Origin of the sequence: Rhodobacter capsulatus (assembly GCF_003254295.1) — a bacterium.
Lineage (GTDB): Bacteria > Pseudomonadota > Alphaproteobacteria > Rhodobacterales > Rhodobacteraceae > Rhodobacter > Rhodobacter capsulatus.
Window position 1 is genome coordinate 107,626 of the sequence record NZ_QKZO01000008.1, and the last position, 56,427, is coordinate 164,052.

A 56,427-nucleotide genomic window follows, 5' to 3' on the forward strand; every position below is an offset into this window, starting at 1 on the left:
TCTTTTGCGGCAAGACTGTCCACAGGGATCCTTTCGGCGGCGGGCCGGGGCAGGATAGCGGGTTTTTGGCCCCCGCGAAAGATGATCAAATTCCGGGGACGCCGAGCCCGGCGAAAGTGGCAAGCCCGCAGGCGGCAGCCCCCGCCAGCGTCGCCAGCACGACCGAGCGGCGGGCGAACCAGACGGCCAGCACCGCGGCGGTGCCCAGCAGAAGGGGCAGGGGGGCGGTGCCCGGGTTTTGCAGCATCGGCAGCACCGAGGCGGTGAACAGCGTCGCAATCGCCGCCGGTCCGGTGGCGGCAAAGAAGCGCCGCAGCGGGCCATCGGGCCTGCCTTTGGCCAGCGGCAGTTTCGTCGGCACGACGCGAAAGGCCCAGGTGGCAAGGCCGGTCAGCGCGGCAAGGGCAAGAAGCTCGGTTCTCATGCGCGGCCTTTGTGCAAGGTTCCGGTGGCGGCGCCCGCGGCGATGCCCGCCAGGATGCCGAGCGTCGGGCTGAGCAAAAGGCTGCCCAGAACCGTCGCGCCGATCGCCACCGCGACCGGGCCCAGCTGGCGGCGGTCAAGGATTGACAGCAGCAGCGCGAGGAACAGCGCGGGCAGCATGAAGTCCAGCCCGGCATCAAGGGCGGGGAAGGCCTGCAGCGCCTCGCCCCCGGTAGCGGCGCCGACCGCCGTGCCCGCGATCCACGACAGATAGGCGCCAAGGCCAAGCCCGCCGATGAAGCCTTCGGAAAAGCGCTGCCCGCGGGCCAGTGCGCCAAGGCTGGCGCCGAAGACCTCGTCGGTCAGGCACCACCCCCAGGCCCAGGAAAACCGGGTGCTGGCGGCGGGGCCCGCCTTTTCCAGCAGCGCCGGTCCATACATGACATGGCGCAGGTTCATTGCGGCCAAGGTGGCCGCCGAGATCAGCAGCGGGGCGCCGCTGGTGACCAGCGCCAGCGCCAGGAATTGCGCCGCGCCCGCGAAGATCACGACCGAGAACATCACCGCCTCGGCCGGGCTTAACCCCGCGCGAATGGCCGCGACGCCAAACGAGAAGGCGATGGGAAAATAGCCCAGGATCAAGGGGATGGCGGCCAAAAATCCGTCGCGCAAACGGGGGGTGTCGGTCATGCGGTCCTCGCGTCATGGCGGCGTCGATCCGGCCGGACGCCCGCGGTATAAGGAACGACGGGCTGCAAATCAATCGCCTCTGCTCAGGATTTGGGCAAAGCCGGGGGCTCGCGCATTCGTGCGGCACCGTGACGGGGCGTGGTCTTGCGCCGCGGGGGCGATGCGGCCCAAGAGGGGCAAAGCCTTGAAAGGACAGCCGATGATCCTGCGCGACAAGCCCAGCCCGCTCGACCTTGCCTTCGCGCTCAAGGGCTCGATCGTGCCCGCGGTGGTGCGGCCGGTGGCGGTCGTCGCGGTGGCGGCGACGCTGCTCACGGGGCTCGGGCTGCGCTTCGAGGTGCTGCCGGTCGTCGATCCGGTGGCGGTGACGGTCTTCGGTCTCGCCTTGTCGCTGTTTCTGGGCTTTCGCAACAACGCTGCTTACGAACGCTGGTGGGAGGCGCGCAAGCTTTGGGGCGGATTGCTCTCCGATCTGCGGATGCTGGCGCGCGAGGCCGAGCTGTTCATCGCCGATCCCGTCCTGCGCGCCGCGGTGCTGCGCGATGCGCTGGCCTTTGCGCATCTGCACCGGGCGGGGCTGCGCGGGATCGCGACCGACCCCGAGGCGCTGCGCCTTGCGCCCGATCTGATCGCGGCGCCCAATCCGGCCTGTGCGGCGCTGGACCGGTTGACGGCGCGGCTGGCGGCGGCGCATCGGGCGGGGGGGATCGACGGCTTCGGGGCGCGGGCGCTGTCGCAGCGGCTGGCCGAGATCACGCTGGCGCAGGCGGGGAATGAACGCATCGCGGGCACGCCCTTGCCCTTTGTCTATTCGCTGCTGATCTATCGCACGATCTACATCTATTGCCTGCTTTTGCCGGTGGCGCTGTTCGCGGCGGCGGGCTGGCTGACGCCGGTGATCGTCGCCATCGTCGCCTATGTGTTTCTGGGGCTGGCCGAGGTCTCCGAGGAGATGTCGCATCCGTTCGGCACCTCGCCGAATGCGCTGCCTCTGGATGCGATCTGCCGCGCGATGGAGATCAGCTTGGCGGCCCATCTGGGCGAAGAGCCGCCCGCGCCGCTGGCGCCGGTGGACTATCTGCTGAGCTGAGCCCGTTCGGGCGGGGCAGGAAAGGCACTGCCTTTCCCCGCCCGCTGTGCAACGCCTGTCGCACGACCGTATCCCCCATGCGCGACAGAGGCCTGCGCTCCGCCCCGGCGGCGCGAATGCGCCCGCCATGGGCGGGGCGGGCGCAGGCCGGGGGCCTTTGGGCCCCCGGCGGTCACTGGGCTGGTGTCGCGCGTGGCCTCGGCGATGGCCTCGGCCATGGCGGGGCGGTCAAAGCCGCGCCAGTTCCGCCGCCAGATCGCCATAGCCGGTGAAGCGCCGCTCGTAACGCAGGCCAAGCCTTGCCGCACAGTCTGCGGCCTTGGCATCCAGCGCCGCATCCTCGGTCTGCGCCAGATAGACGAGCTTTTCGTAATTGCCGAACATCATCGGCACGAGGCTTGGATGCCGGTCAAAGCCCATCGGCCGCCAGACGAAGGCGTCGAACTGCCGGACCAGAAAATCGGTCAGGTAAAAGGCGGTGATTTCGCTTTCCGCATGGGCGGCGAAGCGGTCGTTGCCCTCGAAGAACGCATAGCAATGCGGCCCGGGGATCAGCGCCACGCCAAGCCGCGCACAGGCCTCGGCCAGCTGCCCGCCGGTGCCGCAATCAGCATAGACGACATGGATGCTGTCGTAATCGCGACGATGCTTCCCGACCGCCTCGATCACCGCGGCGGTGATCTTTTCCGGCCACAGATGCAGGTTCGCGGGCAGGCAGGTCAGATCCAGATGATCCCAGCCATTCGCCGCCTTCAGCGCGACGATCTCCTGCGCCAGGGCCCCGCAGGCGATCAGCAGCACCCGGCCGCGCCCGTCAGGAGGCAGCCCCGCCTCGGTCAGCCCCGCGTCCGAGATCACTCGACCCGCGCCAGCATCCGGATCAGACAGGCGCCGATCAGCGCGCCCAGACCCAGCACGGCCAGTGACAGCCCGGACTGAACCGCCAGAAAGATCGTCAGACCCGCGGCGGCGATCACCGCGAAGAGCATCATCAGAAAATGCGGAAGGGGCATCGGCTGCATCGGTCATTCTCCATTCCCTTCATATGGGGGCCGCGTGGCAAAAGAAAAGGCCCCGAACCGGGTCGGGGCCTTTCGAAATCATCGCTGGAAACGCTCAGGCGCCCATCTGCCCAGCCTCAGGCGCCCATCTGGTTGTGCTTGCGCGCCACCATCGCCTTGGCCATTTCCACCGTCACGGCGGCGTCGCGGCAATAGGCATCGGCGCCGATTGCACGCCCGAATTCCTCGTTCAAGGGCGCGCCCCCCACCAGAACGATGTAATCGTCGCGGATGCCCTTTTCCTTCAGCGTGTCGATCACGACCTTCATGTAGGGCATCGTGGTCGTCAGCAGCGCCGACATGCCGAGGATGTCGGCCTCCTCACGGGCCAGCGCGTCAAGATAATTCTCGACCGGGTTGTTGATCCCGATATCGACGACCTCGAAGCCTGCGCCCTCCATCATCATCGCGACAAGGTTCTTGCCGATGTCGTGGATGTCGCCCTTGACCGTGCCGATCACCATCTTGCCCATGCGCGGCGCACCGGTTTCCGCCAGCAGCGGCTTCAGGATCGCCATGCCGCCCTTCATCGCATTCGCGGCGAGCAGCACTTCCGGCACGAAGAGGATCCCGTCGCGGAAGTCGTTGCCGACGACGGTCATCCCCGCCACCAGCGCCTTGGTCAGGACGTCATAGGGCGTCCAGCCGCGCGCGATCAGGATGTTGACCGCCTCTTCGATCTCTTCCTTGAGGCCGTCGTAGAGGTCGTCGTGCATCTGCTGCACCAGCTCTTCGTCGTCGAGTTCCGAAAGGATGATGTCGTCTTCATCGGCCATGGCTGTCTCCTGCGCGTGCTTGCTTTTGTGATGCGGAAAAAAGGCTTCGATTACTTGCCGTTTTGCGACATGCGCCGGTCCGTCCCCGACGCAAGGGGATTCCGGGCAAAATTCGCATGGGGCGAATCTCTTGCGAAATGTTCTCATTTCGTTCTAGTTTTCGCCCATGATGCACGCTCTGCCCCTGCCGCTCGACCTGCCCCCTGCCGATCCGCGCCAGCGCCTGCGCGCGCGGGGGGCGGCTGCCAATCCGGTCGGCCGCTTCGAACCCTATGCGCGGATCGTCGAGCCTGACGGCTGGGATCTGGTCGAGGACGACAAGCTTTTGCGCACCGAGGTCAGCGTCGAGCGGCCGAAGTCGGTGATCACCAGGAACCAGAGCCCCGATGTGCCCTTCGACCGCTCGGTGAACCCCTATCGCGGCTGCGAACATGGCTGCATCTATTGCTACGCCCGCCCGACGCATGGCTTTCTGGGCCTTTCGGCCGGGCTTGATTTCGAAACCCGGCTGATTGCGAAACCCGAGGCGCCCGATCTTCTGGCACGCGCGCTGTCGAAACGCGGCTATGTGCCCGCGCCGATCGCCTTGGGCACCGCCACCGACCCCTATCAGCCGATCGAGGCGGACTGGGGCCTGACCCGCGGCCTGTTGCAGGTGCTCAGCGATTTCAACCATCCCGTGCTGCTGACCACCCGCGGCGCCGGGGTGCTGCGCGATCTTGATCTGCTGGGCTCGATGGCGAAACGCAATCTGGTGCATCTGGCGGTGTCGCTGACGACGCTCGACGAGGATCTGGCGCGCAAGCTCGAACCGCGCGCCCCTGGCCCGCAGACCCGGCTGCGGATCATCCGCGAGGCCGCCCGGGCGGGCATTCCCGTGCGCGTCATGGCCGCGCCGATCATTCCCGGCCTGACCGATGCCGCGCTCGAAGCGATCCTGACCGAGGCGCGGCGCGCAGGCGCCAAGGCGGCCGAGATGATCCCGCTGCGGCTGCCCAACGAGGTCGCGCCCCTTTTCGCCGACTGGCTGGCGCGGCATTACCCGCTGCGGGCGGAAAAGGTGCTGAACGCTATCGCGTCCTTTCGTGGTGGCAAGCTGAACGACCCGCGCTTCACCACGCGGATGGAGGGCGAGGGCACAGAGGCCGAGTTGCTGGCCCGCCGCTTCGAAGTGTCCTGCCGCCGCCTCAGCCTGGCCGCCGCGCTGCCGCCGCTGGATTGCACGCGCTTTGCCGTGCCCCCCCGCGCGGGCGAGCAGCTCGAACTGTTCTGACACCTGCGCCTCCGGCAAGGGGGGATGCGTATTTGCACCAAGAAAAAACCATCGGCTTTTTCTTGGCAAAAATACGCTCTTTTCAACGCTTTGGATCAGCCGCGACGGCGGCCCTTGCGCTCGCGGGTGGGGCCGTCATCGTCGCCGGTGCCATCCGAGACCGAGGAGAAGGCGCCCAGTTTCGCCGCGATCTCCTCAAGGCTCGGGCGGGGGCCGCGCGGCCGGGTCGAAAGCGCCTCGTGCATCGCCTGCAGATGCACCGGCATCGTGCCGCAGCAGCCGCCGATGATCGTCGCCCCGGCATCGCGCGCCAGGCAGGCGTAATCGCCCATCAGCTCCGGCGTGCCGTCGTAATGGATATGGCCGTCGTGGTATTTCGGAATGCCCGCATTGCCCTTGGCGATCAGCGGGCGTTCGGTGCCCGTCGCGACGAAACCCATCAGCGTCCGCATCAGATCCGCCGCGCCGACGCCGCAATTGGCGCCGAAGGCGAGCGGCGGGTTCGGCAGTTTTTCCACCAGCGCCGCCATCTGCGCCGAGGTGACGCCCATCATCGTGCGCCCGGCGGTGTCGAAGCTCATCGTGCCGCACCAGTCCATCCCCGCAAGGCGGGCGGCTTCGGCGGCGGCCTTGTATTCTTCGGGCGCCGAGATCGTCTCGACCCAGAGCACATCGGCGCCGCCCTCTTTCAGGCCCTCGGCCTGTTCGTGGAAGATCTCGACGGCGAGGTCATGCGTCAGCGTGCCCATCGGCGCGAAGATCTCGCCCGTCGGGCCCATCGAGCCGCAGACGGCGACCGGACGGCCCGCCTTGTCGGCAACCTCGCGGCCGATCTCGGCGGCGATGCGGTTGAGTTCGCGCACCCGGCCCTGGGCATTGTGCAGCTTCAGCCGCGCCGCATTGCCGCCGAAGCTGTTCGTCAGGAACAGGTCCGAGCCCGACTCGACCGCGAAGCCGTAGAGTTTCGCGATCCGGTCCGGGTGCTCGACGTTCCACAGTTCCGGCGGCTCGCCCGAGGACAGCCCCATGTTGAAGAGGTTGGTCCCCGTGGCCCCGTCGGCCAAGAGCCAGTCACGGGATTTCAGCAGGCGGGAAAGCGTGTTGGTCATCGGGCCTCTCCTGAACCAAGGTCGGTTTCTCCCTGCCACGGGGCGGGGAAAAGTGCAATTTCCTTTCGTTCAAGATGGTCTTGACGCGAAGACCGGGGTGGCGGCGCGCGCGGGGCCCGTGTCGATGTCGGTGTCGGTGTCGACCTCGGTCCCGGCGGCGCGGGCGGCGCCGGGCAGGGGGGCCGGGCGGTGGATGGCGCGGGCGATGTCGGCGGCGGCGAGCATCAGCGCGGCATGGTTGGGCGCGGCGATGTAGCGGGGCGAGAGCCGCGGCGCGAAGCCCATCTTGAACTGGCGCAGACCGGCCGCGCCCTTGCCCTTTTCGGCCTGCCGCCACAGCGCCGCCGCCGGTCCTTCGCTGTCCTCGGCGCGCGGCGGCAGGGCGGCCAGCGACAGCCGCCGCGCCCCGGAACGGGCCGCCTCGGCGATGGCGGTGGCGATCAGCGCCTGCATCGTGCCGTCGGGGGCCTCGGCGGCCGGGCGCATCAGATCAAGCACCCATTCCGTCGCCGTGGCGTGGAAACTGGCAAAGCCGACCAGACGCCCGGTGTCGTCGCGGGCCAGCAGAACCTGTTGCGCCGAGACGTAATCCGCGGCGAAACGGCCCATCGAGAAGCCGCGTTCGCCGCCATGCGTCGCGGCCCAGGCGCGGGCGAGCCCGGCCATTTCGTCCAGCGGCAGCAGGCCGAGGGCGCGGGTGACGCGCAGCCCGGATTTCTCGGCCTTGCGCAGCTTGCGCCGCAGCCCCGCCCGCGCCGGGGTGTTCAGATCGAAGCGGGCGGGATCAAGCCAGACCTCGGTCGCGACCGGGGCGATGACCCAGCCTGCGGCCCGGGCCTGCGCCGCGACGCGGGGGGAAATCTTGTAAAGGCAGGCCACGCGCCCCTCGGCCCGGGCCGAGCTGCGCAGCCGTTCCAGCAGCACCGGGACGGGCGCGGTGCCGAACGGGTCGAGCATCCCGGTCAGGGTCCGGGCGCCGCGCCCGACCATCCAGCCGCCGGTGCCGCAATCGCCGGGCAAAAGCCCGTGTTCGCCCTGCCGCAGCAGGCCGAGCTCTGCCTGCGGCCCCGAGAGCGCGCGGCGCAGCAGCGGCTTGGGCGCCTCGGCGGGCGTCATCACTGTGCTTTTGCGCAGCACATGCGCCGGACGCAGCGCCACCAGCGCGATCGCCGCCAGCGCGGGCAGGCCGTAATAGACGATCCGCCAGGCCAGAATCGCCGCGATCAGCTCGGGCTGGGCGGTGCCGGGCAAAAGCGTGATCAGCGTGATCTCGAACGGGCCGACGCCGCCCGGGGTGTTCGACACCAGCCCCGCGCCCTGCGCCAGCAGGAAGGCGGGATAAAGCGTCAGGAAGGAGAGCGGTTCCGAGCCGGGCAGAAGCGCCCAGAGCGCCGCGGCGGCAAAGGCGGTGTCGAGCGTCGCAAGGCCGAGGATCCGCCCCATCACCGCCAGCGGCGGCAGCCGCAGGGTGAAGCGGCCGAGCCGCAGCCCCTCGGGCAGCACGAGCGTCGCCAGCGCCAGCCCGCCGCCCAGCACAAGCCCGAGCACGGCCAGCCCCTGCACCGCCAGCACCGGCAGATGCTGGTGATCGACCGGCGCGATCAGCAGCACCGCCGCGGTCAGCACCGACCAGCCCGCCAGAAAGGTCGCGGCGACGGTGGCGGTGATCTTGCTGGCCTGCGCGAGCGAGGTGTCGGGCAGCATCCGCCAGCGCACCAGCGCCCCCGAAACCAGCCCGAATCCGATCGTCTGCGACAGCGCGATCGCGGTCCAGCCGCCGCGGCGGGCAGGACCGGGCGCGGTGCCGGTGCCAAGCGCGCGGTGGATCAGCGCGTCATATTGCGCCAGCGCCGCGAAAGAGGCGACGGTCGCCGCGATCGCCAGCGCCCAAGAGAGCGCATCGACCCGCGCCAGCGCCGCCAGAATCGCCGCCCCGTCAAGGTTGGCAAGCTTGTCGCGCAGCACCCAGAGGAACACCGCGACGAGACCAAGGCCAAGCGCCTGCCTGCGCGCAGCCGCGCCGATCCGCATGCCCTCGGGCAAGACGAGGCCACGTGCCGCGAGCGCGGCCGCAAAGGCCGTTTCCGTGTCTTTGGACATGCTGCCTCCCCGACGATGCGCAACCGGAAGGATGCGCGCCAAGGGTTAGCAAGCGGTGAAAAGTCGCAGCTTTCCCGCAGATTTGGTTGCCGGGGCTTAACCATCCGGGGGGCGGCCGCGTCAAAAACAAACACCGCGCCTTCGCGGGGAAGGGCGGTGCCAGATCCGGGGCGCCTTGCGGCGCCCGCGGCGGTCCGGTTTCAGCCTGCGCTGGCGAGCTGTTTCATCGCCTCGGCCATCGATTTTTGCAATTCGGCGCGGATCGCCGCCTCGTCGGCCTTGCCCGCCAGATCGGCGACAAGCTTGCGCACGACATCGTCCTTGCCCGCCTCTTCGAGATCGGCGGCCAGAACTTCGGCCACATAGGCGTCGAGCGCGGCCTCGGTCTTGCCCAGAAGCCCCGCCGCCCATTGCGCCAGAATCTTCACCGACCGGGCCTCGGCCTTGAAGCGCAGATCGGCATCATGCGCGAATTTCGCTTCGTAGGCATGTTCGCGATCGTCGAAAGTGGTCATGGTTCCCCCCTGGGTCAGTGTCTCGCGGCAGATATGGGTTCAACTGCGCGCGGCTGCAAGGTTTATTCCGCCCGCGCGCGGGCGGATTGCGCATCCGCCCGGCAATCACCGCGCCCGCGCGGGCGCGGTTCAGGGCGGTGCGGCAGGGGCTGCGACCGGCTTTGCCTTGCGGGATGGGCGCTCTTGCGCTAATGGGCGCGAAGGCAGTGACCGTGTGCCCCGCACGGCCACCCGTTCGATATTGGAGAGCCCATGGCACCGCGTCGCAAGAAAATCTACGAAGGCAAGGCGAAGATCCTTTACGAAGGCCCGGAGCCGGGAACGCTGGTGCAGTATTTCAAGGACGACGCGACCGCCTTCAACGCGCAGAAGAAGGCGACGATCGAGGGCAAGGGCGTGCTCAACAACCGCCTGTCGGAATTCTTCATGACCGGGCTGACGAATGTGGGCATTCCGAACCACTTCATCCGCCGTCTGAATATGCGCGAGCAGCTGATCCGGCAGGTCGAGATCGTGCCGCTCGAGGTCATCGTGCGCAACTTCGCCGCCGGGTCGATCTCGAAGCGGCTGGGCATCGAGGAGGGCACGGCGCTGCCGCGGCCGATCGTCGAATACAGCTACAAGAATGACGCGCTGGGTGATCCGCTGGTGCCCGAGGAATATATCGTCGCCTTCGGCTGGGCGAACCAGCAGGATCTGGACGATATCGTGTCGCTGGCGCTGCGGGTGAACGATTTCCTCTCGGGCGTGTTCTTCGGCGTCGGCATCAAGCTGGTCGATTTCAAGATCGAGATCGGCCGGATCTGGGATGGCGATTTCATGCGGCTGATCGTGGCGGATGAAATCAGCCCCGACAGCTGCCGTCTGTGGGATGTGAAGACGGGGCAAAAGCTCGACAAGGACGTGTTCCGCCGCGATCTGGGCTCGCTCACCGACGCCTATACCGAAGTGGCGCGGCGGCTGGGCGTGATGCCCGCCAATGCGACGCCGATGAAACCGACGCTGATCAACTGAGCGCGGGCGCAGGATTTGAGGGGCGGTCCCGCGGGGCCGCCCTTTTCCTTTGCGCCCGCCAGTCTGTGTCCGCCAGTCTGTGCCCGCGCCATGCGCCATCGCGCTTGCCCGAGGCCGGGGCTTGGGCTATCAGGGCCGAAACGGACGGGTGCGGCCACCTGTCGAGACGCCAGCCCCAAGCGAGGAGATCCCGGATGAAAGCCCGTGTGCATGTGATGCTGAAGGATGGGGTGCTCGACCCGCAGGGCGAGGCGGTGCGCCATGCGCTGGGCCATCTGGGCTTCACCGGCGTCGAGGCGGTGCGTCAGGGCAAGATGATCGAGCTGGATCTGGCCGCGACCGACCGGGCTGCGGCGGAAACCGAAGTCAAGGCGATGTGCGAGAAACTCCTCGCCAATACCGTGATCGAGAAATACACCGTCGAGATCTGCTGAGGCGGCCGGGGGCGCTGCCCCCGGACCCCCGGGATATTTGTGGCAAGATAAAGCAGGAGCCCTTTCGCGATGAAAGCCGCCGTCATCACCTTTCCGGGGTCGAACTGCGACCGTGACCTTGCCGATGCCTTCGCGAAAGCGGGCGCCGATGTGGTGCGGGTCTGGCACAAGGACACCGAAATTCCGGCGGGCACCGATGTGATCGGCGTGCCGGGGGGGTTTTCCTTTGGCGATTATCTGCGCTGCGGCGCCATCGCTTCGCGCTCGCCCATCGGGCAGGCGGTGGTCGATTTCGCGGGCCGCGGCGGCCATGTGATCGGCATCTGCAACGGCTTTCAGGTGCTGACCGAAATGGGGCTGCTGCCGGGCGCCCTGATGCGCAATGCCGGGCTGAAGTTCCGCTGCCGTCCGCAGCGGCTGAAAGTGGCCACCACGGACAGCCCCTTCACCCGCGCCTATGCGGCGGACGCCGAGGTGACCTATCCGATCGCCCATCACGACGGCAATTATGTCCTTGACGCCGAGGGGCTCGCCCGGCTTGAGGGCGAGGACCGCGTCGCCTTCCGCTACATCGACAATCCGAACGGCTCGACCGCCGACATCGCCGGGGTGCTGAGCGAAAACCGCCGCGTGCTTGGCCTGATGCCGCATCCCGAGCGGGTGGTCGAAGACGCGCAGGGCGGCACCGACGGGGCGGCGCTTTTCCGCGCGCTGGCGGGGATGCTTGCGGCGGTGTGAGCGCCGCGCCTTGTTGGGGGCGACGGCTTCGCCTAAAGTCGGGCCATGACCGCCCTTGCTCCGCGCCCCGATCTGCTTGCCGCCTCCGAGGCCCGCCGCCGCCTGCGCCGCATGGCCTATCGGGCGCTGGCCGTGCTGATGCTGCTGGCCACGGTGATCGGTGTCTGGTTCACCAACACCTGGCTGACCGAGCGGTTTACCGAAACCACCCGCATGCGCACCGAGCTGCGGCTGGCGCTTTATTCCGGCAACATCCTGTCGGAACTGCAGCGCACCTCGGTCGTGCCGCTGCTGCTCGCCCGTGACCCCGAGCTGACCAAGGCGCTGGGATCGGGGGATTTTTCCACCACCTCGGCGCTTCTGATCGCGGCGCGCGAAGAGGTGGGGGTGGCCTCGATCCGGCTTTTGGACCTGCAGGGCCGGGTGATGGGGGCGACCGACCGCAACGTGCTGGGCACCGTCTTCAACGACGCGCCGTTTTTCGTCGATGCGCAGCGCACCCGTGAGACGGTGTTCTCGGCGGTCGAGGGGGTGACGGGGGCAAGCGAATTCGTCTATTCCCGCGCCGTTCTGGCCGATGGCAAGCTGGTCGGCGTGATCGTCGTCGGCGCCGATCTGGCGCGCTATGAACGCGCCTGGGCGGGGATTTCCGATGCCGTCGCAGTGTTGGACAGCGCGGGCAAGATCGTGCTGGCGACCGAACCGCGCTGGCGGGGCTTGACGATGGACGAGGCTTTGGCGGCGCGTTCGGCCCCCTCGGCGATCGAGCGCGCGCTGCAGGCGACGGCCGATTGGGCGAATGATGCCCCCGATGCCTGGGTGCTGGGCCAGGCGGTGATGCGGACCGAGGCGCGGGTGCCGTTTCGCGGCTGGCGGATGGTGGCCTTTACGCCCTATTCCTCGGTGCGTGACCGGGTGAATGCGGTGATTGCGCTTGAAATCATGGGCTTCGCGATCCTGTTGGCGCTTGGCTTTTATCTGATTTCGCGCCGCGCCAAGGTGCAATCGGCGGTTTACCGGCGCGAGTCGGCCGAGCTGCGGGCGCTGAACGCGCGGCTTTCGCGCGAGATCGCCGAACGCGAGCGGGTGCAAAAAGACCTGTCCTTGGCCGAACAGACGCTGGAGCAAAGTTCGAAACTCGCCGTGCTGGGCGAGATGTCGGCGGCGGTCAGCCATGAACTCAATCAGCCGCTCGCGGCGATGAAGACCTATCTGGCGGGGGCGAAACTGCTGTTGCAGCGCGAACGCGTGCCCGAGGCGCTGTCTTCTTTCCAGCGCATCGACGATCTGATCGAGCGGATGGGGGCGATCACCCGGCAGCTGAAATCCTATGCGCGGAAGGGCGGCGATGCGATCGAGCCGGTCGATCTGCGCGCGGCGCTGTCCTCGGCCTTGGCGATGATGGAGCCGCAGCTGAAGGCGCGCACGGTGAAGATCGTGCGCAACCTGCCGCGCGGCGCGGTGATGGTGCAGGCCGACCGGATCCGGCTGGAACAGGTGATCATCAATCTTTTCCGCAATGCGCTGGATGCGACCAAGGGCTTGCGCGCGCCGCGCATCGAGATCACGCTGGTCTCGGAGGAGGAGGTGGCGGTGCTGACGCTGGCCGACAACGGGCCGGGGCTGACCGATCTGGAAAAGCTCTTCGAGCCGTTCTGGACGACGAAGAAACCGGGCGAGGGGACGGGGCTGGGCCTTGCGATCTCTTCCTCGATCGTGACCGATTTCGGCGGCCGGCTGACGGCCCGCAACGACGAGGGCGGCGGCGCCGTCTTCGAGATGCGGCTGCCGCGGCTGACGGCAAGCAGACAGACGCCCGCAACAGGGCGCAGGGGGACGGAGTAGATCATGGCACGGATGATGAAAGTGGCGATCGTCGATGACGAGGAAGACATCCGTCAGTCGATCGGGCAATGGCTGGCGCTTTCGGGCTTCGACACCGAGACCTTTTGCAGCGCCGAGGAAGCCCTGAAGGTGATCGGGCCCGATTGGCCCGGCGTGGTGATCTCCGACATCCGGATGCCGGGGATGGACGGGATGACCTTTCTGAAGCGGCTGATGGGGCTCGACAGCGGGCTGCCGGTGATCATGATCACCGGGCATGGCGACGTGCCGATGGCGGTCGAGGCGATGCGGCTGGGCGCCATGGATTTCATGGAAAAGCCCTTCAACCCGGACCGGATGACGGAACTGGCCAAGCGCGCGACGCAGACACGGCGGATGACGCTGGATGCCCGCGCTTTGCGCCGCGATCTGGCCGAGGGCTCGGCGGTGGTGGGCAAGCTGATCGGGGTCTCGCCCTCGATGGAGCGGCTGCGCGAGGATGTGCTGGATATCGCGCAATCGGACGGGCACGTGCTGATCGATGGCGAGACCGGCACCGGCAAGACGCTGGTCGCCCATGCGCTGCACGCCGCGGGCACGCGGGCGGGGAAGAAATTCGTCACCATCAGCTGTGCCGCCTATACCGAGGAAGCCCTGGCCGAGAAGCTTTTCGGCCCGGTGGCCGAGGGGCTGCCCTTGGTCGAGGAGGCCCGCGGCGGCACGCTGGTGTTGGAGGATATCGAGGCGCTTTCGACCGGGTTGCAGGCGCGGCTGCTGACGGTCCTGAACGAACAGGGCACGCCCGCCGAAACCCGCGTGGTGGCGATCTGCAACGCCCATGGCGAGGGGCGCACGCTCGAAGACGTTTTGCGCCCCGATCTCTTCTTCCGCCTTGCCGCGCACAAGCTGACGCTGCCGCCGCTGCGCGCGCGCGGCGAGGATGTGCTGACGCTCTTCACCCGGATGACCGAGGCTTTCGCCGATGATTACGGCTGCGAGCCGCCCGAAGTGAGCGCGCAGGAAGCGGCGCAGCTGCTGCAGGCGCCCTGGCCTGGCAATGTGCGCCAGCTGATCAATGTCGCCGAACGCGCGGTCTTGCAGGCGCGGCGCGGCTCGGGCTCGATCGCGTCCTTGCTGATGGCCGAGACCGACGAGGCCGGCACGGCGATGACGACCGAGGGCAAGCCGCTGAAGGAATATGTCGAAAGCTTCGAAAAGATGCTGATCGACAACACGATGCGCCGTCACAAGGGCTCGATTTCCGCGGTGATGGAGGAATTGTGCCTGCCGCGGCGGACCCTGAACGAGAAGATGGCGAAATACGGCCTGAGCCGCGGCGATTACACCTGAGGCGGAGAGGGGGCGCTGCCCCCTCGGCCTGCGGCCTCACCCCCGGGATATTTTCGCCAAGGTGAAAGCCATCCCGGGGTTTGCTTTCACCTTGGTGCAAATATCCTCGGGGGGTGCGGGGGGCAGACGGCCCCCCGCGGCTGCGGCATGCGTCCGGGCTGAAATCAGCATTAACCAATTCTTGACGAAAAACCGATTGTGTTTGTGTCATTTGCGTTGATATTGTCGCAGTGTCGGCAGGAGTCTTCTCCTGTCCACGGAATTCGCTGATTTCCGGGCCTGAGCCATCGCGAGCGCGGGGCGGGCCTTGGATCATCCGATTGGTCGCAAGACCGCACTCTTGCCCCCGGGGCTTCGTGTCAGGGGGGTTGCAAATCGGCGCGGGGCGACAAGCCCGGCGCTTGGGACGAACCGCGATGGGTTGCACGGCAACGGAATGGGTGATGACGGGCGGGCCGCTTTCGGCCGCCGCCGCCGATATCCGTATGGGCGCCCGAGCCTCAACGACAAACCATGCCCCGCCCGCCTTGCCCGCAAGGCCAAGGTGCGACGCGGCGTGGGGAAACAGGATTTATGGCAAAGAAGATGCTTATCGATGCCACCCACGCGGAGGAAACCCGCGTCGTGGTGGTGGACGGCAACAAGGTCGACGAGTTTGATTTTGAAACCGTCAACAAACGGCAACTGGCCGGGAATATCTATCTGGCGAAAGTGACGCGGGTGGAGCCTTCGCTCCAGGCCGCTTTTGTCGATTACGGCGGCAACCGCCACGGCTTCCTCGCCTTCGCCGAGATCCACCCGGATTACTACCAGATCCCGGTGGCCGACCGTCAGGCGCTGCTGGAAGAGGAGCGCCTGGCCGCCGAGGCCGAAGAGGCCGAGGAAAACCGCTCGCGCTCGCGCCGGTCGCGGTCGCGCTCGGGATCGTCGCGCTCGGGCGGGCAGCAGGCCCGCGCCGAGAAGGCCACGGGCAATGATGCCGTCCTGCGCTCGGAAGACATTCCGGGCATGGCGGTGATCGACGAGGCGGCGCCGGGCGAAGAGGCTGGGGCGCTTGAACCCCTTGCCGCCGAGGCCGATATCCTCGACACGGCCCCGGAACAGGGCTTTGTGCTCGAAGAGGGCGCGGCGGAGGTCGAGACCGCCGAGGAGGGCGAGGCCGAAGAGGCCGAAGCCCCGCGCGAGATCGAGGAAGACCACGATCACGAGCATGACCACGATCACCATGTCCATCCCGTCGATGACGAGATCGAATCGGTGGCCGAGGAAGACGTGGCCGAGGAAATCCATGCGCCCCGCCGTCCGCGCGCGCGGCGCTACAAGATCCAGGAAGTCATCAAGGTCCGGCAGATCATGCTGGTGCAGGTGGTCAAGGAAGAACGCGGCAACAAGGGCGCGGCGCTGACCACCTATCTCTCGCTCGCCGGTCGCTACTGCGTCTTGATGCCGAACACCGCGCGGGGCGGTGGCATCTCGCGCAAGATCACCAACGCGGCCGACCGCAAGAAGCTGAAGGAAATCGCGGGCGAAATGGAGGTGCCGCAGGGCGCCGGTCTGATCATCCGCACCGCGGGCAGCCAGCGCACCCGCACCGAGATCCGCCGCGATTATGAATACCTCATGCGGCTGTGGGAACAGATCCGCGAGCTGACCCTCAAATCGATCGCCCCCGCCCCGATCTACGAGGAAGGCGACCTGATCAAGCGCTCGATCCGCGATCTCTATTCCAAGGACATCGACGAAGTTCTGGTCGAGGGCGAGCGCGGCTATCGCGTCGCCAAGGACTTCATGAAGATGATCATGCCGTCCCACGCGAAGAACGTGAAGCATTACAACGAGCAGCTGCCGCTCTTTGCGCGCTTCCAGGTCGAGAGCTATCTGGCCTCGATGTTCAACCCGGTGGTGCAGCTGAAATCGGGCGGTTACATCGTCATCGGCGTGACCGAGGCGCTGGTCGCCATCGACGTCAACTCGGGCCGGGCCACCAAGGAAGGCTCGATCGAGGAGACCGCGCTCAAGACCAACCTTGAGGCCTCCGAGGAGATCAGCCGTCAGCTGCGGCTGCGCGACCTGGCCGGTCTGATCGTCATCGACTTCATCGACATGGAAGAGCGGAAGAACAACGCCGCCGTCGAGAAGCGTCTGAAAGAGAAGCTGAAAACCGACCGCGCGCGGATTCAGGTCGGCCGGATCTCGGGCTTTGGCCTGATGGAGATGTCGCGCCAGCGGCTGCGTCCGGGGATGCTGGAATCGACCACGCAGCCCTGCCCGCATTGCCACGGCACCGGGCTGATCCGCTCGGATGACAGCCTCGCGCTGCAGGTTCTGCGCGCCATCGAGGAAGAGGGCACGCGCAAGCGGAGCCGCGAGGTGCTGGTGAAGTGCCCGGTCGCGGTGGCCAACTATCTGATGAACGCCAAGCGCGAGCATATTGCCAGCATCGAGGCGCGCTACGGCATGGCGGTGCGGATCGAGGCCGATCCGACGCTGGTCAGCCCCGATTTCAGCATCGAGAAGTTCAAGACCGCGACCCGGATCGTGCCCGAGGTGCATAGCGCCGCGGTGCATGCCAGCGCCGAGCTGATGGCCGAGATCGACGAGGAAGAGATCGTCGAGGAGGAAGAGGACGAGGTCGAAGAGGCCGCGCCCGCGGTGGCTGTGGCCGCGACGGGCGAGCCGGGCGAAGGCTCGCCGAAGAAAAAGAAACGTCGCCGTCGGCGGCGGAAGAAAAACGGCGCTCCGGGCGGGACCGATCTGGCGGCCGAGGGCGACGAGGGGGATGACGGCGAGGACGACGGCGAGGACGAGGGCGACGACGCCTCGGACGAGGAAGCCGCCGAAGACGCCGCCCGCGCCGCGGCTGCGGCCGAGCTGGCCGATGTGAGCCTGCCGGTGCTGGACGCCGAAGCGGAGGTGCAGGCTCCCGTGGCCGAAGCGGCCGCCGCGCCGGAAGCCGCGCCCGAAGAGCCGGCGCCGAAGCCGAGCCGGTCGCGGTCGCGGTCGAGCAAGGCGAAGAAAGAGGCCGAGGCCGTCGACGGCGTGGAAGCGCCGGTGAAGAAGACCCGGACCCGCACCACTTCGAAGGCGAAGAAGGAAGCCGAGGCGGCCGCGGCGGCAGCTGCAGCCGCAGCGGAAGCCCCGGTTGCCGAGGCTGCGCCCGAAGCTGTCGAAGCGCCCGAAGCCTTGGCGCCGGTCGTCGCGCCGGTGAGCGAAGCCGCGCCCGAGAGCGTGGTCGAGAGCTTGGTCGAAACCGAAACGGCGCCGCAACCCGAGGTTGCGCCGCAACCCGAACCGGTGGCGGAAGCGGCCGCGGAAGTCGCGGTCGACTCCGAGCCGGAGGCCGAGAACGATCCGGACTCGCCCGAAGATCAGAAGCCGAAGAAACGCGGCTGGTGGTCGCTGGGCTGAGCCCAGCCGAACGGAAAACGGAAACGCCGGGCCTTGGCCCGGCGTTTTGCATTTGTGGCTCAGGTGTGGGGCCGCTCAGTTCTAGGGATCGGGCCGGTCCGGGCCGCGTGCGACAGTATAGATCAGCACGCCCGCGACCTCCCGGGCCGAGACGAGGCGATGGCCGGATTGGGCGCAGAAATGCGGCACGTCGATCCAGCTGGCGCGGTCGGTTGCCTGGATCTCGACCACCGCCCCCTCGGGCAGACCGCGCAGGGCCTTGGCCAGCCGCAGCACCGGCAGCGGGCACAAAAGGCCGCGCAGATCGAGCGAAAGGGCAGGGGGCGTCGTCATGAGGCGGGCCTAACGCCCGGGCGCGGCCCTGTCCACGGCAATGTGAGCCGTGCCCCGGTGACGCCGGGCCGCAGCCCTGCTAAAAGGATGCATGACGCCGACCGACCTGATCTTCGACGCGGGCTTTCTGACCGCCGCGGCCACCGCCTTCGCCGCGGGGTTCCTGTCTTTCCTCAGCCCCTGCGTGCTGCCGATCGTGCCGCCCTATCTGGCCTATATGGGCGGGGTGACGGTCAGCGACATGGGGACGGGGCGGCCTTCGGCGCGGGGGCGGGTGCTGCTGGCGGCGCTGTTCTTCGTGCTGGGCCTGTCGACCGTGTTCCTGATGATGGGGCTTGGGGCCTCGGCGCTGGGGCAGGCCTTGGGCGCCTGGAAGGACACGCTGGCCAGGGTCTCGGGCCTGGTCGTGATGATCTTTGGCGCGCATTTCATCGGTGTCTATCGAATCGGCTTTCTTGACCGCGAGATGCGCTTTGACACCGGCGATCAGGGCGGCTCGGCGCTTGGCGCCTATCTGCTGGGCCTGGCCTTCGCCTTCGGCTGGACGCCCTGCCTTGGCCCGGTGCTGGGCACGATCGCCTCGATGGCGATGGTCGAGGGCACGATCGGCCGCGGCATGGCGCTGCTGTCCGCCTATGCGGCGGGGCTTGGCCTGCCTTTCCTGATCGTCGCCGCGTTCTTCCCCAGCCTGGGCGGGGCGCTGGCCTTCATGCGCCGCAACATGGGCCGGATCGAGAAGATCTCGGGCCTGCTGCTCTGGACGATCGGGCTGATGATGCTGACCGGGCAGCTGTCGGATCTGTCGTTCTGGCTGCTTGACACCTTCCCGGCGCTGGCCGAGCTGGGCTGAGCCCGGCGGGTTCCCGCGGGCGGCCCGGGCTAAACAGGAACTTGCTTTGACCCGATCTGTGCCCCGCGCTATAGGGGCGGCAACGGGCCAGATGGCCTTTGGGGGTGCTCCTTGATCCGCTTCGTCCTGTCTTCGCTTGGGGGGATCTTCTCCTGGATCGTCACCGCGCTTTTCTTTGTCGCGCTGACCATCGGCGGCATCTTCTACATGTATTCGCGCAACCTGCCGAGCCATGAGCAGCTGGCGCAATACAGCCCGAAGACGATCAGCCGGATCTATTCCGGCGAGGGCCGGTTGATCGACGAATTCGCCCAGGAGCGCCGGATTTTCGTGCCGATCCAGGACATTCCCGACATCGTCAAGGAAGCCTTCGTTTCGGCCGAGGACCAGAATTTCTACATCCACAAGGGCTATGATGCCCAAGGCATGGTTTCGGCGCTTTATGCGGCGGTGAAATCGGGCGGGCGCGACATGCGCGGGGCCTCGACGATCACGCAGCAGGTGATGAAGAACTTCCTGCTCGACGGCTCCCGCTCGGCCGAGCGCAAGATCAAGGAACTGATCCTCGCCTCGCGCGTCGAGCAGGCCTTGTCCAAGGACCGCATCCTCGAGCTTTACCTGAACGAGATCTTCCTTGGGCAAAACTCTTATGGCGTCGCCGCGGCGGCGCAGACCTATTTCAACAAGCCCCTGACCGCGCTGACGATTTCCGAGGCGGCCTATCTGGCGGCGCTGCCGAAGAAACCGGCCGAGCTGCATCCGGTGCGCAACTACGAAGAGGCGCGGCTGCGGCGCAACTACGTGCTTCGGCGGCTGTTCGAGGACGGCCATATCACGAAAGCGCAGATGGAGGCCGAACAGGCGACCGAGCTGCGCACGGTGCAGCGCGGCGATTACGAGACCTTCCGGCAGGCGCTGCCGCCGCGCGACTATTTCACCGACGAGATCCGCCGCCAGCTCTCGAAAAGCTTCGGGCAGGATGAATTCTTCGGCGGCGGTCTGACGATCCGGGCGACGGTCGATCCGAAGCTGCAACGCCAGGCGGCGAAGGCGCTGCAGGAGGCGCTTGAGAAATACGACCGCGGCCAGGGGATCTGGCGCGGCACCGGGGTGAGGATTGCCGCCGACCAGCTGGGTGACGAGGCGGGCTGGCGCGCGGCGCTGGCCGCGGTGCCGACCGACAAGGCACCGCGCGATGTCGAGGGCTGGCATGTGGCGGTGGTGCTGGAGCTGACCGACAAGGAGGCCCGCATCGGCATCGAGGGCGTGGAGGAAGACGCCGACGGCCACTGGATCCCGGCCAATGACGTGACCTGGGCGCGCAAGCGGCTGGCGGATGGCAAGCTGGGGGTGCGCGCGAAACGGGCCTCGGATCTGGTCGATGTGGGCGATGTCGTGCTGGTGCGCGCGGTGACGAAGGACGCGGATGGCAGTTTCCAGCGCTGGTCGCTGCGGCAGGTGCCGATCGTTGGCGGCGCATTCGTCGCGATGGACGTGCATACCGGGCGCGTGCTGGCGATGCAGGGCGGCTTTTCCTATCAGGCCTCGGTCTTCAACCGCGCGACGCAGGCGATGCGGCAGCCGGGCTCGAACTTCAAGCCCTTCGTCTATGCGGCGGCGCTGGACAGCGGCTTCAGCCCCGAGACGATCGTCGTCGACGCGCCGATCGAGGTCGATACGCCGCAGGGCCTGTGGCGGCCGAAGAATGCCTCGAACAAATACTATGGCCCGACGCCGTTGCGCACCGGGCTGGAGCAGTCGCGCAACCTGATGACGGTGCGGATCGCGCAGGAAGTCGGCATGGATGTCGTCGCGGGCTATGCCGAACGGTTCGGGGTCTATGATCCGATGGGACAGTTTCTGGCCAATTCGCTCGGCTCGCAGGAAACCACGATGTACAAGCTGATTTCGGCCTATGCGATGTTCGCCAATGGCGGGCAAAGGGTGGAGCCGACGCTGGTCGACCGGGTGCAGGACCGCTGGGGCCGCACGATCTATCGCCATGATGCGGCGACGACCTGCCCGGATTGCGGCACGCCGGAGCTGGCTGCGGGGCTGGGGCCGCGGGTGCGCGCCGACCGTGAACAGGTGATCAATGCGATCACCGCCTATCAGATGATCTCGCTGATGGAAGGCGCGGTGAAACGCGGCACCGGGACCGGGGTGAACCTGCCGGTGCCGGTGGCGGGCAAGACCGGGACGACGAATGACGCCAAGGACGTGTGGTTCACCGGCTTCACCTCGAACATCGTCGCATCCTGCTACATGGGCTATGACCAGCCGCGCACGCTGGGGCCGGGGGCCTATGGCGGCACGCTCTGCGTGCCGGTGTTCAACGATTTCATGCAGGAAGCGGTGAAGGATTACGGCGGCGCGGCCTTCAAGGTGCCGCCGGGGGGCTATTGGCAGAAATACAACCGCTTCACCGGCGAGAAACTGCCCGACGACGCCACCGGCGATTTCGTGCAGGCGGAATATCTGCGCGAGGGGCAGGAGATGCTCTCGCTGGGGCAGATCGTCGATGGCGGTTTCGCGATGGGTGAAAACTTGCCGCTGTTCGCGCAGGGCGAGACTGACACCGACACGACGGCGGTGACGACCTCGACCGGGGAACAGCGGGTGATCCCGAAGAAGGCGACGTTCGGATCTTTGTCCGCCGGCGGTCTTTACTGAGGGATTTCGCCGAGGCGATGCCTCGGCGACCCGCCGGGGGCTCCGCCCCCGGACCCCCGGGATATTTGGACCAAGGCGAAAGCAGCCGGGGCGGCTGGTGATCCGGGTCCCCGCATGCGCGCCCCGGCTTTTTCTTGGCGCAAATACGCCGGGGGTGCGGGGGCGGAGCCCCCGCCCGGGTCGCCGCGCCTGCGCGGCGAAATTCCTCTCCGCCATCGGCCGATCCGAGCGGCGGGCTGCGCGTCGATGCCGCCTTTGGCGGAGGCCACGCCGAAAAAGGGGCCCCGCAGGGCCCCAGGTTTCGCGACGATGCGAAGGGAGGTCAGTGACCACGGACCGCGCGATGCGCGAGATCTGCGGCATCCTGCGGCGAAATCCCCAGATCGCGGCTCAGCCGGGCGATCTCGGCGCGGGTGCGCCGATAACGGGTCCGGCGTTCGGCAGAGGCGATCAGGCGGGAGAGGGGGCGTTTCATCTTTCAGGTCCGGGTGGTCAGTTTTCTTGACCGGAATATGCGCTTCCCGGGGGCGCCCGACAACCGAGGTTCCGGCAATGCCGCGATGCGGCCCCTGCAAGGGGTGTTTGTAGCATGCGAAAGGGGCAGCCCTGCGGCTGCCCCCTGAAACGTTCCGGATCTTGCGATCAGATCAGCTTGCCCATCGCCACGGCGGTATCCGACATGCGGTTCGAGAAGCCCCATTCGTTGTCGTACCAGGTCAGGATGCGCACCATCGTGCCCTCCATCACCTTGGTCTGGTCCATGTGGAAGACCGAGGAATGCGGGTCATGGTTGAAGTCCGTCGACACGTTCGGCTGGTCGGTGAAGCCGAGGATGCCCTTGAGCGGGCCATTGGCCGCCGCACGGATCGCCTCGTTCACCTCGGCGACGGTGGTGGCGCGCTTGGCTTCGAACACGAGATCCACGACCGAGACATTCGGCGTCGGCACGCGGATCGCGACGCCGTCGAGCTTGCCCTTGAGTTCCGGCAGCACGAGGCCGACGGCCTTGGCGGCGCCGGTCGAGGTCGGGATCATGCTGAGCGCCGCGGCGCGGGCGCGATACAGATCCTTGTGCATCGTGTCGAGCGTCGGCTGGTCACCGGTGTAGCTGTGGATCGTCGTCATGAAGCCCTTTTCGATGCCGATCGCATCGTTGAGGACTTTCGCCACCGGCGACAGGCAGTTGGTGGTGCAGGACGCGTTCGAGACGATGATGTCGTCTTTCGTCAGCGTGTCATGGTTGACGCCGAAGACGATGGTCTTGTCGGCATTGTCGCCGGGCGCCGAGATCAGCACGCGCTTCGAGCCGTTCTGCAGGTGGGCGGCGCATTTTTCCTTCGAGGTGAAGATGCCGGTGCATTCGAGCGCCACATCGACATCGCCCCAGGGCAGCTCGGCCGGGTTGCGGATCGCGGTGACCTTGATCGGGCCGCGGCCGACATCGATCCAGTCTTCACCCGTCGTCACCGTGGCCGGGAAACGGCCGTGAACGCTGTCGAAACGCAGCAGGTGGGCGTTGGTTTCCACCGGGCCGAGATCGTTGATCGCCACCACTTCGATATCGGTCCGTCCCGATTCGATGATCGCGCGCAGCACGTTGCGCCCGATGCGTCCGAATCCGTTGATCGCCACCTTCACCGCCATCTCAGCCTCCTTTGGCTCGGTCCTCAAGTCGCCGCTACCTTGGTCAAGACGCCGGAAAGGTCAACAGAAGAAAGCAGTTTCGGCACAATTTCGACCCCGTGCCGGGGCTGTTGGCGCTCGCGCCAGCGCTAACGCCAGAAGGCGATCCAGTCGATCAGCAGAAAGGTCTTGCGGGCGAGGAACAGAAATCCCGCGCCCTGCCCGAAAACCGCATCGGCCAGAATGGCCAGAGCCAGAACCAGCCCCAGCCGGATCGCGATGGTATTGGTCATCTGCCGCCCCCGCTGTCAGGGCGGGGGCCGCTGCCCCGCCGCGCGCAGGATAGAGGAGGCCGCGGCCGGGGTGAAGCCCGGCCGGGCTGCGCGCGGGCCGGGTTATTCCGAATCCTCGGCGACGAGGAAGATCTCGCCCTTCGACTCGAGCTCGCGGATCGCGCTGACGATCTCGTTCATCGCCTCCTCGACATCCTTTTCCTTGACCTTGCCAAGGTTTGCCATCTCGTCGCGCAGGTTCTGCGCCATCCGTTGCGACATGTTCGCCAGGATGAATTCGGCCGATTTCGCACTGTCGCCCTTGGCGCCCGCCAGCGCCAGGATGAGCCGGGCCTGATCGACGGCGCGCAGGATCTTCGGGATGTCGCGCGGCTCGATCCGGGCATGGATGTTGGTGAAGGTGAAGATCGCCTTGCGCACCTGTTCGGCGAATTCCTTGTCGTCCTCTTCAAGCCCCTTGAGCACGGAATCGCGGGTGACGGCGGGCGAGAAGTTGAGGATCGCGCCGACGCGTTCCACCGGCCCGGTTTCAAAGGCCTTGACCGGCGCGGCATCGAGCTGATCGGCGAGCGCGGCGCCGATGCGCTGCACGGTCTCGGGCGCGACATTGCCGGTCAGCGACACCGCATAGGTCAGCCGCCGTGCCCGATCGGACGGCATCTTGCCCAGCAGTTCCGCCGATTTCGACACCGAAAGTTTCGAGAGCATCACCGCCCCCACCTCGATGCTTTCTTCCAGCAGCACCGGCAGCAGCACATCGGCCGAAAGCCCCGTCACCCGTTCCCACGGATCGGCGCGCGAGGTGCCGGTGGCCATGCGGCGGATCCGCGTCGCGGCCGAGGCCGAGAGCTGACCGTCCAGAAGTTTCAACGCCCCATCCAGCCCGCCGGGGAAGGCAAGCCCGACGGCTTCGAGTTCGGTGCAGAATTCCTCGACCACCTGATGCAGCGTGTCGCGATCGATCAGCCGCATCTGCGCGATCGATTCGGCCAGTTGCGTCTGCTGGTCGTCCGACAGTTCCATCAGCGGCAGCTTCTGCCCCTCCGACGACAAGAGCCGCACGATGATCGCAGCCTTTTGCCGCCGCGTCAGGGTCGGGCGTGTCGGCTGTCCGGGCATGGTCAACTGCCCGAGCGGCGATCTGGGGGTGATGGCGTTCACGAGCGTCTCCGATCCGTCTGTCCGGAGAGCTTCGCAGCAAGCGGTTAAACCGCGGTTAGCAACGCCCGGGCAGGAGCAAAATACCTGCCCGGGCAAAGTGTTCCGTGCCGTCGCTTACGCGCCGAAGACGCGGGTTTTGCGTTTTGCGCTTTGCCGCTTACGCGCCAAAGACGCGGGCAAAAATCGTGTCGACATGCTTGGTGTGATAGCCCAGATCGAATTTCTCCTCGATCTCGGCAGGCGAGAGCGCGGCGGTCACCTCGGGGTCGGCCAGAAGCTCGGTCTTGAAATCCGCGCCCTGTTCCCAGACCTTCATCGCGTTTCGTTGCACCAGCCGGTAGCTGTCTTCGCGCGACACGCCCGCCTGCGTCAGCGCCAGAAGCACCCGCTGGCTCATCACCAGACCTTTGAACTTGTTCATGTTCTTCAGCATGTTGTCGGGGTAGATCACCAGATTTTCGATCACCCCGGCCAGCCGGTTCAGCGCGAAATCCAGCGTGATCGTCGCATCCGGGCCGATGCCGCGTTCAACCGAGCTGTGCGAGATGTCGCGTTCGTGCCAAAGCGCCACATTCTCCATCGCCGGGACGACGCACATCCGCACCAGACGCGCCAGCCCGGTCAGGTTTTCCGTCAGAACCGGGTTGCGCTTGTGCGGCATCGCCGAGGAGCCCTTTTGCCCCTTGGAGAAAAACTCTTCCGCCTCAAGCACTTCGGTGCGCTGCATGTGGCGGATTTCAATGGCGCAATTCTCGATCGACGAGGCAATGACGCCAAGCGTCGCAAAGAACATCGCATGGCGGTCGCGCGGAATGACCTGGGTCGAGATCGGTTCCGGGATCAGACCCAGCTGCGCGCAGACATGTTCCTCGACCCGCGGGTCGATATTGGCGAAGGTGCCGACGGCGCCCGAAATCGCCCCCGTCGCCACTTCGGCGCGGGCATTGACCAGACGGGCGCGGTTGCGGTCCATCTCGGCGTAAAACCGCGCGAAGGTCAGCCCCATCGTCGTCGGTTCGGCATGGATGCCGTGCGAGCGGCCGATGCGCACCGTGTCCTTGTGCTCAAAGGCGCGCTTTTTCAGCGCCGCCAGAACCCGGTCCATGTCGCGCAGAAGAATGTCGGCCGCCCGCACCAGCTGGATGTTCAGCGTGGTATCGAGCACGTCCGAGGAGGTCATGCCCTGATGCACGAAGCGCGCATCATCCGCGCCGATATGCTCGGCCAGATGGGTGAGAAAGGCGATCACGTCATGCTTCGTCACCGCCTCGATCTCGTCGATGCGGGCGACGTCGAATTCGACATCCTTGGCGCGCCAGACCGCCTCGGCATTGGCTTTCGGGATCACGCCAAGCGCCGCCTGCGCGTCGCAGGCATGGGCCTCGATCTCGTACCAGATCTTGAATTTCGTGGCGGGTTCCCAGATGTCGACCATCTCTTTGCGGGCATAGCGCGGGATCATGGGCAGGCCTCTTGCTTGTGACGGGGTTGCCGGGTGCATAGACTGAGACCCTGTTTGGGGCAAGGCAAAGGGCGGGTCAGGATGCCGCAATTGAACGATTTCACCGGCGTCTGGACGCTTTCGCGCCGGATCGTGCAGGCAAACGGCCCCGAGGGGCAGTTCACGGGCCGGGCGGTCTTCACCCCCGAGGGGGCGGGGCTGCGCTATCACGAGGCGGGGCAGCTTGTGCTGGCGGGCGAGGCGCCGATGCAGGCCGAACGCGACTATCTTTGGTCGGCCGAGGGCGCGCAGATCGTCGTGCGGTTCGAAGATGGCCGCGACTTTCACCGTTTCGACCCCAGCCTGGCCGAGGCCGCGCATTGGTGCGACCCGGATGACTACCGCGTCCGCTATGATTTCGCGCACTGGCCCGCGTGGTCGGCCGAATGGCGCGTCACCGGGCCGCGCAAGGATTACGTAATGATCTCGCGCTACACTCGGGCCTGAGGGGCGACCCTCCTTTGCCGCCCGGCGAAGTCCCCCCGGAGTCCTTGGGCCCGAAGCTGACGGGGTTTGCGTCTTCTCCGGCTTCGGGATCCGACCTCCGGGGGGAGGTGCGGCGCGAAATCCCCCGGCCTGCTGCCAAATCGCGCGTTGCAAAGCTTGTAACCGTCTTGAAAACCTGCAAATCAGGGACAGGATAGCCGGGGGACGGAATGCGAGGGAGGCGCCATGACGAAGCGTGAGGCCGCGGGGCCAGGCCCGGGGCGGCTGCGTCATCTGGGGCCGCTGATCATCGGCTTTTCGCTCCTTGGACTGGGGCTGTTTGCGCTTCATCATCTGCTCAAGCCGGTCGATTTCGCCGATGTGATCGCGCAGATGCGCGCGACACCGCTGCAAACCTTGGCGATCGCGCTTGGCGCCACCGCGCTCGGCTACGGGGCGCTGATCGGCTATGATTTCTGGGCGTTGCAATATCTGGAAAAGAAACTGCCGCTGCGGGTCGTGGCGCTTGGCGGCTTTCTGGGCTATGCCTTTGGCAATACGATCGGAATTTCCGTCCTCTCGGGCGGGGCGGTGCGCTATCGGATCTATTCCGCCTTCGGGCTGAACGCCTTCGAAGTCGCGGCGCTGGCCTCTTACATCGCGCTGGCCATGGGCACGGGGCTGTCGCTGGTGGGGGTCTTTGCGCTGGCCGCGCATCCCTCCGCGCTCAGCGGGCTTTTGCCGCTTTCGGAAACAACGATCCGGGCGCTGGCGCTGACCGGGGGCCTTGGCACTTTGGGGCTGCTTTACGCGCTTGGCATTTCGGGGCGCGTGCTGCGCGTCGGGCGCTTCGACATCGCCATGCCGCGCCCGCGCATCCTGACCGGGCAGATGGTGATCGCGCTCTTTGACAGCTCGATGGCGGCGCTGACGCTTTATGTCCTTCTGCCCGCGGGCGCCCCGGATTTCGTCACTTTCCTCGCCATCTATGCCACCGCGACGATGATCGGCGTCATCACCCATGTCCCGGGCGGCGTCGGCGTGTTCGAGACCGTCGTCATCGCCGCCATGCCCAAGGGAACCCCGGTCGGAGAGGTCGCCGCGGCGCTGTTGATGTTCCGCATGATCTATTACCTGCTGCCCTTCGCGCTGGCTTTCGTGATCGTGTCGCTGAACGAGGCGCGGCTCGCAGGGGGTTGGGCGCGCAGGCTTTTTGGCGATATTTCCGAACCGATGCGGCCCGCCTTCAAGGCCATCGGCGGCATGGTGCCCTGGCTTTCCGGCGCCTGGGCCTTCGGCTTTGGCGCCTATCTGATCGCGGTGTCGATCCTGCCGACGGTGCGGCCCCTGCATGATCCCGACGACCTTGTCGGGCTGATCCTGCTCGAGGGCGGCGCGCTTGTTTCGGCCGTGACCGGCGTCGTGCTGGTGATCCTGTCGCACGGGCTGATCCGACGCGTCACCGGCGCCTTCTGGCTGACGCTTCTGACCCTGGGCGGCGGCATCGCCGCGGTGATGCTGCGCAGCTTCGACATCGAAAGCGCGGCGCTTCTGACCCTTGGCGCGCTCGCGCTCTGGCCGTTCCGGGGCGAGTTCTACCGCCAGGCGAAGATCACCGAGGGCGTGCTCGGCCCGGCCTGGATCGCGCTGGTGACCATCGTCATCGCCTCGGTGGCGCTGTTCTTCGTTTTCATCCATGCCGCGACGCCCTATTCGCACATGTTCTGGTTCGATTTCGCCCAGGATGCGAACGCGCCGCGGTCGCTGCGCGCAGGCGTCACCGGCTCGGCCGTGCTGGTGATCTTCACCATCTTCCTTGCGCTCAAACCCTCGTCGAAACAGCGCCCGCAAAGCATGGCGCAGGCGCTGCGGCTGGCAGGCGAGATCGTCGCCGGCCAATCCGACCCGCAGGCCTGTCTGGCGCTTTCGGGCGACAAGGAATTCCGCTTTGCCGAAAGCGGCACCGCCTTTTTGATGTTCGCGCGCCGCCGCACCTCCTGGGTCTGCATGGGCGATCCGGTCGGCGATGCGCGCTATTTCGACGATCTCGGCTGGGGCTTCGTCGAAGCGGCGCAGCAGGCCAGTTGCCGCCCGGTCTTTTACGAGCTGTCCGAACGCCACGTGCCCTTCATGATCGAGATGGGCCTGGCCGCGCACAAGATGGGCGAAGAGGCGGTGGTGAATCTGACCAAGGCCTCGCTCTCGGGCACGCGGCTTGCCGGGCTGCGCACGGCTTACGAACAGGCCCGGCGCGAGGGGCTGCGCTTCAAGGTGCTCGCCCCGCCGCATGCGCCAGAGCTGATCGCGGCTTTGAAACCGATCTCGGAAAGCTTCCTCAAGCATCGGATCGGACAGGAAAAACGCTTCTCGGTCGGGCGGTTTGACGCGGCCTATCTGAACCGTTTCCCGCTGGCGGTGATGTGGCGCGGGGGCGAACCCGTGGCCTTTGCGGCACTGCTCGCGCCCGGGGCGGGCAAGCGCGTCGCCATCGACGTGATGCGCTATCGCCCCGAGGATGCGCCCGCGCTGATCGGCTTCATGTTCTTCGCGCTGATCGATCATTACAAGACCGCGGGGGCGAGCGAGCTCAGCCTGGGTCTGGCGCCGCTTTCGGGGCTGGGCACGCGGCGCACGGCGCGGCTTTGGGACCGGTTCGGGCCGCTGATGTTCCGCCACGGCGGCGCCTTCCGCAGCTTCGACGATCTGCGCGCCTACAAGGCGCAATTCGGCCCGGAATGGCGGCCGCGCTACATCGCTCTGCCGGTCGGCGTTTCGCCGATGGTGGCGATGGCCGATGTGGCGGGGCTGATCGCGGCCGGACGTGGCGGGCTGTTGCGGCGCAAGGCGGGCTGATCAGTCGTCAAGGCCCTGCATCAGCCGCAGCCGCAGCCAGGCATTGTCCGAGGCGATCATGCCCGGGATCAACAGCGCATCAAGCGCCCACCACAGCGCCACGAAGGCGAGCGGCAGATAGCCGACCAAGAGCACCGTCAGCGCCGAGCCGATGCCGAACAGGAAAAGCATCAAAAGCCCCGAGACCCAGCGCCCCAGATAGAACCGGTGCACGCCGAAGAAGCCAAGGAAAAACCACAGCAGATAGGCGACAAGGGCCGAGCGGCTCTCGTTCGCGACGCGTTGTTCGATGTAAAGCGCACGGGTGTCGTTCATGTGAACCTCCTTCACATGAACGCCATATGGGGAGGCGCGGCGCCGCAAACAAGACCGCCGCCGGTCAACGGGCGTAAACAGCGGTCCAGAAGGTGGTCTTGCCGTCGGCGGCGGTGGCGGTGCCGATGCCGAAATCGCGCAGCGACGGGATGGTGATATTGGCGCGGTGCTTGGGCGAGGCGCTCCACTGTGCCAGGGTGCCGTTCAGCTCGAACCGCCCGGCGGCGATGTTTTCGGCAATGGTTTGCGGGCGATAGCCCATCTGCCGCGCCCGCGCCATCGGCCCGGTGGTGGCGCTGCCCGCATGGGTCATCGTGCCCCGGTTGGCCATGTCGCAGGCATGGGCGGCGGCAACGCGGTCCAGCACCGGATTGGAGCGCATCGGCGCCAGCCCCGCCTGCGCCCGGGTCGCATTGGTGACGGCAAGCCCGGTCGCGGCCATCGCCGCGCTGGTGGCCGGGCAGCTTGCCCGCCCGGCGGCGGCCACGGCAACATCGCCGTGCCCGTCCGTCCAGACCACCCGGCCCGGCAGGCGCGGCCCGGCGGCAGCGCCCGGCTCGGGCGGGGGCGCGGTGGGGGCGGCGCCGCAGGCGGCAAGGCAGAGCAGGGCAAGGACTGCGGCGGGGCGGGTGAGCATGCTGATCTCCGTCGAACTGAACAGACGGACATCCTAAGCCACGCGCCCGGGGGATCAAAAGCCGAACTGCGCGCAATACGACGCAAAACCGCGTCACCGCGCGGGATCGTGCCCATCCGGTCCGGCAGGCGGGCAAGGCCCCGCCCGGGGGCCGTTGCCCGCGGCTTCCGGGCTCAGCCCACCGGCATCGGCGGCACCGCGGCGCCCGGCATGCCCGCGTTCATCTCGAGCTGAAGCCGCAGCCGTTGCTGCGCGGTATTTTCCGTGATCATGCCGGGGATCAGGAAGGCATCGACGATCATCCAGATCGCGACGACAAGCAGGAAGGCGATGCCGATGTAGATGACGGCGGTCAGCCAGCCAAGGATCATCAGCACCAGCATGATCGCGCCCGAGCCGGTTTTTCCGAGATAGAAGCGGTGCACCCCGAACCCGCCCAGAAAGAACCAGAGCAGATAGGCCACGAGAGTCGATTTCTTGTCATTCGCCAGGCGTTGCTCGACGAGGATCAGCTGTTCGGTCGTAAGAGTCATTTTGGGCCTCAAAAAGTGAATCAACGCTGCCAGTGGAGCAGCGTCTTTCCGAAACACAAGAAAAAACTGTCACGGAATTTTGAGCTTCCCGTCATGCGGGCGGCGCGCAGGCGCTTACCTCCGCTCGACCACGCCGAACCAGCCCTTGCCGGTCCAGGTCTCGAAGCCCTCGGTGCGGTGAAAGCCGATCAGGCCGCCGCCCTGCGCGCACCAGCCCTTCGCCTGATCCGCGGGCAGGGCGAGCTGCGTCACCCGCTCGGCCCCCGGACCGCGGGCCGCCAGAACCCGGCCCGTCGCATCGACCAGATAGCCGCGCATCTCGCCGTCCGCGTCGCAAAAGCGCAGGCTTTTCAGCACTGCCTCCGCCTGCGGCGCCCAGTCGAATTGCGTCACCAGAAGCCCGATCACCGCGCCATTCCGCGCCCCGCCCATCCGCACCGGCGTCGCCCAGGCCATCGTCGCCCGTCCGCCCAGATGCGCCGAGATCTCGACATCGCCCGCCACGAATCCGTCGCCATCGCGCACCGCCATCGCAGGCGAAAACCAAGGCGCGTCCGAGACTTGCGCCCCCGTCACCGGATAGCGGCCGGGCCTGCCATTGGCCAGAACCCGACCGTCGGGCGCCACGAGCCAGATATCGGAATAGACCGTATACGCGTCCAGGATCACCCCAAGCCGCTGCCCCGCGCGGCGCAGCCTGTCGCGGTCCTGATGCTGCGCGGCCGCGATCAGATCGGCGTCGGTCGCCCACCAGCGCACGTCGCAGGAGCGTTCATAAAGGTTGCGGTCGATCAGATCGACGGCGGTGAAGGCGCTGTCCACCAGCCGCGTGCCGGTCGCCGCGATCGAGAGCTGCGACACCATCTGTTCCAGCCCCGAGAGCCGCGCCTTCAGCGTCTCGCCCAGCTGGTTCGCGATCTCGCCGATCTGCCCCGAGACCTTGCGCACCTCCTCGGCCACCAGCGCGAATCCCGCGCCCTGCTGGCCCACCCGCGCCGCCTCGATCCGGGCGTTCAGGCCCAGAACGTTCATCTGCTTGGTGATCTGCGCGATCCGGTCCACCGTGACGCCGGTGATTTCGGAAGCATCCCGCGTTTCAGAGGCGATCGAAGCAAGGGTTGGGGTAGAGGTCATGCGCGTCTCGAAGATGTTGTGGTCCGCTGCAGATAGGCTTCCGCGTCTTAATGCCGGATGAATCCTTTCCAACCGCTGAACGGCCCTGCCAAAATGTCGCGGTCGCGAAAAAAGACGGCCCGAAGGCCGCCTTTTCAGCGTCTTGTCCGCAAACTGGGCGGCGTCGGAACTCAGGCCTTGGCCAGATTGCGCAGCACGTAATGCAGCACGCCGCCGTTCTTCAGATATTCGATCTCGACCTCGGTATCGATCCGGCTCTTGATCATGATCCTGGTCAGCGTGCCATCCTTGCGCAGGATCGTGCAGGGCACCAGCGAGAGCGGCTTGATCTCGCCTTCGAGGCCCTCGATCGTCACCACCTCGTCGCCGGTCAGGCCCAGCGACTTGCGGTTCTGCCCCTCGGTGAATTCGAAGGGAATGACCCCCATGCCGATCAGGTTCGAGCGGTGGATGCGCTCGAAGCTTTCCGCGATCACCGCCTTGACGCCCAGAAGGTTCGTGCCCTTGGCCGCCCAGTCGCGCGAGGAGCCCGCGCCGTATTCGATGCCGCCAAAGATCACCAGCGGGATATTCGCCGCCTGATAGGCCATCGAGGCGTCGTAGATCGAGGTCTGCACCCCGTCCGGCCCCTTGGTGTAGCCGCCTTCGACGCCGTCCAGCATCTCGTTCTTGATGCGGATATTGGCGAAGGTGCCGCGCATCATCACTTCATGGTTGCCGCGGCGCGAGCCGTAGCTGTTGAAGTCCTTCGGGGCCACCTGACGCTCGGTCAGGTATTTGCCCGCGGGGGTCGAGGGCTTGAACGAGCCCGCCGGGCTGATGTGGTCGGTGGTGATCATGTCGCCCAGAACCGCCAGCACATGCGCGCCGACGACGTTCGAGATCACGCCCGGTTCCTTGGCCATGCCGCGGAAGTAAGGCGGGTTCTGGATATAGGTCGAGGCGGCGGGCCAGTCATAGGTCTCGCCCTCGGTGGTTTTCACCCCCTGCCAGTTCGCGTCGCCCTTGAAGACATCGGCGTATTTCGACAGGAAAGCCGCGCGCGTGACGCATTTTTCCACCAGCTCGGCGATTTCCGCGTCCGAAGGCCAGATGTCTTTCAGGAACACCGGCTTGCCCTCGGGCGTCGTGGCGATGGCTTCGGTGGTCAGGTCGATGTTCATGTCGCCCGCGATGGCGTAAGCCACGACCAGGGGCGGCGAGGCGAGGAAGTTCGCCCGCACATCGGGGCTGATCCGGCCTTCGAAGTTGCGGTTGCCCGACAGCACGGCCGCGGCGACAAGGTCGTTCTCGTTGATCGCCTTCGAGATTTCCGGCGTGCCGAGCGGGCCCGAGTTGCCGATGCAGGTGGTGCAGCCAAAGCCCACGATGTTGAAGCCAAGCGCGTCGAGGTCTTCCTGCAGGTTCGCGGCTTTCAGATATTCTTCAACCACTTGGCTTCCGGGGGCGAGCGAGGTCTTGACCCAGGGCTTCGCCGTCAGCCCCAGCGCGCGCGCCTTGCGCGCCACCAGACCGGCGCCGATCAGCACATAGGGGTTCGAGGTGTTGGTGCAGGACGTGATCGAGGCGATCACCACCGAGCCGTCGCCGACGGTGTAGTCCTTGCCGTCCACCGAAACCGTTTTCACCCCGGTCTCGGCCGCGCCCTTGGCGGTGCGATATTCCGCCACGACCTTGGCGAAAGTCGATTTCGCATCGGTCAGCGGCAGATAATCCTGCGGCCGTTTCGGCCCCGAGATCGCCGGAACGATGCTCGACATGTCCAGTTCCAGCGTCGAGGAATAGATCGGCGCGTAATCGGCGCTGCGCCAGAAGCCGTTTTCCTTCGCATAGGCCTCGACCAGCGCGATGCGGTCTTCGCTTCGGCCGGTCTGGCGCAGATAGCGCAGGGTCTCGTCATCGATCGGGAAGAAGCCGCAGGTGGCGCCGTATTCGGGGGCCATGTTGGCAATGGTCGAGCGCTGCGCCAGCGGCAGTTTATCAAGACCCTCGCCGTAGAATTCGACGAATTTGCCCACAACGCCATGCTGCCGCAGCATCTGCACGACCTTCAGCACCAGATCGGTGCCGGTGCAGCCCTCGCGCAGCGCGCCGGTCAGCTTGAAGCCGACGACCTCGGGGATCAGCATCGAGACGGGCTGGCCCAGCATCGCCGCCTCGGCCTCGATCCCGCCGACGCCCCAGCCCAGAACCGCCATGCCGTTGACCATCGTCGTGTGGCTGTCGGTGCCCACCAGCGTATCCGGGTAAGCCACCAGATCGCCGTTCTGGTCGGTGTCGGTCCAGACCGTCTGCGCCAGATATTCCACGTTCACCTGATGGCAGATGCCGGTGCCGGGCGGCACGACGCGGAAGTTCTCGAACGCGCCCTGACCCCATTTCAGGAACTGATAGCGCTCCATGTTGCGCTCGTATTCCAGCTCCACGTTGCGCTGGAACGCCCGCGGCGTGCCGAATTCGTCGATCATCACCGAATGGTCGATGACCAGATCGACCGGAACGAGCGGGTTGATCTTTTTCGCGTCGCCGCCCAGCGCCTTGATGCCGTCGCGCATCGCGGCAAGGTCGACGACCGCCGGAACGCCGGTGAAATCCTGCATCAAGACGCGCGCCGGGCGATAGGCGATCTCGCGCGGGTTCTTGCCGCCCAGCTTCGCCCAGTCGCCAAAGGCCTTGATATCCTCGACCGAGACCGAAAAACCGCCGTCTTCAAAGCGCAGCAGGTTTTCCAGCACCACCTTGAGCGCGGCGGGCAGGCGCGAGAAATCGCCCAGACCCGCAGCCTGCGCCGCGGGGATCGAATAATAGGCGTAGCTCTGTGCGCCGACCTGAAGCTGGCGACGGGTCTTGGCGGTATCCTTGCCGGTGACGACGGTCATCTGGGTGGGCCTCCCATGGCTGAAAGAATGCGTTATCGCGTGTTTGCCCGATGCGGCGGAGTCGTTCAAGGGGGGCTCTGCATTTTTGTATACCATTGCACACCGATTTTGCCGCAGCCGCCGCGACGCTGCGTCGCACTGCAACCGGCAGGCATCATCGCAAAACCTTGATTGGCCCTGCGCGCGACGCCGGTTTAGGAGGGGGGCTGCAGCAAAAGCGAGGCATCATGGCACGCGCGACCCTCAGCGCCGCGATTGAAGGCATGATCCTGTCGGGCTTTCTTGCCGTTGCTCCCATGGTGGCATGGGGGCAGGCAGGACCGACGGGGGGCTTTGGCGCCGGTCCGTCCGGGGCCGCAAGCCCCTATGGCGGTGCCTTTCTTGGCGGCTCCGGCCCGGCGCCCTTGCCGTCCGCGCAGGCGGGCGATGGCCGTCTGGTCCAGGCCGAGCTTTCGGCGCCCGCGCCCGGATCGCTGCCGGGGGCGTCGCTGGTCGAAAGCCTGAACCGGGCGCTGGAGCGCGCGATCGGTCAGACCGCGGCGAAACCGCAGACGAATGCGCTGATCGCGCCTGCGGCGGCACCCGCCCCCTCGCCGGTGGTGGTCGAGCTGTTCACCTCGCAGGGCTGTTCCGCCTGTCCGCCCGCCGATGCGGCGCTGGCCAAGGTGGCGGCGCGGCCCGATGTTCTGGCGCTGTCGCTGCATGTCGATTACTGGGATTATCTGGGCTGGGAAGACCCCTTTGCCCAGCCTGCCTTCACCGCGCGGCAAAAGGCCTATGCCCGCGCCGCCGGTCTGCGCACGCTTTACACGCCGCAGGTGATCGTGGCGGGCACGCAATCGCTGGTCTCGCCCGCCGATCCCGAGCTGGACGCCGCCATCGCCACGGCCGCCGCCGCGCCGCCGGTCGTCGCGATGACGGTCAGCCGCGGCGCCGAGCCGGGCCAGTTCGCCATCGACCTGTCGGCGCCGCGTCCGCTCAAGCAAGGCACCGTGGTGCAGATCGTGCGCTATGTGCCGCAAGCGCGGGTCGAGATCCTGCGCGGCGAAAACGCCGGTCAGGTGCTGGATTTCGCCAATGTGGTGACCGCCTGGCATGCGGTGGCGGATTGGGACGGCAAGGCCCCGGTGCGTCTGAAGGCGAAGATCGAGGGCGAGGACCCGGCGGTGGTGATCGTGCAGACCGCGCTGCCGGGCAAGACCGTGCCGCTGCCGGGCGCGATTCTGGCGGCGGGCTGGCTGCGCTGAGCGGCCCCGACCCCGTTACAGGTTCTTCCAGCGCCGGTGGATCCAGAACCATTGCCCGGGATGGGCGCGCACCCGCGCCTCGAGCCGGTCGTTGAACTCCTGACACATCGCCTCGGGCGTGGCGGGCGGGATCGGGTCTTCGACTTCGATCACGAAGCTGAAGCCGTCGGGCTGGCGGGTGGCGAAGATCGGGATCAAGGGCACGTCGTAGCGCAGCGCCACTTCGGCGGCCGAAAGCGCGGTGCGGGCCTTGCGGCCGAAAAAGGTCAGATCGGCGCCCGAACTCAGATATTGGTCGATGGCAAGGCCGATCATCCCGCCCTCTTGCAAGAAGCGCATCATCTGCGCCATGCCGCGGCGGTTGCGCGGAAAGAGCGGCTTGGCGATGCGCTCGATCGCGGCGATGTAGCGGGTGTTGAAGTCGCGATTGTCCATCGGCCGGTAGAGCGCGCCCATCCGGTAGCCGCGCCCGACCAGCCCGCCGCGGAAGACGTCGTAATTGCCGAAATGCCCCGAGACGAGCACGACGCCCTTGCCCTCGGCGTTGCGCTGTTCCAGCAGCGCCGCGCCGGGGCCGGTGAGCGGCAGATCGCGGCAGCGCGCGACGAATTCCGGCCCCGAAAAGATCTCCGCCAGCGTCCGGCCGACATTGTCGGGCACGGCGCGGACCAGCCGTTCGACCTCGGCTGCGGGCAGATCGGGCATGGCGATGGCCAGATTGGCGCGGATGCGCTTGCGCCAGCCCGCCAAGGGCGCCACCACCTCGGCAAAGAACCGCCCCGAGAGCGCGACGCGCGAGCGATAGGGCAACAGCCCCAGCACCCGGACCGTCGCGCCAAAGGCGCGCGCGGAAAGCATGTCGCGCAGCCGTTGCCGGGAAAAGCTGTCGTCTTCGGACATCTTCTTCACTCGTTTCCTGTCTCGGCCCGGGCGTCGGATCTGGCTTCGGCTTTGGTCTCGGCCCGTTCACGCGACCAGACATAGACACCCGCCGCCACGATCACAAGGGCACCGATAACCGTATAAAGATCAGGCAGTTGCGCGAAGAACACCCAGCCCCAGAGCCCCGAGAAGATCAGATCGGAATAGCCGAAAGGCGCGATCGAGCCTGCCTCGGCCTTGCGAAAGGCGACGATCAGCGCGGCTTGCCCCACGGCGCCCAGCGCGCCGACGGCCAGAAAAAGCGGCAGATCGATCGGCGCCACCTCCTGCCAGAAGAAGGGCAGCGCAAGCGAGGACAGCCCGGTGCCGACCATCGCCGACCACAGGACCGAGGTGGCGGTGGAATCAAACCGCACCACCCGCGTCAAGAGCGCGCCGCCCGCATAGGTGAAACAGGCCAGCAGCGCCAGGATCGCCGCCGGATGCATCACGCCCGCGCCCGGGCGCAGCACGATCAGCGCGCCGGTGAAAGCCGCGACGATGCCGATGATCCGCCCCGCGCCGAGTTTCTCGCCGAGGAAAAGCGCGGCACCCAGCGTGATCAGCACCGGCGAGAGCGCGCCCAGCGCCGCCGCATCGGCCAGCCCGATATAGCGGATCGCGATGAAGAACAGCGCCACCGTGCCCATCTGGAAACAGCCGCGCAGGAATTGCAGCCCCGGCTGCTGCGAGCGCACGAGCGTCGCCAGCTTGCCGCGAAAGAGCAGCGTCACCAGCGCCAGATTGACCGCGAACCGTGCCCAGACCACCATCGCAGGCGGGTAATCCTGCGCCAGTTTCTTTGCCGCCACATCCATCAGCCCAAAAAGCATCAGCGCCAGCAGGAACAGTCCGATGCCCTGCGCGGTGGCCTTGGCCTTGGCCTCGGCGGCCAGCCGAACGGAGGAGGGGGCCGTCTCCGGCCCCCCCGCATGTCCCGTCGCCGCGTCGCGCAGATCGCTCACAGCAGGCTCTTGACCTTGGCGGCGATCGCTTCGGGGGTGATCCCGAATTCGGCGTAAAGCCGTTCCGCCGGGGCCGAGGCGCCAAAGCCCTCCATGCCGACGAAGCCCGCCTTGCGCTCCATCCCGCGCTCGCCCAGAAGCCAGCGGTCCCAGGGCTGCCGGATCGCCGCCTCGACCGCCACGCGCACGCCGCCCGCGGGCAGGATGCGCTTGCGGTAAGCCTCGTCCTGCGCCGCGAAAAGCTCCATGCAGGGCATCGAGACGACACGGGTGCCGATCGCCTCGGCCTGCAAGAGCGCCCGGGCCTTCAGCGCGATCTCGACCTCCGAGCCGGTCGCCATCAGGATCGCCTGGCGCTTGCCCTCGGCCTCGGCGATGACATAGGCGCCCTTGGCGGTCAGGTTCTTCGCCTCGTGCTTGGTGCGCAGCGTGGGCAGGTTCTGCCGCGACAGCGCCAGCACCGAGGGCGTGCGTTCCGACGACAGCGCCAGTTCCCAAGCCTCGGCGGTCTCGATCACGTCGGCCGGACGGAAGGTCCAGGTGTTCGGCGTCGCCCGGCAGATCGCCAGATGCTCGACCGGCTGGTGCGTCGGGCCGTCCTCGCCCAGACCGATGCTGTCATGCGTCATGACGTAAACGGTGGGCACGCCCATCAGCGACGAGAGCCGCATCGCGCCGCGCGCATAATCGGTGAAGCAGAAGAAGGTGCCGCCATAGGGCCGCACGCCGCCATGCAGATACATGCCGTTCATCGCCGCCGCCATCGCATGTTCGCGAATGCCGTAGCGCATGTAGCGGCCCTTGTGATTGCCCGGCATGAAATCCTCGATATCCGAGGTTTTCGTCAGGTTCGAGCCGGTCAGGTCGGCCGAGCCGCCGATGGTTTCGGGCACCACCGGGTTGACCGCGGCCAGCACCATTTCCGACGCCTTGCGGGTGGCGACCTTCGGTGCGGCTTCCGATTGCGCCTTCTTGAAGGCGCGGATCGCGCCCGCCAGTTTCGGCGCGACACCGCGCGCCATCTGGCGTTCGAATTCGGCGCGCTTGCCCGCGGGCAGGGCGGCCAGACGGGCCTCCCATTCGGCGCGTTCCGCGGCGCCCTTGGCGCCGATCGCTTCCCATTCCGCCTTGATGTCGGCCGGGATCACGAAGGGACCATGCTCCCAGCCGTAAGCCTCGCGGGTCAGCTTGATTTCCGCATCGCCCAGCGGCGCGCCATGCACCGCATAGCTGTCGGCCTTGTTCGGGCTGCCGAAACCGATCAGCGTCTTGCAATCGACCAGAACCGGCCGCTTGGCCTTTTTCGCCGCCGTCAGCGCGCGGTCGATGTCTTCGGCGTCATGGCCGTCGCAGGACAGCACATCCCAGCCCGAGGCGGCAAAGCGCGCCTTCTGGTCGGTCACGTCGGACACCGTCACCCGGCCGTCGATGGTGATGTTGTTGTTGTCCCAAAGCACGATCAGGTTATCAAGCTCCTGCTTGCCCGCCAGACCGATGGCTTCCTGGCTGATGCCCTCCATCAGACAGCCGTCGCCCGCGATGACCCAGATCTTGTGATCGACAAGCTTCTTGCCGAACCGCGCCGCCATGGATTTTTCCGCGATCGCCATGCCGACGGCGGTCGAGATCCCCTGACCCAGCGGGCCGGTGGTGGTCTCGACCCCTTCCAGATGGCCATATTCCGGGTGCCCCGCCATCCGCGCGCCCCATTGCCGGAAGTTCTTCACCTCGTCCAGCGTCGCCTGTTCGTAGCCGGTCAGGTGCAAAAGCGCATAAAGCAGCATCGAGCCATGGCCCGCCGACAGCACGAACCGGTCGCGATCCGCCCAGTTCGGCGCTTTCGCGTCGAATTTCAGGTGGTTGCGGAACAGAACCGTGGCGACATCGGCCATGCCCATCGGCATGCCGGGGTGGCCCGAATTGGCCGCCTGCACGGCATCGATCGCCAGCACGCGGATCGCGGTGGCAAGCTTCCAGTGATCGGGGGTCTTGGCCCGCAGAGCGGCGAGATCCATGAGGGTGCGTCCTTTGTTGCGCCGAAATCTTCGGTGACGGTGATAACAGGGATCGGGGCAGATTCAAGCTTGGCTCCCAAGTGCTTGATGCAAAAAGGTGGGAGGAGCGCGACGCAGCGGCTAGAATGTGGCGTGACACCGGGCGGATGCGATTCGCCGCGGCGCCTTTTCGCACCGCGCGGGCGCGGCGCGTTGACGGCCGCGACCGGATGAAGCAGACGAACGACAAGAACCAAGACCAAGGGCAGTTAGCGAGGATGGCATGACCGAACTGGCCGAATATGAGCGCCGCATCGCCTTTGCGCTGGAGCGCATCGGACGCGGCGTCGAGACGCTGGGCGATCTGCGCGCGGCGGCTCTGGCTGCGGCTGCGGCGGTGCCCGCGCCAGACCCCGAGCCAGAGCCCGCACTTGAACCCGTGCCGGAACCGGAGATCGCGGCGGCGCCGCTGGCCGTCGAGACCGGCCCTTCGGCCGAGGTGCTGGCGTTGCAGGCGGAACTCGAGGCCGAACGCGCCGCCTCGGCGCAGCTGACCGAGCGGGTGCTGGCGATCCGCGAAAAGCAGGAAACGACGCTGGCGGCGCTGGAAAAGCGGCTGACCCAGGCGACGCGGGCGCTCGAAGCGGTGCAGGTCGAGGCGAACCGGCTCAAGCGGGCCAACAACGATCTGATCGAGGTGAACCGGCAGCTGATCGACGGCGCCGGGCGGATCGATCCGGCGCTCGTCAACCTGTCGATGCAGGCCGAGCTTGAGGCGCTTCGGGCGGCCCGGGCCTGGGAGGCGTCGGAGCTGTCGGAGATCGTCACCGGGCTGGCCCCGATCGTGGCGGCGCATGTGAAGGGACAACCGGCGGGGGGATCGGACAATGGCTGAGTTGCGCATCACCATCGGCGGGCGCGATTTCGACGTGGCCTGTCAGGAGGGCGAGGAACAATATCTGCGCGCCGCGGCGGCGATGCTGGACAATGAGGCGCAATCGCTGTCGCAGCAGCTGGGCCGCATTCCCGAGGCGCGGATGCTGCTGATGGCGGGGCTGATGCTGGCCGACAAGGCGGCGGGCGCCGAGGACAATGTCCGGGTGCTGAGCGCGCGCGTCGAGGCGCTCGAATCGCAGCTCGCTGCGGCAAAGGCGCATCCGGTCCGCATCGAGGTGCCGGTGGTGCCCGCGGCGGTGACCGAAACCCTGGCCGAGATCGCCGCCCGCGCCGAGGCGCTGGCCGACCGGGTCGAAGAGGCTGCGGCCGGCTGAGCCGGCGCCGCCACGCAGGAAAAAGCCGCCACGCAGGAAAAAGGGGTGTGACGGCGGTCCCGTCACACCCCTTTTCTTTTCGGTCCGGCCCGTCTTTCGGGGCCGTCAGCTCAGGCGAAGCGCCACAGGAACACCCCCGACCACAGCAGCGCCAGAATCGCCGTGGTCAGCAGATGCGAGGGCGGCGCGCTGCGCGCCACCGCCGCCCAGGCCCGGCGCAGCGACGGCGCAAGGGGCCGGGCGGCACGCGGCAGGGCGGCGACGGCAAGGGCGGTACGCATGGCGGGCTCCTCTCCTTGGGGCACGGGAAGATCTTCCATAAAATCTACCGCATAAGTCGAGTATATCAAGGGAATAATCCCGCTTTATTTCGTCGTGATTAGGCGGAAATCTTCTTCGCGGCGCTGCGCAAAGCCAAAGGGCCGATCTGAAGATCGGCCCGCAACAGCTTGAGGGTAAAGGAATATCAGCCTTCAAGCAGCTTTGCCGCGGGATTGCCCGCCGTCAGCATGTCTTCCAGCGTGAGCGAGTCGATCAGCACCAGATAGGACCAGAACACCTCGGCAAAGACCTTGCGGATGCGGCAGGCGGCCTCGTCGTCGCAATCGTCGCAGGGCTGATAGGCGCTGCGCGACAGGCACGGCAAGGGCGCGATCGGCCCGTCGATGCGGCGCAGCAGCTCCGAAATCGACACGTCGCGCGGCGCTTTCAGCAGGCTGTACCCGCCCGACCGGCCGCGGATCGAGGCCACGACCCCGGCCTTGCGCAGATCCAGCAGGATATGCTCCAGAAACCGCTTCGGCGTGCCGGACCGGGTGGCGATCTCCTCGATCGTCAGCGCCTGCGGGCTGTCGCGCCGGGCCTCGTCGGCCAGTTCCAAAAGCGCCTTGAGCGCATATTTCATCTTCTGCGTGATCATGTCCCAGCCTTACGGGCGCGCGGGGCGTTTATCAATGTCGATCTTGTCGGGCTTTCGGGCATTTTTTCCCCACCGCGCCGCGTCGGGACGCCCCGGTCCTGCGGCAATCGGGGCTTTCATCGGGGCTGCGACGATGTGACGCTTTCCCCGTTGCCAAGACCGCGGTTCCGGCGTAGCCCGGTTCCGCAACCCGAGGCGCGGAAACCGACGATGACCCTTGCGGCTTTTTCTCTTGCGGTGCTGGCGCTGCTGCTGGCGCCGGGGCCGACGAACACGCTGATGGCGGTCGCGGGCGCCAGTCACGGGCTGCGCAGGGTGGTGCGGCTGGTTCCGGCCGAACTTGCAGGCTATCTGCTCACGGTTGTGCCGCTCGCGCTGGCGGGGGCGGGGCTGATGGCCAGGGCGCCCGGCGCGGCGCTGCTGCTCAAGCTGGCGGCTGCGGCATGGGTGATGGTTCTGGCGCTGCGGCTGTGGCGGTCGGCGGCGGCGGGGGCCGAGGGCTTCGCGATCGGCGCCGGGCGGATCTTCGTCACCACGGCGCTCAACCCCAAGGCGCTGATTTTCGGCCTTGTGCTGCTGCCCGCGCCAAGCCCGGCCGAGGTCGCGGCGCGGCTCGTTGTGTTTTGCGGACTGGTGGTCGCTGTGGCGCTGCTCTGGGGCGGGCTCGGGGCGCTTGGGCACGCGCGGGCGGCCGGGGCGCGCGCGGGCGGGCCGCGGCCCGGACGGTTGCGCCGGATCGCCTCGGGCTGGCTGGCGCTGGTCTCGGTCTCGCTGCTCTGGGGGGCGTTGCGCGGCTGACCGGCGCGGGGGCGTTAATCCCTTGGCAAACCTTCGTCTTTAATTCCGATCCTGGACGGACGAAGGAGATCGGGATGCCCAAGCCGCTTGTTCTTGCTGCGCGCCTGCTGGCGCTTTTGGCGCTGGTTTCGGGTCTGGGGGCCGCGCCGGTCGCGGCGCAGCAGGCCTCGGGCGGGGGCGATCTGGCCTTTGCGCAGGTGGCGCCGCTGGCCGGGCCTGCGGCGGCGCTTGGCACCGGGATGAACCTCGGGATCCGCGCCGCCTTCGCAGAGGCGAACCGGGCGGGCGGCGTGCTGGGGCGGAAGCTGCGGCTGGAGGCCTTTGACGACGGCTACGAGCCCGAAACCTCGGCCGAGCGCACCCGGGCGGTGATTGCGGGCAATGCCCATCTGGCGCTGATCGGGGCGGTGGGCACGCCGACCTCGCAGGCGACGCAGCCCCTGGCCGAGGCGGCGGGGCTGCCCTTCATCGGCCCCTTCACCGGCGCGGCCTTTCTGCGCGATCCGAAATTGCGCAATGTTTTCAACCTGCGCCCCTCCTATGGTGCCGAGGCCGAGGCCTGGGTGCAGCATCTGGTCGAGACCCGGGGCAAGCGCAGGATCGGCATTCTTTATCAAGATGACAGTTTCGGCCGGGCCGGGCTGGCGGCGCTGGAGGCGGCGCTTGCGAAACGCGGGTTGCAGCTGACGGCGCGCGGCGCCTATGTGCGCAACACCCTGGCGGTGAAGACCGCGCTTCTGGGCCTGCGCCGCGCCGAGGTGGACGCGGTGGTGCTCGTCGGCGCCTACAAGCCGGTGGCGGAATTCGTCCGTGTCGCCGATCGCATCGGTTACCGCCCCGAGATGGTCAACATCTCCTTTGTCGGCACCGATGCGCTTCTGGCCGAGTTGGGCGCCGAGGGCGCGGGGGTGGTGATCTCGCAGGTCGTGCCCTATCCGTTCGACACCGATCTGCCGGTGGTGGCGCGCTATCAAGCGGCGCTGAAGGCGCTCGATCCGGCGGCGGTGCCGGGTTTCGTCTCGTTCGAGGGCTATCTGACCGGCCGTCTGGCGCTGGCCGCGCTGGCTGCGGCGGGGCCGGATCCGACCCGGGCCAGCTATCTGGCGGCGCTGCAAAATCTGCGCGCGCTCGATCTGGACGGGCTGCGGCTGCAGTTCGGTCCGGGCGACAATCAGGGTCTGGACCAGGTGTTTCTGACGGTGATCTCGCCCGAGGGAACGATCTCCGAAATGACGCCCGCGGCATCCCCGACCCCGGCCCCCGCGCCCGGGACCGGCGGCTGAGCGATCGGGGGATTGCGCATGACCCGCCTCACCATGCTTTTTGCCAGTGTCGGCGCGAAGATCGTCGGCATCGTGCTGGCGCTTTTGACGATGACCGCGCTGGCGGTCGGCATCAGCCTTGACGTCTTTCGCGACACCGACAGCATCGTCCGCGATCTGGTCGAGCAGGAGGTGCCGGAGCTGCGCCAGACCATGGCGCTTGCGGGCGCGACCGGGGATCTGGGGCAGGCGATGGTCGACATTCTTTCGGCCGCCACGCCCGACGATTTGCAGGCGGCGCGGCAGCATCTGCAGCGGACGCTGGCCGGGCTCGAGGCCGCGCTGCGCGACGCCCCCGCGGGTCTGCGCGATGCGGTCGGCACGATCGGCGCGCGGGCGGGCGATCTGGTCGATGCCCGGCAACAGGGCTTTGCGGCGCTGGCCGAAACCGATACGGCGGTGGCGGGCATCTTCGAGGTGAACACCCGCATTTCCGAACGGCTGGTCGAGATCGGCGATGATGCCTATTTCAACATGGTGATGGGCGGCGAGGCGGCTTCGGGCCGGGTGAAGACCACGCTGGAAGATCTGGTCGACCGCGATTTCGCCCGGCTCAGCGATGCGCTGGCCTTGCGGATCGAGGTGAACGTGCTGCGCGGCGCGGCGCTGGCGATGGTGCCGGGGCTGGATGTCGCCGGTCAGGCGATCGTGCGCGACAGCGTGGCCGCTGGCGAAAGCCGGATGCAGGACAAGATCTTTGCCATCGAGGCGACGGGCCCGCTGGCGCCCCTGCGCGCCGATCTGGCCCGGCTGGCCGATCTGGCGCGCGATCTCGCGCGGCCCGGCAGCCACGAAAATTCACAATTACGACAGCAGATTCAAAGCCTTGCGACCAAGGTCGATCTGGGTCTCGGCGTGGCCGTCGATGATCTGGCCTTCGCGCTGACGCTGAATGCGATCGAGGCGGGCAAGGCCAATGCGACGACGATCGACACGCTTCTGACCCGCGATGTGGCGCCGATGATCGAGGCGGCGCGGATCGAGGCGCGGGCCCGCGATCTGGTCGCCTCGGCGCTGCGGCTGGCGCTGAGCCGCAGTCTGGAAAGCTATGAGCGCGAAAGTGCCGCGCTGGAGGCCGCGCGGGCGGTGGTGGCGGGGCAGATGGCGCAGCTGCCGCCGGATCTTGTGCCCTTGCTGCGCGATCTTCTGGACCGGACCGATCCGGCGAAGGGGCTGGCGCAGGCGCATCTGCGTATGATCAAGGCGCGGGCCGCCGCCGAGACGGCCTTTGACGCCGCCAATGCGGCGATGGAGACGATCACCACCGGGGCGGCCACGGCGGCCGAAACGGTGCTCGGGCGGATCGACGGCACCAGCGGCGCGGTGAACGACCGCACCTCCGGGGCGATCGGCACGCTGCTGGCGCTGGCGGGGCTGAGCGCGGTCTTCGGGCTTCTGGCGCCGCTTCTGGCCTGGCTTGGCATCGTGCGGCCGCTGCGGCGGGTGACGCAGGCGACGGCGCGGCTGGCGGCGGGCGACACCGGCGCGGTCGACGGGCTGCGGCCGGGGGCGGGCGAGATCGGCGCGCTGGCCGGGGCCTTGACGGTGTTTCGCGACGCGCTGAACGACCGCGCCCGGCGCATGCGCGAGGACATGGACCGGGCCGGGGCGGCGGCGGCGGCCGAACGGGCGGCGCAACAGGCGGCGCTGGCGGCGGCCGAGGCCGAGCGCGACCGCGACCGGCAGGAGCAGGCCCGGCAGGAGGCCGAGCGGCAGGAGCGGCGGCGGCTGCGCGAAGAGGCCGAGGCCGAGCGCGCGGCGCAGCTGCAGGAGCAGCAGCTGGTGGTGTCGCGGCTGGCCGAGGCGCTGCGGGCGATCTCGGCGGGCGATCTGACGGCGCGGATCGAGACCGCCTTTCCCGCCGCTTATGAGGGGCTGCGCAGCGATTTCAACCAGGCGGTGACCCGGATGGCCGAGTTGTTGAGCGAGATCGTCCGGGCCGGCGGTTCGGTGCAATCGGAGGCGGATCAGCTCGGCGCGGCCTCGGGCGAGCTGGGGCGGCGCACGGAAACGCAGGCGGCCTCGCTGGAGGAAACCGCGGCGGCGATGAACCAGATGGCGGCCTCGGTCGCGCAGGCGCTGCAGGGCGCGCGCGAGGCGGCGCAGGCCGTCGGCCAGACCCGCGAGACCACCGCCGCCGGGCGCGAGGTGGTGCGCCGCACGTTGCAGGCGATGACCGACATCGCGCAAAGCTCGGAACAGATTTCCCGCATCACCGGCGTCATCGACGACATCGCCTTCCAGACCAATCTTCTGGCGCTGAATGCGGGCGTGGAAGCCGCGCGGGCGGGCGAGGCCGGGCGCGGCTTTGCCGTTGTCGCGTCAGAAGTGCGGGGGCTGGCGCAGCGCTCCTCGGAGGCCGCGCATGAGATCGCCGGGCTGATCGCGACCTCGGTGCGGCAGGTTGGCGAGGGGGTGGATCTGGCCAGCGGCTCGGATGCGGCCTTGGGCCGGATCGAGGATCTGGTCACCCGGCTCGACGCCCTGCTGGCCGCGATCGAGACCGGCGCGGGCGAGCAATCGGCGGGGATATCGGAGATCACCGCGGCGATGAACCAGCTTGATCAGGTCACCCAGCACAATGCGGCGATGTTCGAGGAAAACGCTGCCGCGACCCAGGCGCTGCTGGGCGAGGCGCAGAGGCTGCGCGCGCTGACGGCGGTGTTCCGGATGCAGGACGCCGAGGCGCCGCCGCTGCGGCAGGCGGGCTGAAGATCCCCGATCGGCCGATTTTTGCGCAAGATTATCAGGATCTTGCCCTTGCATCCCGGGGGGGCGGACATAGCTGATATGCGGGGCGGTTTCGATGGTTGCCCCGCCCTGCCCGGGCTGCTACGGGGGGCCGATTGCAAGAAGGGGAACCGCATGGAAACCGGGGACGATCCGGTGGTCATCCGCCACCGCGAGCTGGAGCGCTATGCCAACACGGCGCTCAAGGCGGGCAGGATCATGATGGAAAGCGGCGCCTCGGTCAGCGTCGTGCACCGCGGCATCACGATGATCGCGCGCGGCTTCGGCGTCGAGACGATCGGGCTGCGCTCGGGCTATACCTCGATCGCGATGACCGTGCATGTGGCGGATCAGACGATCACCCGGATGCTGCAGGTCGGGCGGCTGGGGGTGAACCACCGGCTCGATCTGGCGGTGCGCCAGCTTTGCGCGCGCGCCGAAAGGGGCGGCATGAGCGTCGAGGAGGTCGAGGCCGAACTGGCGCGGCTGGTGCGCGAGACGCCGCGGCATGCGCCCTGGTTCACCGCGCTGGCGGTGGGGCTGGCCTGCGCCTCCTTCGGGCGGCTTCTGGGCGTCGACTGGCTGGCTTTCGGGCCGGTCTGGCTGGCGGGCGCGATCGGGCAATACATCCGCCACCACCTGCTGCATCGCGGCGTGAACATCTTCATCGTCGCCGGGGCGATCGCCTTCCTGTCGGCGACGCTGGGCGGGCTTGGCGCGATCGCGCTGCAAAGCGCCACGGTGCAGCTGGCGATGATGGCCTCGATCCTGCTTCTGGTGCCGGGCGTGCCCTCGACCAATGCGCAGACCGACATCATGGACGGCTATCCGACGATGGGCAGCGCCCGCGCGGTCTGGGTGCTGATGATCATGCTCTTCGCCGCGACCGGGATCTGGTTTGCCGAGGAACTTCTGGGGATGAGGAGTTGATCATGTGGGATTTCCTGCCGCATCTGCTGCATCAGGCGCTGTTTGGCGCCGCCGCCGCCGCGGGCTTCGGCGTTCTGTTCAACTTCGGTCTGCGGGCACTGCCCTGGTGCGCGGCGGCCGGGGCGCTGGCGCTGATGGTCCGCACCGGCGGGCTCGATCTGGCCTGGAGCCTCGAGGGCGCCACTTTCGCCGCCGCCATCGTCACCTCCTGCGCGGTCTCGGCGCTGCGCCGCGTGCTGGGCCCTGCCTGCAATGCGGTGGCGCTGGCGGGCTGCATTCCGATGGTGCCGGGCGCCTTTTTCGGCGAGGCGCTTCTGGGCTTCTTTGCCCTGACCGCGCCGCATCCGGCCGATGCGGCCGAGATCTTCGTCGCCGCGGCCGAGCATATCATCCGCGTCATCTTCACCCTGGCGGCGATCGGCGCGGGGCTGGCGATCCCGGCGCAGCTGTTGAAAAACCAGGACTTCTGAGCCCCGACGGGCTCAATCAAGCCCGGTGCAGACCAGCCGTCCGGGCGCTCCGGCGAAGAACAACGTATCGCGCTGCTGCCCGGTGCCGGTTTCGGTTTCAAGCCGCAACCCGGCGAGGGGCAGGCCCAGATAGCGGCCGCGCAGCGGCACGTCGATCTGTTGCCAGGCCCCGCTTTGACGGAGGCGCAGCGGCTGACCCGGCGGCGGATTTCCGGCAGGCCAGGGGATCGCGCCGATCGCCTCTGACGCGCTGGCCGCAGCCTGCCGCAGACTGCGGGTGAGGGCGCGATACTCCGGTCCGGGGCGGCAGGTCTCGATCCCGCGCAGCAGATCGTCGAGCACCGGCGCGGGCGCGGGCGGCTCCGCCGGACTGGGGGCGAAGCGCACAAGCGCCCCCTCGGCCGTGGCCAGAACCAGCTGGCCCCGCCGGTCGCGCGCCAAAAAGGCGGCCGGGCGATCCTGAAACCGCGGCGGACACTCCGGGTCGTTGCCGCGTTCCACCACCGCAAGGCCGACGCCGGGAAACAGCACCTCGTAGCGCTGATAGGCGCAGCGATCCTCGGCCGCGGCGGGGGGGGCGGGGCGGTGGCTGATGGCGCAATCGCCCGCAAAAAGCGTCTCGCCCCCGGCCGCGGTCAGGCTGCAGGCGCCCGTGTAATCGGTTGCACCGCCCGGCTCGGCCGCCAAAGCCGCCGCGGCAAAGCCGAACCAGACCAGCGCCGCCAGAGCGGGGCCAGTCCAGCCAAGGACGCCAGGGGAAGGGCGAAACCACGTCACTGCAGGATCCTGACCGGCCACATCGGGGGAACCATCGCGGGCGAAGGTGAAGACGGCGCTAAGACGGCGCCGAATTTCCGGCGCATTTGAGCTTTCGCCCGGGGCGTTTTGGCCCGATCCGGGTTTGCGGCGGTGCGCGCACGTCCCTTCGGGGCGCGCACCGCCGGGTGAAGGGGGGCGTGAGGGCACCCGCCCTTCGGCTGTCTTGATTGACGGAAAAATCAACTCTCGCTAGCGAGGCGCAGCGCGCAGGGCTGGGCCAAATGCGACGCTTCCGGATCAAAACGCGTCACCTGCGCGGCGCGAAGACCACGTTTCCGTGATCGGCCCCCGCGGCCGTGCCGGGGAACGCGCCGCGGCCCGGTCAGGCCCGCGCCGGTTCCAGCCACCCCGCCGCGACCTGACGGCGATGCGCGGTCAGCGCGTTGCGCATCAGCATCGCCACCGTCACCGGCCCGACGCCGCCCGGAACCGGGGTGATCCAGCCCGCCACCTCGCGCACCGCCTCGGTGTCGACATCGCCGAGGATCCGCACCTTGCCCGCCGCATCGGTCACCTGATTGATCCCGATGTCGATCACCGCCGCGCCGGGCTTGATCATCTCGGGGCCGATCAGATGCGCCTTGCCCACCGCCACGATCACCACATCGGCGCGGCGCGAATGCATCGCGACCGAGCGCGTCATGTGGTGACAGACCGTCACCGTCGCCCCCTCGGCCATCAGCAGGAAGGCGACGGGCTTGCCGACGATTTCCGAATGGCCGATCATCACCACTTCAAGCCCCGGCAAGGGCAGCCCGGTCGCCCGCACCATCTCCACCGCCGCCGCCGCGGTGCAGGGCGCCAGCGCAATGTCATTGTAAACGATATTGCCGATCGAGGCGGGGTTCATCCCCTCGACATCCTTCAAGGGATGGATCGCCGATTGCAGGGATCGCACATGGATATGCGCGGGCACCGGGCGTTGCAGGATGATCCCCAGCACCGAAGGGTCGTCGTTCAGCGCCGCGATCTTGCGCTTGCAGGCCTCCTGCGTCGCCGCGGCCTCCCAGACCACCTGCTCGAAGGGCAGACCGGCCGTCGCGGCGGCGCGGGCCTGATTGCGGACATAGACCTCGATCTCGGGCGAGGGGCCGATCGAGATCGACACCAGCCGCCCGACCGGATGGGTCTGCGCCGCCGCCTCCAGCTCGGCGCGGATCCCGGCCAGAAGGCGCTGCTGCACAGCCTTGCCGTCGATGATCCGGTGATCGCGTCTGTCGGCCATGGCGGGTCTCTCCTTGCTGCGCGGCTGGGCCGATCCTTGCACGGCGCCACCGCTGCCCGCGTTCCGGCGCCGACGCATCGGCGGGAAAAAGCGTCAGACCCCGGGGCCTTCGACGCGCAGGCTGGATCGGCCGCCGCCCTCCTTGCGCACGGCGATGCGGGTGGCGATGCGGGCCTGCATCGCCTCGACATGGCTGATCACGCCCACTTGCCGCCCCTGCGATTGCAGTGTCTCGAGCGCGTCGATCGCCAGATCAAGGCTGCCCGCATCCAGCGCGCCGAAACCTTCGTCAATGAAAAGCGTGCCTGCGAAAGTGCCCTTGCCGCCCATCTGCGAGAGCGCGAGCGCCAGCGCCAGCGAGACCAGAAACCGCTCGCCGCCCGAAAGGCTGCGGGTGGCGCGCGGGCTGTCGCCCATGTCGCGGTCCTCGACCTGCAGGCTCAGATCGGCGGCGCGGCGCAGCCGGTAGCGCGGGTTCAGATCGGCCAGATGGCGGTTGGCGTGATCGACCAGAACATCCAGCGTGATCGCCTGCGCGATGCGCGCAAACCGGTCGCCCGAGCGCGCGCCGATCGCCTTGTTCACCGCCTCCCAGACCTCCAGCTCCGCCCGCGCGGCCTCGGTTTCGGCCGCCAGATCGGCCAGCGCCGCCCGCGTCGCCGCATCGCGCGCAAGCTCGGCCGAGAGCCGCCCGATCTCTTGCGCGCGGCGTTCGGTCTCGGCCTCAAGCGTCGCAAGACGGGCGGCGAGCGCCTCGGGGTCTTCTGCGGGAAGTCCTTGTTCCTCAATCTCTTGCAGGTCGGTCTTGCGCGCCTCGAGGGCCGAGCGTGCCGCCGTCACCGCATCGTCAAGCCCGCGCAGCTCGGCGCGCAGGCTTTCGGCCGTGCCGGGCGGCAGGGCGATCAGCGCGGCCAGGTCCGTTCCGGTCATCCCGGCGGCCTCCAGCGCGGCGGCCAGCCGCGCCTCGGCCACGCCCTGCGCCTCGGCGGTCTCGCGCGTGGCGCGGGCGGTTTCCGCCGCGCGGGCCTCGGTGGCGGCAAGCTCTGCCTGCGCCGCGGCAAGGGCGGTTGCGGCTTGCTGTTGCGCCTGTTGCGCCGCCAGCCGACGGTCGTTGAAGTGGCTGCGATGCGCGGCGGTGGGCTGCCCGTCCAGAAGCGGCGCCCGTTCGGCGCGCAGGGCGGCCCATGCGGCGTTCCGGTTCCGCGCCGCCTGCGCAGCGGTCCCGGCCTGCGCCTGCGCCGTCTCGGCATCGCGTCGCGCCGCGGCCAGCTGCGGGGCGAGCGCGGTCAGCGCCTGTTGCGCCGCCTGCAGCGCCGCCCGCGCCGCGCCGACGGCAAGGACCGTGGCCGTCAGCCGTTCGGCCAGCCCCGGCGCGGCCGGGTCGTGCTCTCCCGCAAGGGCAAGCGCGGGGGCGAGCGCCAGTGCCAGCCGGTCGCGCCGGGCTGCGGCCTCGGTCCGGCGGGCCTCGGCCAGCGCGGCCGCCTGCGCGGTTTCGGCCTGCAGCAAGGCCAGCCGCTCGCGCGTGCCGCGATGCGCCAAAAGCGCCCGGCGCAGGCGCTCGCGGTCGCGCCCGGTCTCGGTCAGGCGGGTGCGCAGCGCCGAAATCTCCGCCTGCGCGGCGGCCTCGGCGGTTTGCAGCGCGCGAAGATGGAGCTGCGCCGCGGCAAGGGCGGTCGGGTCCGGGGTCTCGGGCAGCGCGGGGCAAAGCGGCCGGGCGGTGACGCGGGCCCGGGTCTCGGTCCAGGCGGCGCGGGCGGCTTCGGCGCGGCTGCGGGCGCGGTGGCGCTCCTCGGCCGCCTGTTTGGCCCGGGCCTCGGCGCGGGCGCGGGCGCCCTGCGCGGCGGTCAGCGCGTCCCGCGCCGCCAGCGCCGCGCCGCGGGCGGCGGATTGGTCGGCGCGCAGCCGGTCGGCCAGATGCGCCAGCCCCGCCTCGGCCGGGGTCGGATGCTCGAGCGCGCCGCAGACCGGGCAGGGGCTGCCCGGGGTCAGGCGCGCGCGCAGGCTGCGGGCGGCATCGGAAAGCGCCAGATCGGCCTGTTCGAGCGGCGCCGCAAGCGTGGCCATCTGCGTCTCGGCGCGTGCAAGTGCCTCTTTCGCCGCGCTTTCCTGCGCCTCCGCCACGGCGGCTTCGGTGGCGGCCGCGGTTGCCGCTGTCTGTCCCGCCGCACCCAAGGCTTCGGCTTCGGCGCCATCGCGCAGCGCCCGCGCCAGCTCGGCCAGATCGGTTTCGATCCGCGCCAGATCGGCGGTGCGGGCGGGGGGATGCGCGGCTTCAAGCGGCGCAAGCGCCTGTTGCAGCGCCGCGGCGGTTTGCGCCAGGGCGCTGTCGGCGGCCTGATCGCGGGCCTCGTCTGCGCAAGCGGTCTCTGCCTCGGTCGCCAGTGCCTGCGCCCGGTCGCGCGCCGCCTGCGCGGCCTGCGCCGCCGCGGTTGCCGCCGCGCTGGCCGCCTGATGATCGGCCAGATCGCGGCGCAGCTGCGGCCAGTCATCGGCCAGAGCCGCGACCCGGGAAAGCCCCGCCAGCGCCGTTTCGGCGCGGCGCTGATCCGCGCCCGCGCGCGCCTCGGCGGCGGCAAGATCGGCAAGCGCCCCTGCGGCGCTGGCCGCCGCCTGTTGCGCCGTCAGGGCTTGTGCCTGCGCCGCTTCCGCCTCGGTCGCGGCACTGCCGATCTGCGCGTCCAGCTCGGCGGCGCGGTCCCAGATCCGGCCAAGTGCCTTGAACTCCTCTTCCGTTTCGGCCACCGCCGCACGCGCCCGGTCGGCCGCATCGGCCTGTTGCGCCAAGGCCAAGGCCGTCGCGGCGCGGGCCGCCGTTGCCGCTTCGGCCGCCGTCCGCGCCAGGGCCAGACGGCTGCGGGCCTCGGTCGCCGCCTGCCAGGGCAGGCGCAGCGGTGCCGCCCGCTCCAGCCGCTCCAGCTGCGCCCGGGCCGGGCCCGCTTCGGCCTGCCGCGTCTCGGCCCCGGCCAGCGCGGCGGCGGCGGTCTGCAGCTGCGCCTGCGCTTCGGCATGGCGGCGGTGACGGGCCAGCGCCTCGGTCAGCCCCGCCCGCTCTGCCGCCGCCGCCTCCGTCGCCGCGGTCTTTGCCGCGATCTCCTCCGTCAGCGCCGCGCGGGCGGCGTCGTCGAGCAAGCGATGCTCGGCCGCGCGGGCCAGAAGCTGCGCATGGGCGGCCCGCGCGGCCTCGGTCCGCTCATAGACCCGGATCGAGACCGCCCGGTAAAGCCCGGTTCCGGTGACCTTTTCCAAAAGCGCCGCGCGCTCGCCGGTGTCGGCACGCAGGAAGGCGTCGAAATCCCCCTGCGCCAAGAGGACGGTGCGGCGGAATTCCTCGTAGGACAGGCCGGTCAGCGCCGCGACCTGTTCGCTGACCGCCTGGGTCTGCGCCGCCAGCACCTGCCCGTCCGCGGCCCGGGCCAGGCTGCGCGCCACCGATTGCAGCTTGCCCTCGACCCGGTCGCGGGCCCGCCGTGCCTGCCAGCGCGCGATATAGTCCGCGCCGTCGCGGCCGGTGAACCGCACCTCGGCCCAGCCCGTCGCCGCGCCGCGCCGCAAGATCGCGCGGCTGTCGGCGGCGCTGATCTCCTCGCCCGCGGCGTCGGGCACCTTGTCGCCGCGCGCCCCCGCCGAGAGCCGCGGCGCGTCGCCGTAAAGCGCCAGACACATCGCATCGAGGATCGAGGATTTGCCCGCCCCGGTTTCCCCGGTGATCGCGAACAGCCCGGCGCCCGCCAGCGGCGCGGTGGTGAAATCGATGCGGAAGGGTGCCGCGAGGCTGGCGATGTTCTGCCCGGAAATCGACAGGATGCGCATGGGTCAGACCTCGGAAAGCGCGTCGCGAAAGGCGCCAAGGTGGCGGGTCTCGGGATCGCAGCCGTGCAGATCGCGGAAGGCGGCGGCAAAAAGCGCCTCGGGCGTGGTCCGGCTCAGATCCTGCGGCGGCGGGGCTGTGGGCGCGGCGGTTTCGGGGCGGGTGATCGTCAGCCCGGCCAGCCGCAGCGGCAGGGGCTCGAGCGCGGCCTCGAGCGCCGCGGTGATCTCGGTCACCGGGCGGTCGGCGGCAAGGGCGAGGTAGAGGAAGGGGCCTTCGGCACGCGCTGGGGCACCCGGCGGCAGGGCCGCGAGCGCGGCGAGGATCTCGGGCAGGGGGGCGGTGCCGCGCGCGGGCAGGCGCAGCACCGGCACCGGGCGCGGCAGCGGGATATGGCGCGGCGCCGCCCCGGCGTCCAGATCGAGCAGCGTCACGCCATGGTCATAGCCGATCTCGCTGGCCGAAAGCGGAAAGGGCGAGCCGGAGTAGCGCACCCGCCCGCCGTCAAGCGATTGCGGCCTGTGCAGGTGACCCAGCGCGACATAGGCAAGCGCGGGCGGAAAGACATCGGGCGGCACGGCATGATCGCCGCCGATCAGGATGCGCCGCTCGGCCCCCGCGCTTTCCAGCCCGCCCGCACAGGTCAGATGCGCCATCGCGATCAGCGGCACCGCGCCCGCAAGCGCCTGCGCCCGCGCGACCGTCTCGGCCAGAAGCGCGCGCAGGGCGGCGGTGACGGCGCCCCCGGAGCCCGCCTCGGTGCCCGCTTCGGCGCCCAGACGCAGGCCCGGCAGATCGGCCTGACGCAGGAAGGGCAGCGCCAGAACCTGCGCGCGGACCTGCCCGGTGGCGTCGCGCAGCGCGATCAGATGGCGGCCAAGGTCCACCCCCTCGGGCCCGCGGCTCAGCGTGCCAAGGACATGCACGCCCAGTTCGCGCAGCACCGCCTCGGGCGCTTCCAGCCGCTGCGCCGGGTCGTGATTGCCCGATGTCAGCACGATCTGCAGCCGCGGATTGGCCCGCACATAGCCCGCAAGCGCGGCGTAAAGCAGCCGCTGCGCCTCGCCCGAGGGGTTGAGCCCGTCAAAGACATCCCCCGCCACCAGCAGCGCATCCACCTGTTCGCGCAGTAGGATTTCGCCCAGCTGCACGAGGAAGGCGCGGTGCTCGGCCTCGCGCGACCAGCCGTTCAGGGTCTGTCCGATATGCCAGTCGGCGGTGTGCAGGATACGCATGGGGGCTTTCGCGGCAGTATTCGGGGGCGGGGACGGGGGCGGGAAGGGGCCGGGCAGGCCGGACCGGCGCCAGATTAGACCGCGCCGCCGCCAAGGGCCACCCGAAACGATCCCGTGGCCGCGGGGCAAAAACGCGTCGCATCGTCTTGAAATGGTGTAAACAACCCCTTTATGAAACAGGAGTTCCCTGTCACGATCCGGGGCCCGTGCCTGCGGCAGCCTGCTTGGGCTGAGCGCCGGGGTCGGTTTCGGGGCGGGACCCTCCATGACCTCAAACCCTGAAAGGACAGCTGCGGGCGCATGATCGAAGAGAACCTGCTGCTGATCCTTGTGGCGCTGCCCTTCGCGGCGGCTTTGGCGACAAGCACGATGTCGCCGCGGGCGCATGACGCGGCGGCCTGGGTCTCGGGGCTGTTTCTGGCGGCGGGGGGCGTCGTGCTGGCGCTGCTGCACGGGCCGATCGGCGCGGGGCAGGTGGTGCGCGGCCAGATCGGCTGGGTGCCCGCGCCGGGACTGGATCTGAGCTTCCGGATGGACGGCTTCGTCTGGCTGTTCGTCTCGCTGATCTTCGGCATCGGCATCCTCGTGCTGATCTATGCGCGCTACTACCTGTCGAAAACCGATCCGGTGCCGCGGTTTTACGCCTTTCTGATGGCCTTCACCGGCGCCATGGTCGGCATGGTGCTGTCGGGCAACATCCTGATGCTGGTGGTGTTCTGGGAGCTGACCTCGATCCTGTCCTTCCTCTTGATCGGCT

The 56,427-nt window shown here is 68.3% G+C and carries 50 protein-coding genes (2 of these 50 cut by a window edge); 21 read left to right on the top strand and 29 right to left on the bottom strand.

Features of this window, described 5'->3' with window-relative positions; all coding sequences use genetic code 11:
- From LY44_RS12835 to LY44_RS12845, 3 genes are all read right to left on the bottom strand, one after another.
- Positions 1-23: the start of a GntR family transcriptional regulator gene (locus tag LY44_RS12835; RefSeq protein ID WP_055212894.1), read on the bottom strand. 640 nt of this gene lie to the left of the window's left edge; only the first 23 of its 663 coding nucleotides appear in the window; its start codon is at positions 21-23; the stop codon falls past the left edge of the window.
- A 62-nt stretch (positions 24-85) separates the two neighbouring features.
- On the bottom strand, positions 86-424 hold the full coding sequence (locus LY44_RS12840) for an AzlD domain-containing protein (protein WP_055212846.1): 339 nt from the start codon (positions 422-424) through the stop codon (positions 86-88).
- Positions 421-1,113 carry an AzlC family ABC transporter permease gene (locus tag LY44_RS12845; protein ID WP_055212847.1) on the bottom strand — a complete coding sequence of 231 codons (693 nt, stop codon included), beginning with the start codon at positions 1,111-1,113 and terminating at the stop codon, positions 421-423. Before LY44_RS12845 ends, LY44_RS12840 begins: the two co-directional genes overlap by 4 nt.
- A 199-nt stretch (positions 1,114-1,312) precedes the next feature.
- On the opposite strand from LY44_RS12845, the gene LY44_RS12850 reads away from it, so the two are divergent.
- Positions 1,313-2,203, top strand: coding sequence for a bestrophin family protein (locus LY44_RS12850; protein ID WP_055212848.1), 891 nt, complete (start codon positions 1,313-1,315; stop codon positions 2,201-2,203).
- 228 nt (positions 2,204-2,431) lie between these two features.
- On the opposite strand, the gene LY44_RS12855 is transcribed toward LY44_RS12850, so the two are convergent.
- The 3 genes from LY44_RS12855 to LY44_RS12860 all read right to left on the bottom strand — a co-directional run bounded on the left by LY44_RS12855 (position 2,432) and on the right by LY44_RS12860 (position 4,040).
- Complete coding sequence (locus LY44_RS12855; RefSeq protein WP_055212849.1) at positions 2,432-3,061, bottom strand: DUF1638 domain-containing protein; 630 nt, start codon at positions 3,059-3,061, stop codon at positions 2,432-2,434.
- Entirely contained in the window at positions 3,058-3,225 is a 168-nt protein-coding gene (locus tag LY44_RS17990; protein ID WP_160320058.1) for a hypothetical protein, read from the bottom strand. Before LY44_RS17990 ends, LY44_RS12855 begins: the two co-directional genes overlap by 4 nt.
- 116 nt (positions 3,226-3,341) lie before the next feature.
- Entirely contained in the window at positions 3,342-4,040 is a 699-nt protein-coding gene (locus LY44_RS12860) for a corrinoid protein (protein ID WP_055212850.1), read from the bottom strand.
- Positions 4,041-4,206: 166 nt separating this feature from the next.
- Between LY44_RS12860 and LY44_RS12865 the strand changes: the two genes are divergently transcribed.
- Positions 4,207-5,313, top strand: coding sequence for a PA0069 family radical SAM protein (locus tag LY44_RS12865; protein ID WP_055212851.1), 1,107 nt, complete (start codon positions 4,207-4,209; stop codon positions 5,311-5,313).
- A gap of 95 nt (positions 5,314-5,408) precedes the next feature.
- Here LY44_RS12865 and bmt read toward each other — a convergent pair whose 3' ends face one another.
- From bmt to LY44_RS12880, 3 genes are all read right to left on the bottom strand, one after another.
- Positions 5,409-6,422 carry a betaine--homocysteine S-methyltransferase gene (bmt, locus tag LY44_RS12870; protein ID WP_055212852.1) on the bottom strand — a complete coding sequence of 338 codons (1,014 nt, stop codon included), beginning with the start codon at positions 6,420-6,422 and terminating at the stop codon, positions 5,409-5,411.
- Between the two features lie 69 nt (positions 6,423-6,491).
- Entirely contained in the window at positions 6,492-8,522 is a 2,031-nt protein-coding gene (locus tag LY44_RS12875; protein ID WP_055212853.1) for a phosphatidylglycerol lysyltransferase domain-containing protein, read from the bottom strand.
- A 200-nt stretch (positions 8,523-8,722) separates the two neighbouring features.
- Entirely contained in the window at positions 8,723-9,037 is a 315-nt protein-coding gene (locus LY44_RS12880) for a DUF1476 domain-containing protein (protein WP_055256469.1), read from the bottom strand.
- A gap of 252 nt (positions 9,038-9,289) precedes the next feature.
- On the opposite strand from LY44_RS12880, the gene purC reads away from it, so the two are divergent.
- From purC to LY44_RS12910, 6 genes are all read left to right on the top strand, one after another.
- Complete coding sequence (gene purC, locus LY44_RS12885; protein WP_055212855.1) at positions 9,290-10,051, top strand: phosphoribosylaminoimidazolesuccinocarboxamide synthase; 762 nt, start codon at positions 9,290-9,292, stop codon at positions 10,049-10,051.
- Positions 10,052-10,245: 194 nt separating this feature from the next.
- Positions 10,246-10,485 (top strand): phosphoribosylformylglycinamidine synthase subunit PurS, encoded by a 240-nt coding sequence (purS, locus tag LY44_RS12890; RefSeq protein WP_055212856.1) that lies wholly within the window; start codon positions 10,246-10,248, stop codon positions 10,483-10,485.
- A gap of 69 nt (positions 10,486-10,554) precedes the next feature.
- Positions 10,555-11,223, top strand: coding sequence for a phosphoribosylformylglycinamidine synthase subunit PurQ (gene purQ, locus LY44_RS12895; protein ID WP_055212857.1), 669 nt, complete (start codon positions 10,555-10,557; stop codon positions 11,221-11,223).
- A gap of 111 nt (positions 11,224-11,334) precedes the next feature.
- On the top strand, positions 11,335-13,068 hold the full coding sequence (locus LY44_RS12900) for a sensor histidine kinase (RefSeq protein WP_065118431.1): 1,734 nt from the start codon (positions 11,335-11,337) through the stop codon (positions 13,066-13,068).
- Positions 13,069-13,071: 3 nt separating this feature from the next.
- Positions 13,072-14,397, top strand: coding sequence for a sigma-54-dependent transcriptional regulator (locus tag LY44_RS12905; RefSeq protein WP_055212858.1), 1,326 nt, complete (start codon positions 13,072-13,074; stop codon positions 14,395-14,397).
- Between the two features lie 573 nt (positions 14,398-14,970).
- Entirely contained in the window at positions 14,971-17,805 is a 2,835-nt protein-coding gene (locus tag LY44_RS12910) for an Rne/Rng family ribonuclease (protein WP_055212859.1), read from the top strand.
- Between the two features lie 81 nt (positions 17,806-17,886).
- On the opposite strand, the gene LY44_RS12915 is transcribed toward LY44_RS12910, so the two are convergent.
- A complete protein-coding gene (locus tag LY44_RS12915; RefSeq protein WP_055212860.1) occupies positions 17,887-18,138 on the bottom strand; it encodes a sulfurtransferase TusA family protein in 252 nt (83 codons plus the stop codon).
- A gap of 91 nt (positions 18,139-18,229) precedes the next feature.
- Between LY44_RS12915 and LY44_RS12920 the strand changes: the two genes are divergently transcribed.
- A complete protein-coding gene (locus LY44_RS12920) occupies positions 18,230-18,988 on the top strand; it encodes a cytochrome c biogenesis CcdA family protein (RefSeq protein WP_055212861.1) in 759 nt (252 codons plus the stop codon).
- 111 nt (positions 18,989-19,099) lie between these two features.
- Positions 19,100-21,661, top strand: a complete 2,562-nt coding sequence (locus tag LY44_RS12925; protein ID WP_055212862.1) for a penicillin-binding protein 1A — start codon at positions 19,100-19,102, stop codon at positions 21,659-21,661.
- Positions 21,662-21,983: 322 nt separating this feature from the next.
- Here LY44_RS12925 and LY44_RS17995 read toward each other — a convergent pair whose 3' ends face one another.
- The 5 genes from LY44_RS17995 to purB form a co-directional block, all read right to left on the bottom strand.
- Positions 21,984-22,136 carry a hypothetical protein gene (locus LY44_RS17995; RefSeq protein ID WP_160320057.1) on the bottom strand — a complete coding sequence of 51 codons (153 nt, stop codon included), beginning with the start codon at positions 22,134-22,136 and terminating at the stop codon, positions 21,984-21,986.
- 167 nt (positions 22,137-22,303) lie between these two features.
- Positions 22,304-23,305, bottom strand: coding sequence for a type I glyceraldehyde-3-phosphate dehydrogenase (gap, locus tag LY44_RS12930; protein ID WP_055212863.1), 1,002 nt, complete (start codon positions 23,303-23,305; stop codon positions 22,304-22,306).
- A 128-nt stretch (positions 23,306-23,433) separates the two neighbouring features.
- Positions 23,434-23,577: a hypothetical protein gene (locus LY44_RS12935; protein ID WP_055212864.1), complete on the bottom strand. Its 144-nt coding sequence runs from the start codon at positions 23,575-23,577 to the stop codon at positions 23,434-23,436.
- Between the two features lie 102 nt (positions 23,578-23,679).
- Complete coding sequence (locus LY44_RS12940; protein WP_081024514.1) at positions 23,680-24,738, bottom strand: flagellar motor switch protein FliG; 1,059 nt, start codon at positions 24,736-24,738, stop codon at positions 23,680-23,682.
- A gap of 157 nt (positions 24,739-24,895) precedes the next feature.
- Complete coding sequence (purB, locus tag LY44_RS12945) at positions 24,896-26,200, bottom strand: adenylosuccinate lyase (protein ID WP_055212866.1); 1,305 nt, start codon at positions 26,198-26,200, stop codon at positions 24,896-24,898.
- An 81-nt stretch (positions 26,201-26,281) separates the two neighbouring features.
- Between purB and LY44_RS12950 the strand changes: the two genes are divergently transcribed.
- Together LY44_RS12950 and mprF are read left to right on the top strand one after the other, a co-directional pair.
- A complete protein-coding gene (locus tag LY44_RS12950; RefSeq protein ID WP_055212867.1) occupies positions 26,282-26,686 on the top strand; it encodes a DUF6314 family protein in 405 nt (134 codons plus the stop codon).
- A gap of 225 nt (positions 26,687-26,911) precedes the next feature.
- Positions 26,912-29,518: a bifunctional lysylphosphatidylglycerol flippase/synthetase MprF gene (mprF, locus tag LY44_RS12955; RefSeq protein ID WP_055212868.1), complete on the top strand. Its 2,607-nt coding sequence runs from the start codon at positions 26,912-26,914 to the stop codon at positions 29,516-29,518.
- Here the strand turns inward: mprF and LY44_RS12960 are convergent, their stop codons facing one another.
- From LY44_RS12960 to acnA, 5 genes are all read right to left on the bottom strand, one after another.
- A complete protein-coding gene (locus tag LY44_RS12960) occupies positions 29,519-29,833 on the bottom strand; it encodes a TM2 domain-containing protein (protein WP_055212869.1) in 315 nt (104 codons plus the stop codon).
- Positions 29,834-29,897: 64 nt separating this feature from the next.
- Entirely contained in the window at positions 29,898-30,470 is a 573-nt protein-coding gene (locus LY44_RS12965) for a CAP domain-containing protein (protein WP_055212870.1), read from the bottom strand.
- 173 nt (positions 30,471-30,643) lie between these two features.
- On the bottom strand, positions 30,644-31,003 hold the full coding sequence (locus LY44_RS12970; RefSeq protein ID WP_055212871.1) for a TM2 domain-containing protein: 360 nt from the start codon (positions 31,001-31,003) through the stop codon (positions 30,644-30,646).
- Between the two features lie 114 nt (positions 31,004-31,117).
- A complete protein-coding gene (locus LY44_RS12975; RefSeq protein WP_055212872.1) occupies positions 31,118-32,137 on the bottom strand; it encodes a methyl-accepting chemotaxis protein in 1,020 nt (339 codons plus the stop codon).
- A gap of 170 nt (positions 32,138-32,307) precedes the next feature.
- Positions 32,308-35,016 (bottom strand): aconitate hydratase AcnA, encoded by a 2,709-nt coding sequence (gene acnA / locus LY44_RS12980; RefSeq protein ID WP_055212873.1) that lies wholly within the window; start codon positions 35,014-35,016, stop codon positions 32,308-32,310.
- Positions 35,017-35,243: 227 nt separating this feature from the next.
- Here acnA and LY44_RS12985 point away from each other — a divergent pair, with 227 nt between their 5' ends.
- Complete coding sequence (locus tag LY44_RS12985; RefSeq protein WP_223230663.1) at positions 35,244-36,263, top strand: DUF1223 domain-containing protein; 1,020 nt, start codon at positions 35,244-35,246, stop codon at positions 36,261-36,263.
- 15 nt (positions 36,264-36,278) lie between these two features.
- Here LY44_RS12985 and LY44_RS12990 read toward each other — a convergent pair whose 3' ends face one another.
- Genes LY44_RS12990 through tkt form a run of 3 tightly spaced genes read right to left on the bottom strand, consistent with a single transcriptional unit; the run spans position 36,279 to position 40,164 of the window.
- Complete coding sequence (locus tag LY44_RS12990) at positions 36,279-37,163, bottom strand: lysophospholipid acyltransferase family protein (protein WP_065118432.1); 885 nt, start codon at positions 37,161-37,163, stop codon at positions 36,279-36,281.
- Between the two features lie 5 nt (positions 37,164-37,168).
- Positions 37,169-38,149, bottom strand: a complete 981-nt coding sequence (locus LY44_RS12995; RefSeq protein ID WP_055212874.1) for a DMT family transporter — start codon at positions 38,147-38,149, stop codon at positions 37,169-37,171.
- Entirely contained in the window at positions 38,146-40,164 is a 2,019-nt protein-coding gene (gene tkt, locus LY44_RS13000) for a transketolase (RefSeq protein ID WP_055212875.1), read from the bottom strand. Before tkt ends, LY44_RS12995 begins: the two co-directional genes overlap by 4 nt.
- Positions 40,165-40,426: 262 nt before the next feature.
- Here tkt and LY44_RS13005 point away from each other — a divergent pair, with 262 nt between their 5' ends.
- Both LY44_RS13005 and LY44_RS13010 read left to right on the top strand, forming a co-directional pair.
- A complete protein-coding gene (locus LY44_RS13005; RefSeq protein ID WP_055212876.1) occupies positions 40,427-41,038 on the top strand; it encodes a hypothetical protein in 612 nt (203 codons plus the stop codon).
- Complete coding sequence (locus tag LY44_RS13010) at positions 41,031-41,414, top strand: cell division protein ZapA (protein ID WP_013067853.1); 384 nt, start codon at positions 41,031-41,033, stop codon at positions 41,412-41,414. Before LY44_RS13005 ends, LY44_RS13010 begins: the two co-directional genes overlap by 8 nt.
- A gap of 110 nt (positions 41,415-41,524) precedes the next feature.
- Here LY44_RS13010 and LY44_RS18000 read toward each other — a convergent pair whose 3' ends face one another.
- Positions 41,525-41,695: a hypothetical protein gene (locus LY44_RS18000; protein ID WP_160320056.1), complete on the bottom strand. Its 171-nt coding sequence runs from the start codon at positions 41,693-41,695 to the stop codon at positions 41,525-41,527.
- Positions 41,696-41,880: 185 nt separating this feature from the next.
- The gene (locus LY44_RS13020; RefSeq protein ID WP_055212878.1) at positions 41,881-42,333 is read right to left on the bottom strand and encodes an Rrf2 family transcriptional regulator; all 453 of its coding nucleotides are present in this window, start codon (positions 42,331-42,333) and stop codon (positions 41,881-41,883) included.
- Between the two features lie 210 nt (positions 42,334-42,543).
- Between LY44_RS13020 and LY44_RS18005 the strand changes: the two genes are divergently transcribed.
- The 5 genes from LY44_RS18005 to LY44_RS13045 all read left to right on the top strand — a co-directional run bounded on the left by LY44_RS18005 (position 42,544) and on the right by LY44_RS13045 (position 48,583).
- The gene (locus tag LY44_RS18005) at positions 42,544-43,131 is read left to right on the top strand and encodes a hypothetical protein (protein ID WP_055212879.1); all 588 of its coding nucleotides are present in this window, start codon (positions 42,544-42,546) and stop codon (positions 43,129-43,131) included.
- 74 nt (positions 43,132-43,205) lie between these two features.
- Positions 43,206-44,414: an ABC transporter substrate-binding protein gene (locus tag LY44_RS13030; protein WP_055212880.1), complete on the top strand. Its 1,209-nt coding sequence runs from the start codon at positions 43,206-43,208 to the stop codon at positions 44,412-44,414.
- 18 nt (positions 44,415-44,432) lie between these two features.
- Positions 44,433-47,165 (top strand): methyl-accepting chemotaxis protein, encoded by a 2,733-nt coding sequence (locus LY44_RS18010; RefSeq protein WP_111396027.1) that lies wholly within the window; start codon positions 44,433-44,435, stop codon positions 47,163-47,165.
- A 153-nt stretch (positions 47,166-47,318) separates the two neighbouring features.
- Positions 47,319-48,113, top strand: coding sequence for a threonine/serine exporter family protein (locus tag LY44_RS13040; protein ID WP_055212897.1), 795 nt, complete (start codon positions 47,319-47,321; stop codon positions 48,111-48,113).
- Positions 48,114-48,115: 2 nt separating this feature from the next.
- Positions 48,116-48,583: a threonine/serine exporter family protein gene (locus tag LY44_RS13045; RefSeq protein WP_055212883.1), complete on the top strand. Its 468-nt coding sequence runs from the start codon at positions 48,116-48,118 to the stop codon at positions 48,581-48,583.
- Positions 48,584-48,595: 12 nt separating this feature from the next.
- On the opposite strand, the gene LY44_RS13050 is transcribed toward LY44_RS13045, so the two are convergent.
- The 4 genes from LY44_RS13050 to LY44_RS13065 all read right to left on the bottom strand — a co-directional run bounded on the left by LY44_RS13050 (position 48,596) and on the right by LY44_RS13065 (position 55,670).
- Positions 48,596-49,360 (bottom strand): hypothetical protein, encoded by a 765-nt coding sequence (locus LY44_RS13050; RefSeq protein ID WP_146707241.1) that lies wholly within the window; start codon positions 49,358-49,360, stop codon positions 48,596-48,598.
- A gap of 364 nt (positions 49,361-49,724) precedes the next feature.
- Positions 49,725-50,627, bottom strand: coding sequence for a bifunctional 5,10-methylenetetrahydrofolate dehydrogenase/5,10-methenyltetrahydrofolate cyclohydrolase (locus tag LY44_RS13055; RefSeq protein WP_055212885.1), 903 nt, complete (start codon positions 50,625-50,627; stop codon positions 49,725-49,727).
- Positions 50,628-50,720: 93 nt separating this feature from the next.
- Positions 50,721-54,437, bottom strand: a complete 3,717-nt coding sequence (locus LY44_RS13060; protein ID WP_111396028.1) for an AAA family ATPase — start codon at positions 54,435-54,437, stop codon at positions 50,721-50,723.
- Between the two features lie 3 nt (positions 54,438-54,440).
- Positions 54,441-55,670 (bottom strand): exonuclease SbcCD subunit D, encoded by a 1,230-nt coding sequence (locus LY44_RS13065; protein WP_055211377.1) that lies wholly within the window; start codon positions 55,668-55,670, stop codon positions 54,441-54,443.
- A gap of 300 nt (positions 55,671-55,970) precedes the next feature.
- Here LY44_RS13065 and LY44_RS13070 point away from each other — a divergent pair, with 300 nt between their 5' ends.
- Positions 55,971-56,427, top strand: partial view of a monovalent cation/H+ antiporter subunit A gene (locus tag LY44_RS13070; protein WP_055211375.1) — the beginning only. It continues 2,432 nt past the right edge of the window; 457 of the gene's 2,889 nt are visible here — the first part of the coding sequence; it begins with the start codon at positions 55,971-55,973; the stop codon falls past the right edge of the window.

What these genes read in the sequence shown, in the direction of transcription:
- LY44_RS12915 (WP_055212860.1), bottom strand. Translation starts at nt 18,138, where the DNA reads ATGACGACGCCCCCTGCCCTTTCGCTCGATCTGCGCGGCCTTTTGTGC.
- tkt (WP_055212875.1), bottom strand. Translation starts at nt 40,164, where the DNA reads ATGGATCTCGCCGCTCTGCGGGCCAAGACCCCCGATCACTGGAAGCTT.
- LY44_RS12880 (WP_055256469.1), bottom strand. Translation starts at nt 9,037, where the DNA reads ATGACCACTTTCGACGATCGCGAACATGCCTACGAAGCGAAATTCGCG.
- LY44_RS12970 (WP_055212871.1), bottom strand. Translation starts at nt 31,003, where the DNA reads ATGACTCTTACGACCGAACAGCTGATCCTCGTCGAGCAACGCCTGGCG.
- LY44_RS13010 (WP_013067853.1), top strand. Translation starts at nt 41,031, where the DNA reads ATGGCTGAGTTGCGCATCACCATCGGCGGGCGCGATTTCGACGTGGCC.
- LY44_RS13045 (WP_055212883.1), top strand. Translation starts at nt 48,116, where the DNA reads ATGTGGGATTTCCTGCCGCATCTGCTGCATCAGGCGCTGTTTGGCGCC.
- LY44_RS12910 (WP_055212859.1), top strand. Translation starts at nt 14,971, where the DNA reads ATGGCAAAGAAGATGCTTATCGATGCCACCCACGCGGAGGAAACCCGC.
- LY44_RS12850 (WP_055212848.1), top strand. Translation starts at nt 1,313, where the DNA reads ATGATCCTGCGCGACAAGCCCAGCCCGCTCGACCTTGCCTTCGCGCTC.
- LY44_RS12950 (WP_055212867.1), top strand. Translation starts at nt 26,282, where the DNA reads ATGCCGCAATTGAACGATTTCACCGGCGTCTGGACGCTTTCGCGCCGG.
- LY44_RS12840 (WP_055212846.1), bottom strand. Translation starts at nt 424, where the DNA reads ATGAGAACCGAGCTTCTTGCCCTTGCCGCGCTGACCGGCCTTGCCACC.
- purQ (WP_055212857.1), top strand. Translation starts at nt 10,555, where the DNA reads ATGAAAGCCGCCGTCATCACCTTTCCGGGGTCGAACTGCGACCGTGAC.
- LY44_RS12965 (WP_055212870.1), bottom strand. Translation starts at nt 30,470, where the DNA reads ATGCTCACCCGCCCCGCCGCAGTCCTTGCCCTGCTCTGCCTTGCCGCC.
- LY44_RS17995 (WP_160320057.1), bottom strand. Translation starts at nt 22,136, where the DNA reads ATGAAACGCCCCCTCTCCCGCCTGATCGCCTCTGCCGAACGCCGGACC.
- LY44_RS12845 (WP_055212847.1), bottom strand. Translation starts at nt 1,113, where the DNA reads ATGACCGACACCCCCCGTTTGCGCGACGGATTTTTGGCCGCCATCCCC.
- LY44_RS12900 (WP_065118431.1), top strand. Translation starts at nt 11,335, where the DNA reads ATGGCCTATCGGGCGCTGGCCGTGCTGATGCTGCTGGCCACGGTGATC.
- purC (WP_055212855.1), top strand. Translation starts at nt 9,290, where the DNA reads ATGGCACCGCGTCGCAAGAAAATCTACGAAGGCAAGGCGAAGATCCTT.
- purS (WP_055212856.1), top strand. Translation starts at nt 10,246, where the DNA reads ATGAAAGCCCGTGTGCATGTGATGCTGAAGGATGGGGTGCTCGACCCG.
- LY44_RS12860 (WP_055212850.1), bottom strand. Translation starts at nt 4,040, where the DNA reads ATGGCCGATGAAGACGACATCATCCTTTCGGAACTCGACGACGAAGAG.
- LY44_RS13060 (WP_111396028.1), bottom strand. Translation starts at nt 54,437, where the DNA reads ATGCGCATCCTGTCGATTTCCGGGCAGAACATCGCCAGCCTCGCGGCA.
- LY44_RS12985 (WP_223230663.1), top strand. Translation starts at nt 35,244, where the DNA reads ATGGCACGCGCGACCCTCAGCGCCGCGATTGAAGGCATGATCCTGTCG.
- acnA (WP_055212873.1), bottom strand. Translation starts at nt 35,016, where the DNA reads ATGACCGTCGTCACCGGCAAGGATACCGCCAAGACCCGTCGCCAGCTT.
- purB (WP_055212866.1), bottom strand. Translation starts at nt 26,200, where the DNA reads ATGATCCCGCGCTATGCCCGCAAAGAGATGGTCGACATCTGGGAACCC.
- LY44_RS12975 (WP_055212872.1), bottom strand. Translation starts at nt 32,137, where the DNA reads ATGACCTCTACCCCAACCCTTGCTTCGATCGCCTCTGAAACGCGGGAT.
- mprF (WP_055212868.1), top strand. Translation starts at nt 26,912, where the DNA reads ATGACGAAGCGTGAGGCCGCGGGGCCAGGCCCGGGGCGGCTGCGTCAT.
- LY44_RS12935 (WP_055212864.1), bottom strand. Translation starts at nt 23,577, where the DNA reads ATGACCAATACCATCGCGATCCGGCTGGGGCTGGTTCTGGCTCTGGCC.
- bmt (WP_055212852.1), bottom strand. Translation starts at nt 6,422, where the DNA reads ATGACCAACACGCTTTCCCGCCTGCTGAAATCCCGTGACTGGCTCTTG.
- LY44_RS17990 (WP_160320058.1), bottom strand. Translation starts at nt 3,225, where the DNA reads ATGCAGCCGATGCCCCTTCCGCATTTTCTGATGATGCTCTTCGCGGTG.
- LY44_RS18005 (WP_055212879.1), top strand. Translation starts at nt 42,544, where the DNA reads ATGACCCTTGCGGCTTTTTCTCTTGCGGTGCTGGCGCTGCTGCTGGCG.
- LY44_RS12865 (WP_055212851.1), top strand. Translation starts at nt 4,207, where the DNA reads ATGATGCACGCTCTGCCCCTGCCGCTCGACCTGCCCCCTGCCGATCCG.
- LY44_RS13020 (WP_055212878.1), bottom strand. Translation starts at nt 42,333, where the DNA reads ATGATCACGCAGAAGATGAAATATGCGCTCAAGGCGCTTTTGGAACTG.
- LY44_RS13005 (WP_055212876.1), top strand. Translation starts at nt 40,427, where the DNA reads ATGACCGAACTGGCCGAATATGAGCGCCGCATCGCCTTTGCGCTGGAG.
- LY44_RS12960 (WP_055212869.1), bottom strand. Translation starts at nt 29,833, where the DNA reads ATGAACGACACCCGTGCGCTTTACATCGAACAACGCGTCGCGAACGAG.
- LY44_RS18000 (WP_160320056.1), bottom strand. Translation starts at nt 41,695, where the DNA reads ATGCGTACCGCCCTTGCCGTCGCCGCCCTGCCGCGTGCCGCCCGGCCC.
- LY44_RS18010 (WP_111396027.1), top strand. Translation starts at nt 44,433, where the DNA reads ATGACCCGCCTCACCATGCTTTTTGCCAGTGTCGGCGCGAAGATCGTC.
- LY44_RS12920 (WP_055212861.1), top strand. Translation starts at nt 18,230, where the DNA reads ATGACGCCGACCGACCTGATCTTCGACGCGGGCTTTCTGACCGCCGCG.
- gap (WP_055212863.1), bottom strand. Translation starts at nt 23,305, where the DNA reads ATGGCGGTGAAGGTGGCGATCAACGGATTCGGACGCATCGGGCGCAAC.
- LY44_RS13040 (WP_055212897.1), top strand. Translation starts at nt 47,319, where the DNA reads ATGGAAACCGGGGACGATCCGGTGGTCATCCGCCACCGCGAGCTGGAG.
- LY44_RS12905 (WP_055212858.1), top strand. Translation starts at nt 13,072, where the DNA reads ATGGCACGGATGATGAAAGTGGCGATCGTCGATGACGAGGAAGACATC.
- LY44_RS13055 (WP_055212885.1), bottom strand. Translation starts at nt 50,627, where the DNA reads ATGGCCGACAGACGCGATCACCGGATCATCGACGGCAAGGCTGTGCAG.
- LY44_RS12875 (WP_055212853.1), bottom strand. Translation starts at nt 8,522, where the DNA reads ATGTCCAAAGACACGGAAACGGCCTTTGCGGCCGCGCTCGCGGCACGT.
- LY44_RS12990 (WP_065118432.1), bottom strand. Translation starts at nt 37,163, where the DNA reads ATGTCCGAAGACGACAGCTTTTCCCGGCAACGGCTGCGCGACATGCTT.
- LY44_RS13030 (WP_055212880.1), top strand. Translation starts at nt 43,206, where the DNA reads ATGCCCAAGCCGCTTGTTCTTGCTGCGCGCCTGCTGGCGCTTTTGGCG.
- LY44_RS13065 (WP_055211377.1), bottom strand. Translation starts at nt 55,670, where the DNA reads ATGCGTATCCTGCACACCGCCGACTGGCATATCGGACAGACCCTGAAC.